Below are 57,671 nucleotides of genomic sequence, written 5' to 3' on the forward strand. Positions count from 1 at the left end.
TCGACACGGCCTGCTCCTCCTCGCTGGTCGCCCTGCACACCGCCGTGCAGGCCCTGCGGACCGGCGAGAGCGAACTCGCCGTCGTCGGCGGCGTCACCGTGCTGTCCGACCCGGCCGTCTTCACCGAGTTCAGCAGACAGGGCGGCCTCGCTCCCGACGGCCGCTGCAAGGCGTTCTCCGCGGACGCCGACGGCACCGGCTGGTCCGAGGGCGTCGCCGTCCTCGTCGTGGAGCGCCTGTCCGACGCCCGCCGCCACGGGCACCCGGTCCTGGCGCTCGTACGGGGCACCGCCGTCAACTCCGACGGCGCCTCCAACGGCCTGACCGCGCCCAGCGGCCGGGCCCAGCAGCAGGTCATCCTGCAGGCCCTCGCCGCCGCCGGGCTCACCCCGGCCGACGTGGACGCCGTCGAGGCGCACGGCACCGGCACCCGGCTCGGCGACCCCGTCGAGGCGTCCGCACTGCTCGCCACCTACGGCCAGGACCGCGAACGGCCCCTGCTGCTCGGCTCGTTGAAGTCCAACATCGGGCACACCCAGGCCGCCGCGGGCGTCGCCGGGGTCATCAAGACGGTGCTGGCGATGCGGCACGGCAGGCTGCCGCGCACCCTGCACGCCGACGAGCCGACCGGCGCCGTCGAGTGGACCGCCGGCCGCGTCGAACTGCTGCGGGAGCCCGCCGACTGGCCGCGCACCGGCCGCCCCCGACGGGCCGCCGTGTCCGCGTTCGGCATCAGTGGCACCAACGCCCACGTCGTCCTGGAAGCGGCCGATGCCCTCGCATCGCAACCGGCGGCCCAGGACAGCCCGTTGCCCATGGGCGCGGTTCCCTGGCCGCTGTCCGCCCGCGACGCCGACGCCCTCGCGGACCAGGTGGCTCGTGTGCGGGAGGCAGCCGCCGGGCGGGACCCGCTCGACGTCGGCCACTCGCTCGCCACCGGACGGTCCTCGTTCGAGCACCGGGCCGTCCTGCTCGGCTCCGGCGAGGGCGCCCCGCCGCTCGCCGAGGCGGTCGCGGGCGAGGGCGTGGAGCCGCCCGTCGCCGTACTGTTCTCCGGGCAGGGCAGCCAGCGCCCCGGCATGGGACGCGAACTCGCCGCACGTTTCCCGGTGTTCGCCGCCGCTCTGGACGAGGTCCTCGCCGAGTTCGATCACCGCGTGCGGTCGGCGATGTGGGGCGAGGACGAGGAGACCCTGCACCGCACGGAGTTCGCGCAGCCCGCGCTGTTCGCCGTCGAGGTCGCCCTGTACCGGCTCGTGCTCTCCTGGGGCGTACGCCCCGAGTACGTCATGGGCCACTCCGTCGGCGAGATAGCCGCCGCCCACGTCGCCGGCGTGCTGTCCCTGCCCGACGCCTGCCGCCTGGTGTCCGCACGGGCCCGCCTGATGCAGGACCTGCCGGCCGGCGGCGCGATGGTCGCCGTGGCCGCCGCCGAGGACGAGGTCCGCCCGCTGCTCACCGACGGTGTCGTCCTCGGTGCGGTCAACGGGCCGCGGTCCGTGGTCCTCTCCGGACCCGAGGAGGCGGTGGACGCCGTCGCGGCCCGGCTGACCGAGGCCGGGCACCGCACCGCACGCCTGCGGGTCTCGCACGCCTTCCACTCACCGCTGATGGATCCCGCCCTCGACCCGTTCCGCACGGCCGTCGCGCAGCTGTCCTTCGCCGAACCCGCCCTGCCCGTCGTCTCCAACGTCACCGGACGGCTCGCGGCACCCGGCGAACTGACCACCCCCGACTACTGGGTACGCCATCTGCGCGAGACCGTCCGCTTCGCCGACGGTGTGCGCACCCTGGCGGGCCACGGTGTCGGCGCCTGGCTGGAGGTGGGGCCCGGCGGTGTCCTCGCGGCCCTGGCCCAGGAGACCCTGCCGCCCGGCGCCGTCGTCACACCCCTGCTGCACGGCGGCCGCGACGAGGAGCACTCCGCCGTCACGGCCCTGTCCAGGCTGTACGTCCACGGCGTCCCCGTCGACTTCACGGCCCTGTTCGCCGGGACCGGGGCCGAACGGGTCGCGTTGCCCACCTATCCCTTCCGCCGCGACCGCTTCCCCTTCCGTCACACCGCCCGGGACACGGACGGCACGGACCTGTGGTCGGCGCTCGGCCGCACCGAACCGGCCGCGCTCGCCGGCCGCCTCGGCGTCACGGAGGACGCCGTCCGGTCCGTCGTACCCGCCCTGCTGTCCTGGCGGTCCCGGCACCGCAGCCGGGCCGCCCTGGACGCCCTGCGCCACCGCGAGCACTGGCAGCCCCACACCTTCGCGCCGCCCGCTGAGCCGACGGGCCCCTGGCTGCTCCTGCTTCCCGAGTACGACGACCCCTGGGCCGGCGCACTGGCCGCCGCCCTCGGCACGGCGGCCGTGCCGGTCCGATGCCCCGCCGGCACCGACCGCGCCACGCTCGCCGGCCTGCTGCGGGACGCGGCGCGTGACACCGAGCCGGCAGGCGTCCTGTGCCTCACCGCGCTCGGGGACTGCGACGCCGCGGACGTGCCGGCCGGGCTCCTCGGCGCGCTGACGGTCCTTCAGGCCACCGGCGACGCGGGGCTGCGGGCACCCGTGTGGTGTGCGACCCGCGATGCCGTGGCCGCCGCCGAGGGCGACCGGGTCCGCGGCCTCGCACGGTCCGCCGTCCGGGGGCTCGGCCGGGTCGCCGCCCGTGAGATCCCCGACCGCTGGGGCGGCCTCCTCGACCTGCCCGCCGACGACCCGGCCGCGCACACCGTCGCCCTCGCGCTGGCCGCCCTCACGGCCCCGCACGGCGAGGACGAGGTGGCCGTACGCGCCACCGGAGCCCTCGTCAGGCGGCTCGTGCCGGCGCCCCGACGGGAGCCCGAGGCGCCCACCGGGTGGCGTCCGGCCGGCACCACCCTCGTCACGGGCGGCACCGGCGGTCTCGGCGCGCAAGTCGCGCACCGTCTGGCCGCGGAGGGTGCCGAGCGTCTGCTGCTGGTCTCGCGTCGCGGCCCCGAAGCGCCGGGCGCGGACGACCTGAGACGTGAACTGGCCCAAGCCGGCTGCGAGGTGGAGATCGCCGCCTGCGACGTCGCCGACCGGGACGCGCTCGCCGCCCTCCTCGCCGCGATCCCCGCCGAGCGGCCGCTGACCGCTGTCGTGCACGCCGCCGGAGTCCTCGACGACGGCGTGCTGGACCGGCTCACCCCGGCCAGGTTCGCCGCCGTGTTCCGCGCCAAGACCACCGCCGCGCTGCACCTCGACGAACTGACCCGAGGCCACGACCTGTCGGCGTTCGTGCTGTTCTCGTCGGTGTCCGGAGCCCTCGGCAACCCGGGCCAGGCCAACTACGCGGCGGCCAACACCGTGCTCGACGCCCTCGCCGCCCGCCGCCGCGCCGAGGGGCTGCCCGCCGTGTCGATCGCCTGGGCGGCCTGGCGCGGCGCCGGTATGGCCGCAGGTCTCGACGACGCCCAGGGCCGACGGTCGGGCCTGGGCGGCCTCGACCCCGAACTGGCCCTGACCGCCCTGCTGGAAGCCACCACCGAGCCCCACGCCACCCTCCTGGTCGCCGACCTCGTCCCGCTGGCCGCCGCACTGCGGGCGGGTCCGCGCCGCAGCCCGGTCCTCGACGGCCACCCCGCCGTACCGGCATCGGACCGCTCATCGGATGGGGCCACCACAGCCCTGGCCGACCGGCTGCGTACGGCACCACCCGCCGAACACGCCACGCTCGTCCTGGACACGGTGCGCGCCGAGGCCGCCGCCGCCCTCGGTCACCGTCGGGCCGCCGACGTCCCGCCCGACCGGGCGTTCCGGGCCTCCGGCTTCGACTCGCTCACCGCCGTCGAGCTGCGCAACCGGCTCGTCTCGGCGACCGGCCTGCCGCTCACCGCAGCAGTCGTCTTCGACCACCCGACGCCCCGCGCACTCGCCGACCACGTGCTGGCCGCCCTGACCGGCACCGCCGAGGAACTGCGCGAAGCCGCTCCCGGACTGCGGAGCGACGCCGACGACCCGGTCGTCATCGTCGGCATGGCCTGCCGACTGCCCGGCGGCGCCGACTCCCCGCAGCTGCTGTGGGACCTCCTCGCCGAGGAACGGGACGCCATCGGACCCTTCCCCGGGGACCGCGGCTGGGACCTGACGGAGTTCGCGGATGAAGGGCGGCTGGAAGGCGGATTCCTGTACGACGCCCACGACTTCGACGCCGCCTTCTTCGGGATCTCCCCGCGCGAGGCCGTCACCATGGACCCGCAGCAGCGGCTGCTGCTGGAGACCGCCTGGGAGGCCGTGGAACGGGCCGGCATCGACCCGCACACCCTGCGCGGCACCCGCACCGGCGTGTTCGTCGGCAGCAACGGCCAGGACTACGCCCATGTCGTCAGCGGCTCCGCCGAGCGCACCGAGAGTCACGCCGCCACCGGCCTCGCCGCCAGCGCCCTGTCCGGCCGCGTCTCCTACACCCTCGGCCTGAACGGCCCCGCGGTCACCGTCGACACCGCATGCTCCTCCTCCCTGGTCGCCCTGCACCAGGCGGTGCGCGCGGTCCGCGCGGGCGAATGCGCGCTCGCCCTCGCCGGCGGCGTCACCGTGATGACCGACTCGGCGAGCTTCGCCCGCATCCAGCGGCTGGGCGCCATCGCCCGCGACGGCCGCTCCAAGGCGTTCTCCGAGGACGCCGACGGCACCGGCTACTCCGAGGGCGCCGCCCTCCTCGTCGTCGAGCGCCTCAGCGAGGCCCGCCGCCGGGGCCATCGGGTACGGGCCGTGATCCGCGGGTCGGCCGTGAACCAGGACGGCGCCTCCAACGGGCTCACCGCCCCCAACGGCCCCGCCCAGCAGCGCGTCATCCGCGAGGCCCTGGCCGACGCCGGGCTCACCCCGGCCGACGTGGACGCCGTCGAGGCGCACGGCACCGGCACCCGGCTCGGCGACCCCATCGAGGCCGAGGCCCTCCTCGCCGCCTACGGCCCAAGCCGCGGCCACCCGCTGCTGCTGGGGTCGGTGAAGTCCAACCTCGGCCACACCCAGGCAGCGGCCGGCGCGGTCGGCGTCATCAAGACGGTGCTGGCCCTCGAACACGGCCGCCTGCCCCGCACCCTGCACGCCGACACGCCCTCCACGCGCGTCGACTGGACCACGGGCGCCGTAGAACTCCTGCGTTCCGCCCAGGAGTGGCCCGACACCGGACGCCCGCGCCGCGCCGCCGTGTCCGCGTTCGGCATCAGCGGCACCAACGCCCACCTCGTACTGGAGCAGGCGAGCAGCGCCGCCGCGGTGACCGACTCCACGTCCGCGCAGCCCGCCGCAGAGGCAGCCGCCGGTGTGACACCGCCGCTCGACACCCGCGACGTGCCCCTCCTCCTGTCCGCCCGGACCGCGCCCGCACTGGCCGAACAGGCCGCCCGCACCGGCGCGTTCCTGCGCTCGCGGCCCGAGACCGAGCCCGCGGCGGCCGGCTGGTCGCTCGCCACCACCCGCGCCGCCCACGAACACCGGGCCGTCCTCGTCGGCCACGACCGCACCCGGCTCCTCGACTCCCTGGACGCCCTGGCCGCCGGAACCGCGGACCCCGCCGTCGTACGCGGCACGACTGCCGACAGCGCCACCGGGCCGGTGTTCGTCTTCCCCGGCCAGGGCTCCCAGTGGTGGGGCATGGGCCGCGAACTGTACGACACCTCACCGGTGTTCCGAGCCCGCGTCGACGACTGCGCCGACGCCCTCGCCCCCCACGTCGACTTCTCGCCCGTCGACCTGCTGCGCGGCGAGGGCGACGACCCCGACGCGCTGCACAGGGCCGATGTCGTGCAGCCCGCTCTGTTCTCGACGATGGTCGCGCTCGCCGCCCTGTGGCGCTCCCTCGGCGTCGAACCCGGCGCCGTCGTCGGCCACTCGCAGGGTGAGATCGCCGCCGCCCACGTGGCCGGCGCCTTCACCCTGGAAGAGGCGGCCCGGCTGGTGGCGCTACGCGGCCGGACCATGCTCGAACTCGGCGGCCTGGGTGGGCTGATGACGGTGTTCGCGCCCGTCGACCGGGTCGAGCCGCTGCTCGACGCGTGGCCCGGACGGCTCGGCGTGGCCGTGCTCAACGGCCCCTCCACGGTCGTCGTCTCCGGAGAGACCGGCGCCCTCGACGAGCTCCGCGACCTGTGCGCCCGCATGAACCTGCGCACCAAGGACGTCAAGTCCGACATCGCCGGACACGGCCCCCAGACCGAGACCGTCAAGGATCAACTCCTCGCCGCCCTGGGTCCGTTGAGCCCGCGCCCGGCCCGCGTCCCCTTCTACTCCACGGTGACCGGCGGCCGCCTCGACACCACCGAGCTGGACGCCGGCTACTGGTACCGCAACCTGCGCCGGACCGTGCGCATGGAGGCGGCCACCCGCGCCCTGCTGGCGGCCGGGCACCGAGTCTTCGTCGAGAGCAGCCCGCACCCGGTCCTGGCCGGCGCGATCGGTGAGACCTGTGAGGCGGCGGGCGCCGAGGACGCCGTAGTCCTCGGATCGGTGCGCCGTCAGGCCGGCGACGCCCGTGCCTTCCTGCTGTCGGCGGCCGCCGGCTGGGCGGCGGGCCTCCCCGTCGACTGGCGGCCCTGCTTCCCCTCCACCGCCCGCACCGCACCCCCGGTCGAACTGCCCACCTACCCCTTCCAGCGGCGTCGGTACTGGCCCACCGCCGCAGCCGACCCGGTGGCCGCCGCCGCCGGGGAGGACAGCGCCTTCTGGGACCTCGTCGACGACGCCGACACCGCCCGGCTCGCGGCCGAGACCGGCGCCGGTGAGCCCGAGCTGGCCGCCGTCCTGCCCGCCCTCGCCGACTGGCGGCAGCGATCCCGGCGCCGGGCGCTCGCCGCGTCCTGGAGCTACCGCGAGGTGTGGCAGCCGGTGCGCACTCCCGCCGCGCCGGCGCCCGCCGAGCGCCTCGTCGTCATCCCGGCCACGCACACCGACGACCCCTGGGTGGCCGCCGTCGTCACCGCCCTGGGACCCGGCACCGCCCGCCTGGACATCGACCCCGCCACCGCCGACCGCACCACCCTCGCCTCGGCGCTGCCCGCCCAACTCCCGATCGTGATATCCCTGTTGGGCCTCGCCGAGGAACCGGGCGACGCCCGCCACCCGGCGGTACCCGCCGGCCTCGCCGCCACCGTCGCCCTGCTCCAGGCGCTCGCCGACCGGCCCACCGGGGCCCGGCTGTGGTGCCTGACCCGTGACGCCGTCGCCGCCGTGCCCGGCGACCTCGTCCGCCACCCGGTCCAGGGCACCCTGTGGGGACTCGGCCGGGTCGCCGCCCTGGAACACCCCGCGCTGTGGGGCGGCCTGGCCGACCTGCCGGACACCCTCGACCCCCGCTCCGGCGCCCTGCTCGCCGCGCTGCTCACCGCCGACGCCCCCGAGGACCAGCTGGCCCTGCGCCCCTCCGGAGCCCACGCCCGCCGGCTCGTCCCGGCCGGGACGCCTGCCGCGCTGCAGCCTTGGCGCACCAGCGGCACAGGCAGCCATGCCGGTCGTCCAGTCCCGGCCGGGGAACCCGCCGCGCCGCAGTCCTGGCGCAGCGACCGCACGCCCGTGGCCACGGGCGACAACGGCACCGATGCCCGCCGTCCAGGCCCGGCCGCGGAGCCCCTCGCGCCGCAGCCCTGGCGCACCGGCGGCACCGTCCTCGTCACGGGCGGCACCGGTGCCCTGGGCAGCCGCCTCGCCCACTGGGTCGTCTCCCGGGGCGCCGCCCACGTGCTGCTCCTGAGCCGGCGCGGCGCGGACGCCCCCGGCGCCGACACCCTCACCAAGCAGCTCACCGAGCTCGGCGCCCGCGTCACCGTCGCCGCCTGCGACACCGCCGACCGTGCCGCGCTCGCCGCCCACCTCGACGCCCTGCCCGCCGAGCATCCGCTCACCACCGTCATCCACGCCGCCGGCGTCTCCGACGGAGACAGCGAGACCACCGCCCTCACCCCGGACACCCTGCAGACGCTGCTCGGCGCCAAACTGCTCGGCGCCCGCCACCTCCACGAACTCACCGCGGACCACGACCTCGACGCGTTCGTCCTGTTCTCCTCCGGCGCCGCCTCCTGGGGCAGCGGAGGCCAGCCCGCCTACGCCGCCGCCAACGCCTACCTCGACGCGCTCGCCGCCCACCGCCGCGCCACCGGCCTGCCCGCCACCTCCGTCGCCTGGGGCGCCTGGGGCGAGACCGGCATGGCCACCGAACCCGGCCTCGCCGCCGAACTCGCGCGCCGCGGCGTCCACCCCATGGACCCCGACACCGCGCTCGCCGCCCTGCAGCGCGCCCTCGACGAGGACGTGACCGGCCTGACCGTCACCGCCACGGACTGGGCGGCGTTCCTGCCCGCCTTCACCGCCGCCCGGCCCAGCCCGCTGCTGACCGAACTGGCGCCGGCCGCCGAACCCGGGCCCACCGACGACGCCGAACCCGAGGACGGCCCCGGCGGCCTGCGCGACCGGCTCGCCGATCTGCCGGACGTCGAACGCACCCGGCTGCTCCTCGACCTCGTCCGCACCGAGGCCGCAGCCACCCTGGGCCACTCCGGCGCCGACGCCGTGCCCGCCGAACGCGCCCTGCGCGACCTCGGCTTCGACTCCGTCAGCGCCGTCGACCTGCGTAACCGGCTCAAGACCGTCACCGGCCTCGCGCTGCCCGCCTCCCTCGTCTTCGACCACCCCAACGCGGCGGCCGTCGCCGCCCACCTGCGCAGCGAGCTCTTCCCGGACGCCGCGGGCACCACCGACGGCGACGACCCGGACGCCGCGGTCCGCGCGGCCCTCGCCGCGATCCCGCCCGCGCGGCTGCGCAAGGCCGGACTGCTGGACCTGATCCTGCAACTCGCCGACGGCGACCCCGTCACCACCGGCACTCCGACCGGCGACGGCGACCCGCACGCACAGCACGACCTGGACGCCCTCGACGGCGAGAGCCTGCTGCGGCTCGCGGCCGAGACCACCTCGGACTGACGCCCCGCCCGACTTGAGAGAGCCCGCCTTGAACACACCCAACCCCTACGTCGAGGCGCTGCGGACCTCCCTGAAGGAGAACGAGCGGCTGCGACGGCACAACCAGCAGCTGATCTCGGCGTCCGTCGAGCCGATCGCCGTCGTCGGCATGGGCTGCCGCTACCCCGGCGGCGTCGCCTCCCCGGAGGACCTGTGGGAGCTCGTCGCCGCCGGACGGGACGCCATCGGCCCGTTCCCCGCCGACCGCGGCTGGGACCTGGCCCGCCTCACGGGCGACGGCCCCGGCCGCAGTCGCGCGCGCGAAGGCGGCTTCCTCGACGCGATGACCGAGTTCGACCCGGCGTTCTTCGGGATCGCCCCACGCGAGGCGCTCGCCATGGACCCCCAGCAGCGGCTGCTCCTGGAGACCGCCTGGGAGGCCCTCGAACGCGCCGGAATCGCCCCCACCGCACTGCGCGGCAGCCGCACCGGCGTCTTCGCGGGCACCACCATCCAGGACTACGGCAAGGTCGTCGCCGAAGCCCGCGAGAACATGGACGTCTACGCCACCACCGGCCACGCCGCCGGTGTGATCTCCGGACGCGTCTCCTACGTCCTCGGCCTGGAGGGGCCCGCCGTCACCGTCGACACCGGCTGCTCCTCCTCCCTCGTCGCCCTGCACTGGGCCGTGCAGTCGCTGCGCACCGGCGAGTCCACGCTCGCCCTCGCCTGCGGCGCCACCGTCATGTGCACCCCGGGCACCTTCGTCTCCTTCACCGCGCAGGGCGGCCTCGCCGCCGACGGCCGCTGCAAGCCCTTCTCGGCCGCCGCCGACGGCGTCGGCTGGAGCGAGGGCGCCGGTGTCCTCGTACTGGAACGCCTCAGCGACGCCCAGCGGGGCGGCCACCCCGTGCTCGCCGTGATCCGTGGCACCGCCCTCAACCAGGACGGCGCCTCCAACGGCATCAGCGCCCCCAACGGACCCGCGCAGCAACGCGTCATCCGCGCCGCCCTCGACAACGCCGGCCTCACCCCCGACCAGATCGACGCCGTCGAGGCGCACGGCACCGGCACGACCCTCGGCGACCCCATCGAGGCCCAGGCCCTGCTCGCCGCCTACGGCCAGGACCGCGAACGGCCCCTGCTGCTGGGCTCGGTGAAGTCCAACATCGGCCACACCCAGGGCGCCGCCGGAGTCGCCGGCATCATCAAGACCGTCATGGCGCTGCGGGCCGGCCTGCTCCCGCGCAGCCTGCACGCCGAGCAGCCGACACCCGACGTCGACTGGACAGCGGGTTCGGTGCGGTTGCTGACCGCCAACACGCCCTGGCCGCAGACCGGGGCCCCGCGCCGCGCCGGCGTCTCCTCCTTCGGCATCAGCGGCACCAACGCCCACGTCGTCCTCGAACAGGCCCCGCCCGCCGAGGAACCAGAGGCCCGCTTCACCCCGGCCCTGACGCCCTGGCCGGTGTCCGCCCGCACCGCCACCGCCCTCGACACCCAGATCCACCGGGTCACGGCCGCCGCCTCCCGCCTGCCCGCCATGGACGTCGGCCACTCCCTCGCCACAGGACGCGGCCACCTGGAACACCGCGCCGTGCTCCTGCCGCACGAGGACGGCCCGCGCGAGGTGGCGCGCGGCACGGCCGGAGAGGGTGGCCTCGCCGTCCTCTTCACCGGTCAGGGCAGCCAACGCCTCGGCATGGGACGCGAGTTGTACGACCGCTTCCCCGCGTTCGCCGAAGCGCTCGACGAGTTGCTCGCCCACCTGGACCCCGCCTTGCGCGACGTGATGTGGGGCGACGACGAGGCCGCGCTGGGCCGCACCGAACACGCCCAGCCCGCCCTCTTCGCCGTCGAGGCAGCCCTCTACCGGCTCGCCGAATCGCTGGGTGTGCGCCCCGGCTTCGTCGCCGGGCACTCCATCGGCGAGATCACCGCCGCACACGTCGCAGGCGTGCTCTCAGCCGAGGACGCCTGCGCCCTCGTCACCGCCCGCGGCCGCCTCATGCAGGCCCTGCCCGAGGGCGGCGCCATGGTCGCCGTCGCGGCGTCCGAGGACGCGGTGCGCCCGCTGCTCGGTGACGACGTGGCGCTCGCCGCCGTCAACGGACCGGCCTCCGTGGTCCTGTCCGGCGCCCAGGACGCCGTACTCGCGGCCGCCGAACGGCTCCGTGACGCCGGCCACCGCACCCACCGGCTCACCGTCTCGCACGCCTTCCACTCACCGCTGATGACGCCCGTCCTCGACGACTTCCGTGCCGTCGTCGCCGGCCTCACCTTCAACGACCCGCTGCTGCCCGTCGTCTCGACGGTCACCGGCCGCACCGCCACCGCCCGGGAACTGCGCGACCCCGAGCACTGGACCCGGCACACCGTCGCCACCGTACGATTCGCCGACGCCGTACGCACCCTCGCCGCCCAGGGCGTGCGCGCCCACCTGGAGTTGGGCCCCGACGGTGTGCTCAGCCCGCTCGTCGACGAGACCCTCGCGGACCCGGAGACCATCGCCGTACCGGTCCTGCGCTCGGGCCGCCCCGAGGAACTGTCCCTGATCACCGGCCTCGCCCGGCTGCACACCGCCAGCGCCGCCGGAACCGTCGACTGGGCCGCCCTCTACCGGGACACCGGTGCCCGCCGCGTCGACCTGCCCACCACCGCCTTCGAGCGGCAGCCCTACTGGCCCACCGGCACCGGCCGTACCCGGGACGCCGCAGGCCTCGGCCTCGGCGCGTCCGGCCACCCGCTGCTGGCCGCCACCGTCGACCTGGCCGACGGCGAGGGCGTCGTCCTCACCGGACGGCTGACCCCCGCCCGGCAACCCTGGCTCGCCGACCACGTCGTCCACGGCCGTGTCCTGCTGCCCGGCACCGCCTTCCTGGAGCTCGCCCTGCGGGCCGGTGACGAGGTGGGCTGCGACCGCGTCCACGACCTCACCCTCACGGCCCCGCTGGAGATCGCCGAACGCGAAGCCGTCCAACTCCAGGTCCGGGTCGGCCCACCCACGGCCGACGGCCGCCGCCCCGTCAGCGTCCACTCCCGCCCCGACACCGCCGACTCCGGTGCCCTGTGGACCGTCCACGCCGCCGGTCGACTCGACGCCGCCACAGGCACCCCCGCCCACCCGTCACCCGACACCGCGTGGCCACCACCCGATGCCGAGCCGGTCGACCTCACCGACTGCTACGACGACCTGGCCCGGCTCGGCTTCGCCTTCGGCCCCGTCTTCCGCGGCCTGCGCGCCGCATGGAAACGCGGAACCGAACTGTTCACCGAAGCCACGCTGCCAAACGAGGCCCACCCCGACGCCACGGCCTTCCTGCTCCACCCGGCCCTGGCCGACGCCGCCCAGCACGCAGCCACCTACGGCGACCTCGGCACCCTCAGCGAAGGCGGCCTGCCCTTCTCCTGGGAGGGCGTACGCCTGCACGCCACCTGCGGCACGACCCTGCGCACCCGCATCGCCCGCCTGGACGACGACACCGTCACCCTCACGGCCACGGATCCCGCGGGCAACCCGGTCCTGACGGTGGACGCGCTGGTCACCCGCCCCGCGGCGGCGACCACCCGCACCGCACCCGACGCCCTGTTCACCGTCGACTGGCCGCTCCTCGGCGACAGCACGGCCGCGGCCGCGGACCTCCCGGTCGCCGTGATCGGCCCCGACACCGACGACCTGGCCGACGCCCTGCGCGCGGCCGACGCCACCGTCACCGTCGCCCCCGACCTGGCCGCACTCGACGCCGTACCCCCCGTCGTCCTCACCCGCATCACCGGCGACACCTCCACCATGCCCGGCGCCCTGCGCGTCACCACCGAGCGCGCCCTGAGCCTCGTCCAGTCATGGCTGGCGGAACCCCGCTTCGCCGACTCCCGCCTCGTCGTGGTCACCCCCGCCACCGGCGACCTCCCGGCCGCGGCAGCCCGCGGTCTCCTGCGCACCGCCCAGACGGAGAACCCCGGCCGCGTCACCGTCCTCCACCTCGACGGCCCGGCCGACGGCGAGACGCTGCGCCGCGCCCTGACCACACCCGAGCCCGAAGTGCGCGTCGACGCGGCCGGTCTGCACGCGCCCCGGCTCACCCGAGCCCCGCGCACCGGCCAGGAAACGCCCGCCCGGCCCTGGGACGTCTCCGGCACCGTCCTGGTCACCGGCGGAACCGGCGGCCTCGGCGCCCTCGTCGCCCGCCACCTCGTCACCCGGCACGGCGCCCGCGACCTCCTGCTCGTCTCCCGCCGAGGCCCCGACGCCCCCGGCGCCGACCGGCTCACCACCGACCTGACCGAACTCGGCGCCCGCGTCCGCGTCACCGCCTGCGACATCGGCGACCGCGACGCCCTCGCCCGGCTCCTCGACGGCGAGCACCTCACGGCCGTCGTCCACATCGCCGGCACCGTCGACGACGGCGTCGTCGGAGCCCTCACCGCCGACCGCCTCGACAGCGTGCTGCGGCCCAAGGCCGACGCCGCCTGGCACCTGCACGAACTCGCCCCCGACGTCGGCACGTTCGCCCTGTTCTCCTCCGCGGCCGGCACCCTGGGCGGCGCCGGCCAGGCCAACTACGCCGCCGCCAACGCCTTCCTCGACGCCCTCGCCGCACACCGCCACACCCTCGGCCTGCCCGCGCTCTCCCTCGCCTGGGGACCCTGGGACGTCGCGGGCAGCGCCATGACCGGCGACCTCACCGACATCGACCGGGCACGCCTCGCCCGCTCCGGGTTCCCCTTCCTCACCCCCGAGGACGGCCTGGCCCTCCTCGACGCCGCCCCGGCCACCGGACACAGCACCGTCCTCCCCATCCGGATCGACCTCGCCGCGCTGCGCGCCCGAGACGACGTCCCCGGGCCCCTCAGCGGCCTGGCCCGACGCTCCACGACAGTTCGAACGACCCTGACCAGGGCGGTCGCGTCCGGCGCGACTCAGACGGCCGGCCTCGCGCAACGGCTCGACCCCGCCGACCGCAGAGGGGCACTCCTCGACCTGGTCCGCGAAGAGGTGGCCGCCGTCCTCGGACACCAGGACGCCCAACGCGTCGAGCCCAGCCGGGCCTTCCGGGACCTGGGCTTCGACTCCCTCACGGCGGTGGAACTCCGCAACGCCCTCGGCACGTCGACCGGCCTGCGCCTGCCCGCCACCCTGATCTTCGACCACCCCACACCCCGGGCGCTGGCCGAGCACCTGCTGTCGAACCTGTTCCCGGACACCGCCACGGGCACGACCGCACAGGTAACGCCATCCTCGACGACCCTCGCCGACGACCCGGTGGTGGTCGTCGGGATGGCGTGCCGCTACCCGGGTGGGGTCCGGTCGCCGGAGGATCTGTGGCGGCTGGTGTCGGACGGCGTGGACGCCGTGGGCGAGTTCCCGGCCGACCGCGGCTGGGACCTCGACCGGCTCTTCCACCCCGACCCCGACAACCCCGGCACGTCCTCGACCCGGGCCGGTGGCTTCCTGCACGACGCCGGCGACTTCGACGCGGACTTCTTCGGGATGAGTCCGCGGGAGGCGTTGGCGACGGATGCGCAGCAGCGGTTGCTGTTGGAGTCGGTGTGGGAGGCGATAGAACGGGCCGGTATCGACCCGATGTCCCTGCGCGGCAGCCAGACCGGTGTCTTCGCGGGTGTGATGTACAACGACTATCGGGAGTTGTTGCCGGGGGAGGAGTTCGAGGCGTTCCGGGGCAATGGCAGTGCCCCGAGCATCGCTTCGGGCCGTGTCGCCTACGCGCTGGGCTTCGAAGGGCCTGCGGTATCCGTTGACACGGCGTGTTCGTCGTCGCTGGTGGCGGTGCATTTGGCTGCGCAGGCGTTGCGTGGTGGGGAGTGTTCGTTGGCGGTCGCCGGTGGCGTGACGGTGATGTCGACGCCGACGACGTTCGTGGAGTTCTCCCGGCAGGGCGGGCTGGCGCCGGACGGGCGGTGCAAGGCGTTCTCGGACGCGGCTGACGGGGTGGGCTGGGCCGAGGGTGTGGGTGTGCTGCTGCTGGAGCGGCAGTCGGATGCGGTGCGGAACGGGCATCGGATTCTGGCGGTCGTCCGGGGCAGTGCCGTCAATCAGGACGGTGCTTCGAACGGGCTGACGGCTCCGAACGGTCCCTCGCAGCAGCGGGTGATTCGGCAGGCACTTGCGTCCGCCGGGCTGTCGACGGCTGAGGTCGACGCGGTGGAGGCGCACGGTACGGGCACAACGTTGGGCGATCCGATCGAGGCGCAGGCCCTGCTGGCGACGTACGGCCAGGACCGTGAACGGCCCCTGCTGCTGGGCTCGGTGAAGTCCAACCTCGGCCACACCCAGGCCGCCGCCGGTGTCGCCGGTGTCATCAAGAGCGTGCTGGCGATGCGGCACGGCGTCGTCCCGCGCACCCTGCACGTCGACGCGCCGTCCTCCCACGTGGACTGGTCGGCCGGGGCGGTGGAACTGGTCCGGGAGCCGGTTCCGTGGCCGGACCACGATCGTCCGCGCCGCGTCGGCGTGTCCTCCTTCGGCGTGAGCGGCACGAACGCACACGTGATCCTTGAACAAGGTCCTGTGGAGCCGGAGTCCGAGCAGCCGGCGGAACCGTCCGGGGACGTCCCCTGGGTGGTGTCCGGCAAGTCGGCGTCCGCCCTCGACGCGCAACTCGACCGCCTTCGGGCAGGCATCGAAGGCTCGGCTCAGGACGTCGGGCACGCACTTGCGACCGGCCGGGCCCGGTTCCCGTACCGGGCGGTGCTGGTGGGCGGCGAAGTGGTCCGCGGAGTGGCCGTCGACGGGCCGTTGGCGTTCGTGTTCTCCGGACAGGGCGCTCAACGGCTCGGCATGGGGCGGGAGTTGTACGGAAGATTCCCGGTGTTCGCCCAAGCCCTGGACGAGATCCTGGCCGAGCTCGATCCGCGCCTGCGCGACGTCGTCTGGGGCGGGGACGAGGAGGCCCTGAACCGGACCGAGTTCACCCAGCCCGCACTGTTCGCGATCGAGGTGGCGCTGTTCCGGCTGGTCGAATCGCTGGGCGTGCGGCCGGACTTCCTGGCCGGTCACTCCGTCGGCGAGATCGCTGCCGCTCATGTCGCGGGAGTTCTGTCGTCGGCGGACGCGTGTGCGTTGGTGTCGGCGCGAGCACGGCTGATGCAGGCACTGCCCGAAGGCGGGCTGATGCTGGCGATCGAGGCCACCGAGGACGAAGCCACCCCGCACCTCACCGACGAGGTGTCCATCGCGGCGGTCAACGGACCCACCTCACTGGTGCTGTCCGGGGTGGAGGAGGCCGTCCTCGCGGTCGCCGCCGCCCTGCCGGGCCGCCGTACCACCCGCCTCCGCGTCTCGCACGCCTTCCACTCGCCCCTGATGGAGCCGATGCTGGACGAGTTCCGCGCGGCGATCGCCGGTCTGCACTTCCACGAGCCGGACATCCGGCTCGTCTCGAACCTCCCCGGGGATGTCGCCACCCCGGACTACTGGGTGGAGCACATCCGCGGGACAGTCCGTTTCGCCGACGGCATCCGCACCCTTGGCGACCTGGGTGTCACCCGCTTCCTGGAGCTGGGCCCCGACGGCACCCTCACCGGGCTCATCGAGCAGACCGCTCCCGAAGACGCCGTGGTCGTCCCTGCACTGCGCAGGAACCGCCCCGAGGAGACAGCCGCACTCACGGCCCTCGCCCAGCTCTTCGTACACGGCGTCCCCGTCGCCTGGGAGGCCCTCTTCACCGGCACCGCGGTTCGCCCCGTCGAGGTGCCGACGTATCCCTTCCGACGTCGGCGCTTCTGGCCGGAACCGTCCCTGTCCGTGAAGGACGCCGTGGCCATGGGCGTGGACGCCGTCGGCCATCCGCTCCTCGGCGCGGCCGTACCCCTGGCCGGGTCCGACGGGACCGTCCTGACCGGCCGGCTGTCGCTCGCCTCGCACCCCTGGCTCGGCGACCACAGGGTGCACGGCCGTTCCCTGCTGCCCGGCGCCGCACTGGCCGAACTGGCCCTGCGTGCCGGCGAGGAGTACGGCTGCCGGCGCCTCGCCGAACTGACCCTGGGCACGCCGCTGGTGGCGCCCAATGAGGGTGGCGTACGTCTTCAGGTCACCGTCGGCCCGGCTGACGCGGACGGGCGGCGGACGGTGACCGTGCAGTCCCGTCCGGAAGGGGATGCGGAAGCGCCGTGGACCGTCCACGCGTCCGGTCTGCTGGAGGGTGAGGAGCAAACGCCCGCTGCTGAACCGGAGTTGGCGGTCTGGCCGCCGGTCGATGCCGAGCCCGTCGCACTCGACAGCTTCTACGCCGACCGGGCGTTGACCGGGTTCGGGTACGGCCCGGCCTTCCAGGGGCTGCGTGCCGCCTGGCGGCGTGGTGACGAGGTCTTCGTCGAGGCGGAGTTGCCCGAAGGCACCGAGCCGGGGGATTTCGTTCTGCACCCCGCCCTGTTCGACGCGGCTCTGCAAGGTACTTCGCTGCTGGTGGGGGACGGGGTGGTGCCCTTCTCCTGGGAGGGTGTCGCGCTGCACGCCGAAGGGGCCTCGGCGGTACGGGCCCGGCTGTCGCTCGTCGCGCCGGACCGCGTCCGGGTGGCCCTCGCCGACCCGACGGGACGGCCCGTGGCCGGTGCCGACGCGCTGGCCGTCCGTGCCATCACTGCGGGGCAGTTGGAGGCGGCGGGCGCCGCCGGACCGCTGTACCGCGTCGAGTGGGTGCCGGCCGCAGACGTGGCCCGCGACCCCGGCACGCTGAACGTCTCCGGGGACGGCGACGGCACGCTCACCGCGGCGTTGCGGGAGGCGGGCCTCGTGCTGGTCGAAGACGGTGCGGAGGCGGAGGCGGAGGCGGAGGCGGAGGTCCTGGTCCTGCCGCCGCCCGCGTCGGACGTGCGGTCCTCCGTGGCGGACGCCTTGGCGGTGTTGCAGGATGCCCTGGCCGAGGAGCCCGAGCGCCGGCTGGTCCTGGTCACGCGGGACGGTGACGGTCCCGCGGGGGCTGCCGTGCGCGGGCTGCTCAGGTCCGCCGCCGCCGAGCATCCCGGCCGAGTGGCCGTCCTCACCGTCACCGATCCGGCACCGCGGGCGCTGCGCAACGCACTTGGGCTGCTGCTGCACGGCGCCGAGCCCGAGGTCGCCGTGCGGAGCGGGGAGGTTCTGGTGCCCCGGCTGGAGCGGCTGCGAGGGCCGGACGGCGAAGGCCGGGCACCGGTGTGGGACCGGGGGAGTGTCCTGGTCACCGGTGGCACGGGCGGCCTCGGTGCTGCCGTGGCGCGGCATCTCGTCGCGCGACACGGCGTGCGGGATCTGCTGCTGGTCTCGCGCCGAGGTCCGGATGCGCCGGGTGCCGCCGAACTGGTCGCCGAGCTGGCGGAGGCCGGCGCCCATGCCGAGGTCGCGGCCTGTGACGTGGCCGACCGTGACGCACTGGCGGGGCTGCTGGCCCGGCGGACCGTCGGCGGTGTGGTGCACACGGCCGGGATCCTCGACGACGGCGTGGTCACCGCGCTGACCGAGGACCGGGTGGCGGCCGTACTGCGCCCGAAGGCGGAGGCCGCACGGCATCTGCATGAACTCGTCGACGCCGATGTGCCGTTCGTGGTGTTCTCGTCGGCCGCCGGAGTACTCGGAAGTGCCGGTCAGGGCAACTACGCCGCCGCCAACGCCGGCCTGGACGCGCTCATGCGCGAGCGGCGTGCCGCGGGACTGCCGGGGCTGTCGCTGGCCTGGGGCCCCTGGGAGGCCGCCGCCGGAATGACCCGGCAGCTCACCGACGCCGACCGGGCGCGTATGGCGCGCACCGGGCTGCTGCCCCTGCCCACGGCGACCGCGCTCGCCCTCTTCGACGCCGCCCTGTCCCACGACGAACCGGTCGTGCTGCCCCTGAGCCTCGACACGCAGGCACTGGCCGAGGCTGGGCCCGACGCACCGGCCGTACTTCGCGGACTCGTGCGACACCGGGTCGACAGGCGACGTTCCGCCGCGTCGCTCACCTCGGGTGATGCGGGGCTCGCGGCGGCACTGAGGCGGCTCGGGCCCGATGAGCAGGAACGTGAGCTGCTCGGCCTGGTGCGCGGTCAGGTCGCCCGCGTGCTCGGGCACCGCCGTGCCGACGCCGTCGAGCCCCGGAGGCCCTTCCGCGAGCTGGGGTTCGACTCGCTCACGGCCGTCGAACTGCGCAACGGCATCGCCGCCACCACCGGCCTGCGACTGTCCGCGACCCTCGTCTTCGACCACCCGACCGCCGCCGACCTCGCCACGCATCTGCACGAGCGGCTGACCGGCGGCCAGGTCCCTGCCGGGGACGCGACCGAAGCGGACACCCGGCGGGCCGCCACCGACGACGACCTTGTGGCGATCGTGGGCATGGCCTGCCGCTTCCCCGGCGATGTCGGGACCCCCGACGACCTGTGGCGACTGGTGACGGACGGCGTCGACGCCATCGGTGACGTTCCCGCCGAGCGCGGCTGGGAGGAGGCCAGGCGCGGCGGATTCCTGGGCCGGGCGGGCGACTTCGACGCCGACTTCTTCGGGATGAGCCCGCGCGAGGCACTCGCCACGGACGCACAGCAGCGGCTGCTCCTGGAGGTCTCCTGGCAGGCGGTCGAGGACGCGGGCATCGATCCGGTGACGCTGCGCGGCAGCCGCACCGGAGTCTTCGCCGGCGTCATGTACGGCGACTACGGCACTCTCCTCACCGACGAGCGGTACGCGGGCCTGCGCGGCGCCGGCAGTGCCCACAGCGTGGCCTCCGGCCGGGTCGCGTACACCCTCGGCCTGGAAGGGCCGGCCGTCACCGTCGACACCGCCTGCTCCTCCTCGCTCGTGGCGATGCACCTGGCCGCCCAGGCGCTGCACGGCGGCGAGTGCACCCTTGCCCTGGCCGGCGGAGTGACGGTGATGGCGACCCCCTCGACCTACGCCGAGTTCGACCGCCAGGGCGGCCTCGCCGCCGACGGCCGCTGCAAGGCGTACTCCGATGCGGCCGACGGCGTCGGATGGGGCGAGGGCGTCGGCCTGGTCGTGCTGGAGCGGCTGTCCGACGCCCGCCGCAGCGGGCACCGCGTGCTGGCGGTCCTGCGCGGCTCCGCCGTCAACCAGGACGGCGCCTCCAACGGCCTGACCGCCCCCAACGGACCCGCCCAGCAGCGCGTCATCCGCCAGGCGCTGGCGGTCGCCGGGCTCTCCCCGGCCGACGTGGACGCAGTCGAGGGCCACGGCACCGGTACCCGGCTCGGCGACCCCATCGAGGCGCAGGCCCTGCTCGCGACGTACGGACAGGACCGAGCGCAGCCGCTGCTCCTGGGGTCGGTGAAGTCCAACATCGGGCACACCCAGGCCGCCGCCGGAGTCGCCGGCGTCATCAAGACGGTGCTGGCCATGCGGCACGGGATCGTGCCGCGCACCCTGCACGCCGACACGCCGTCCACGCACGTGGACTGGGAGTCGGGCGCGGTACGCCCGGTGCGTGAGGACACCGTGTGGCCGGACACGGACCGCCCGCGCCGGGCCGCCGTCTCCTCCTTCGGCGTCAGCGGCACCAACGCCCACGTCATCCTCGAAGCCGTCCCGCCTCAGCCGCAGGAGGCCGAGCGGGAGCCGGCCGCCGTGACACCGGCCGTGGTTCCGTGGGTGATGTCGGCCCGCACCGCCGCCGCTCTCGACGCCCGTAAGGCCCGACTCGCCCACCGCGACGGCATCCTGGACGTCGGCTTCACCTTGGCCGCCACCGGGCGCACCGCCTTCCCGCACCGCGCGGTGCTGTTGGCGTCCGAGGAAGGGATGACGAAGGCCGCGAGGGGAGTGGCGGCCGAGGGGCCGACGGCGTTCGTGTTCTCCGGTCAGGGTGCCCAGCGTCTGGGCATGGGCCGGGAGTTGAGTGCCCGCTTCCCGGTGTTCGCCCAGGCCCTGGACGAGACGTTGGCCGAGCTGGACCCGTGTCTGCGCGAGGTGATCCGGGGCGAGGACGAGGAGGCCCTGAGCCGTACGGAGTTCACCCAGCCCGCGCTCTTCGCCATCGAGGTGGCGCTGTACCGTCTTGCCGAATCGCTGGGTGTGCGGCCGGACTTCGTGGCCGGGCACTCCGTCGGGGAGATCGCCGCCGCCCATGTCGCGGGTGTGCTGTCGCTGCCGGACGCGTGCACGCTGGTGTCGGCGCGGGCCCGGCTGATGCAGGCCCTGCCCGAGGGCGGACTGATGCTCGCGGTCGAGGCCACCGAGGACGAGGTCACCCCGCACCTCACCGACTTGGTAAGTATCGCGGCGATCAACGGCCCGACATCGCTGGTGATCTCCGGCACGCAGGAAGCCGTTCTCGCGGTCGCCGCCGACCTGCCCGGCCGCCGCACGACCCGCCTGCGGGTCTCCCACGCCTTCCACTCACCTCTCATGGACCCGATGCTGGAGGACTTCCGGACCGCGATCTGCGGCCTGCACTTCGCCGAGCCGCGCATCCCCCTCGTCTCGAACCTCACCGGAGACCTCGCCACCGCGCACACGCCCGACTACTGGGTCCAACACGTCCGCGGCACCGTCCGCTTCGCCGACGGCATCCGCACCCTCACCGACCAGGGCGTCACCCGCTTTCTCGAACTCGGCCCCGACGGCACCCTCACCGCCCTCATCGAACAGATCGCCCCCCAGGGCGCCGTCGCAGTCGCCGCGCTGCGCAAGAACCGCCCCGAGGAGGAGACGCTGGTCACCGCGCTGGCCCGGCTGTTCACGACCGGCGTGCCCGTGGACTGGCCCGTGCTGTTCACGGGAACCGGGGCCCGCCGTACGCGGCTGCCCGGCTACCCGTTCCAGCACCGTCGCTACTGGCCGCCCGCCGGAGCCGCTCGCGCTGACGTCCGCGGCTCCGGGCTGACCGCCGTGCACCATCCGCTGCTGGGAGCGGCGGTACGCCTCGCCGACACCGACGCCGCCCTGTTCACCGGCCGCGTCTCGACGACGGCCCACCCCTGGACGACGGGCCATCGCGTCGCCGGCCAGGTCGTCCTGCCGGGCACCGCGCTCGCCGACCTCGTCGCCCGGGCCGGCGCCGAACTCGGCCACGGACACGTCACCGAACTGACCCTCGCGCAGCCGCTGGTCCTGCCCGACAGCGACGCCGTGACCCTTCAGGTGTCCGTCGCCGAACCCGACGACGCCGGCCTGCGCCCCGTCACCGTCTCCTCCCGGCACGACGGCGACCCCGACGCGCCCTGGCTGCGCCACGCCGTCGGCCTCCTCGCCGCCGACACCGCCCGGCCCGGGTCCGCGCCGATCGACTCGTGGCCGCCGGCCGACGCGGAGCCGGTCGACCTCGACACCTTCTACGCCGAACTGGCCGACACGGGCCTGACCTACGGCCCACCGTTCGGGGCGCTCACCGCCGTCTGGCGGCGCGGTGCCGAGGTGTTCGCCGAGGCCGCCCTCCCGGACGACACGGACACCGACGGCTTCGCCCTGCACCCCGCCCTGTTCGACTCTCTGCTGCACGCCGCCGCCTTCACGGGCGGCACGCCGGGCCTGCCGTTCGCCTGGCAGGACCTGGCGCTGCACGGCGGCACGGGCGCACGGACGCTGCGTGCCCACATCGTGCGGAACGCGGACGCGGACCCGGACACGGATGTGGACACGGCTGCGGGTGGGGACGCCGTGCGCCTCACCGTCACGGACCCCTCGGGCACACCGGTGGCCTCCGTGGGCTCCCTCGTCACCAGGCCGCCGTCCGAGACCCCTACGGCGGTCCCCAACGCACTGTTCCGGCGCACCTGGGCGCCGGTGGCGCACCCGGAAGCGTCGCCGACTCCTCGTCCGGCCGTACTCACCACGACGTCCGTCCCTGCCTGGGCACCACAGGACGCCGAGATCCTGCCTGGCCTCGATGCCCTCGGCGCCCTCGACGACACCACACCCGCACCGGACCTCGTCCTCACCGAGATCGCCGCCGAGGAACTGCACTCCACGCTCCGCGCCACCCTGGACCTACTCCACACATGGCTCGCCGCCACGCCATACGCGACGTCCCGCTTGGTCGTCGTGACGTCCGACGAGGACACCCCGGTCCTAGAGGCCGTACGGGGCCTGGTCCGCTCGGCGGCGAATGAACACCCCGGCCGCCTGGCCCTGCTCACCCGCGACCCGAACACACCTCAACTCCCCTCCCCGGCACAGCTTTTCGGCGCCTACGAGTCGGGCGAGACGGAGATCGCGGTACGCGGCAGGGACCTGCTTGCGCCCCGTCTGACCCGTCACGAGCCCGGCCCGCCGGACGACATCCGAGACATCTGGACGGGCCAGGGCAGCGTGCTCATCACGGGTGGCACGGGTGGCATCGGCGCGGCCTTGGCACGCCACCTCGTCACCCGGCACGGCGCACGCGACCTCCTGCTCGTGTCCCGGCGCGGGACGGACGCCCCTGGAACGGCCGAACTACGCGCCGAACTCACGGAGTTCGGCGCCCAAGTGGAGGTCGCCGCCTGCGACGTGGCCGACCGCGACGCACTGGCGCAGCTGCTCACCGGCCGCACCATCGGCGCCGTCGTCCACACGGCCGGCGTCCTCGACGACGGCGTCCTCACGGCCCTCACCGCCGAACGCCTCTCCGCAGTCCTTGCCCCCAAGGCCGACGCCGCCCGGCATCTGCACGAACTCCTCCCGGACGTCCGGGCGTTCGTCCTGCTCTCCTCCGCGGCCGGCACCTTCGGCGGCACGGGCCAGGCGAACTACGCCGCCGCCAACGCCTACCTCGACGGCCTTGCTGCGCACCGCCACGCCCGCGGTCTCCCCGCGACCTCCCTCGCCTACGGCCCGTGGGCGATGAACGACGGCATGACCGGCGAACTCGACCGCACCGACCGTGAACGCCTTGCGCGCTCCGGCTTCCGCCCCCTCACCGTCGAGGAGGCCCTGGCCCTGTTCGACACGGCAACGGCCGGTCAAGCCCCGGTTCTCGTGCCCGTCCGGCTCGACCATGCGGCGCTGCGCTCGCGGGCCGAGGTTCCGCCGCTGCTCCGGGGCCTGTTCCGGAGCCGTACGACCACTGCCGGCGCGGCCGACCTCCCGCGCCGCCTCGCCGGGAAGACCGCGCAGGAACAGCGAGCCCTGCTCCTCGACCTGGTGCGCGCCCGCGCCGCAGCCGTCCTCGGCCACGACGACGCCGCGGCCGTCGAACCCCGACGCCCCTTCCGGGACCTGGGCTTCGACTCGCTGACGGCCGTGGAACTGCGCAACGCGCTCGCCGCGGCGACGGGGATCCGCCTGCCCGCCACCCTGGTCTTCGACCATCCGTCGGCCGAGACGCTGGCGGCCCACCTGCGCGATCGGCTGGCCGGCACGGCGACGGTCCCGCAGGCGCCACCGACCGCGATGCCCTCGACCGACGATCCCGTGGTGATCGTGGGCATGGCGTGCCGCTACCCGGGTGGGGTCAGGTCGCCGGAGGACCTGTGGCGGCTGGTGTCGGAGGGCGTGGACGCGGTGGGCGAGGTCCCGGCCGACCGCGGCTGGGACCTCGACCGGCTCTATCACCCCGATCCCGACCACCCCGGCACGTCCTCGACCCGGGCCGGTGGCTTCCTGGCCGACGTCGGCGGGTTCGATCCCGAGTTCTTCGGGATGAGTCCGCGGGAGGCGTTGGCGACGGATGCGCAGCAGCGGTTGCTGTTGGAGTCGGTGTGGGAGGCGATAGAACGGGCCGGTATCGACCCGACGTCGCTGCGCGGCAGCCAGACCGGTGTCTTCGCGGGTGTGATGTACAACGACTATCGGGAGTTGTTGCCGGGGGAGGAGTTCGAGGCGTTCCGGGGCAACGGCAGTGCCCCGAGCATCGCTTCGGGCCGCGTCGCCTACGCACTCGGCCTCGAAGGCCCGACGGTCACGATCGACACCGCTTGCTCGTCGTCCCTCGTGGCCCTGCATTTGGCTGCGCAGGCGCTGCGGGGTGGGGAGTGCTCGCTGGCGGTCGCCGGTGGTGTGACGGTGATGTCGACGCCGACGACGTTCGTGGAGTTCTCCCGGCAGGGCGGGCTGGCACCCGACGGGCGCTGCAAGGCGTTCTCGGACGCCGCCGATGGAGTGGGCTGGGCCGAGGGCGTCGGCGTACTGCTGCTGGAGCGGCAGTCGGACGCGCTACGCAACGGCCACCGTGTTCTCGCCGTGGTGCGCGGTAGCGCGGTGAATCAGGACGGCGCCTCGAATGGCCTGACGGCTCCGAACGGTCCCTCGCAGCAGCGGGTGATCCGGCAGGCGCTCGCGGCGGCGGGGCTGTCGGCTGCCGAGGTGGATGCCGTCGAGGCACACGGCACCGGCACCACACTCGGCGATCCGATCGAGGCGCAGGCGCTCCTCGCCACCTACGGCCAGGATCGTGAACGGCCGCTGCTGCTGGGCTCGGTGAAGTCCAACCTCGGCCACACCCAGGCCGCCGCCGGTGTCGCCGGTGTCATCAAGAGCGTGCTGGCGATGCGACACGGCACCGTCCCGCGCACCCTGCATGTCGATGAGCCGTCGTCCCATGTCGACTGGTCGGCGGGTGCCGTGGAGCTGGTCCGAGAACCGATGCCATGGCCGGACAGCGACCGCCCCCGCCGGGCCGCCGTCTCCTCCTTCGGCCTGAGCGGCACCAACGCCCATGTCATCCTCGAAGCCGGTCCCGACGAAGAGCCCATCGCCGACGAGAGCGAGTCCATCGTCCCGCTGATCGTCACGGCACGTTCGGAGCAGGCCCTGGACGCGCAGGTACGGCAACTCCAGCCGTACGAGCCGTCGGTGCACGTTGGCTTCACCGCGGCGACCGGCCGGGCCGCCTTCGCCCACCGTGCGGTTCTGTTGGCGTCCGCGGCAGGGGTGGTGGAGGCGGCCAGGGGAGTGGCGGCCGAGGGGCCGACGGCGTTCGTGTTCTCCGGACAGGGCGCCCAACGCCTGGGCATGGGCCGGGAGTTGTATGCCCGCTTCCCGGTGTTCGCCCGAGCCCTCGACGAGACCCTGGCCGAACTGGACCCACGTCTGCGCGACGTGATCTGGGGCGACGAGGAACCCGCCCTGAACCGTACGGAGTTTGCTCAGCCCGCGCTCTTCGCCATCGAGGTGGCGCTGTACCGGCTCGCCGAATCCTTTGGCGTGCGGCCGGATTTCGTGGCCGGGCACTCCGTCGGGGAGATCGCGGCCGCGCACGTCGCGGGCGTGCTCTCCCTCGCGGACGCGTGCACGCTGGTGTCGGCGCGGGCCCGGCTGATGCAGGCCCTGCCCGAGGGCGGACTGATGCTTGCGGTCGAGGCCACGGAAGCCGAGGTCACCCCGCACCTCACCGACGAGGTGAGCATCGCGGCGATCAACGGCCCCACCTCCCTGGTGCTCTCCGGTACGGAAGAGGCCGTTCTCGCGGTGGCCGCCACCCTGCCCGGCCGCCGCACGACCCGGCTGCGGGTCTCGCACGCCTTCCACTCCCCGCTCATGAACCCGATGCTGGAGGACTTCCGCACCGCGATCCGCGACCTGCACTTCGCCGAGCCCCGCATCCCCCTCATCTCGAACCTCACCGCAGACGCCCCCCACACACCCGACTACTGGGTCCACCATGTCCGCGGCACCGTCCGTTTCGCCGACGGCATCCGCACCCTCACCGACCAGGGCGTCACCCGCTTCCTCGAACTCGGCCCCGACAGCACCCTCACCGCTCTCATCGAGCAGCTCGCCCCCGAGGACGCCGTCGCGGTCGCCGGGCTCCGCAGGAACCGTTCCGAGGAGGAGGCGTTGGCCGGCGCGCTCGGCCAACTCTTCGTGCACGGTGTGCCTGTCGACTGGGCGGCCTACTTCGCCGGTACCGGCGCCCGGCTCACCGACACCCTCCCCACCTACCCCTTCCAGCGGCAGCGCTACTGGCCGGAGCCCCGGATCGGCCCAGGCGCCGGTGGCGTGGGTTCCGTCGGGCTCGGGCCGGCCGGGCATCCTGTGCTCGGCACGGCGATGCTCCTCGCGGACGGCGACGGCACGGTGTTCACGGGCCTGCTCTCGCCTCAGGCACAGCCCTGGCTCGCCGACCACACGGTGCTCGGCCGGACCCTGGTGCCCGGCGCGGCCCTGGTCGAGCTGGTGATTCGGGCCGGTGACGAACTCGGCGTTGGACATGTCGAGGAACTGACCACGGGCGCCCCGCTCGTACTGCCCGACGACGGCGGCCCCGTCGGCCTCCAGTTGCGGATCGGCGACGCCGACGACGGGCGGCGCACCTTCGCGCTGCACGGACGGCCCGAGCGGGACGGCACCGACGCCCCCTGGACGGCGTACGCGCACGGCGTCCTCACCCACGCCCCTGCCGAGGCGGCGGTTCTCGACGCGGACGTGTGGCCTCCCGCGGGCGCCGAGATCATCGAACTCGACGCGCACTACGACACGTTGGCGGACGCCGGCTTCGACTACGGCCCGTCCTTGCGGGCACTGCGGCGCGCCTGGCGGCGGGGCGACGAGGTGTTCGCGGAGGTGTCCTTGGACGCAGCCACGGACGCCGACGGATACGGCGTCCACCCGGCCCTCCTCGACGCGGTGCTGCACGCGGCCGGTTTCACGGGGGCGGGCGGCGACGGCGGGACGGCGCTGCCCTTCTCGTGGGAGGACGTGTCCCTCTTCGCCTCGGGTGCCAGGACCGTGCGTGCCCGGCTGGAGCGGACGGGCGAGCGGACCGTGCGCATCGCGGTCGCCGACACCGAGGGCGGGGCCGTCCTCACCGTCGGCGGGCTCACCGTACGACCCGTCGACGACGACCAGTTGGCCGGTGCCGGGTCCGGCGCCGCTCCGGACGCGTTGTTGCGGACCGCGTGGCTGCCGCTCGGCGACCTCCCCGCCGACGCGCCCGCCGAGATCGCCGTACTCGGGGAGCTGCCCGAGGATCTCGCCGGGGAGCTGATCTCTGCCGACGTCAAGGCTGTGTCGTACGACGGACTTGCCGCCGTGGCCGGACACCACCGCCTGGTGCTGGCGCCGCTGCCGGAGACCGTGGCCGAACCGGACCCCTCCGCCTGCGCCCATGCCCACGCCCGTGCGGCGCTCTCCCTCGCCCGGACCTGGCTGGGCGATGAACGGTTCGCGGGGGCGCGGCTCGTCGTCCTGGGCCGTGGGGCCACGACCGGGGCGGATCCCGGTGCCGCGGCTGCCTGGGGGCTGCTGCGCTCGGCGCAGAGCGAGCACCCCGGCCGTATCGCTCTGCTCGACGTGCCCGGTGAAGCCCGTGGCCTGGCGGGCGCGTTGGAGTTGACCGAACCCGAAGTGGCCCTGGTGGGCGGCGAGTCACTGGTGCCGCGGCTGGAGCGCGTGAGCGGCGACGGACCGCCGACGCCGGCCGGCGACTCCGGCGAGAGCGTCCCCTTCGGCGACGGGGGAGCCGTACTCGTCACCGGCGGCACCGGAGGACTCGGTGCCGTTCTCGCCCGGCACCTCGTCACGCGGCACGGCGTACGGGACCTGCTCCTGCTGTCGCGGCGCGGGGCCGACGCGCGCGGCGCCGCGGAGCTCGTCGCCGAGCTGACCGGGCAGGGGGCCCGCGTCGAAGCCGTGGCCTGCGACGCCTCGGACCGGGACGCGCTCGGTGCCGCCCTTGCCGGACACCACGTCGGCCATGTCGTGCACGCGGCCGGTGTCCTCGACGACGCCACCGTCGCGCACCTGACGCCCGAGCGGGTCGCCGCCGTCCTGCGGCCCAAGGCCGACGCCGCGTGGCATCTGCACGAACTGCTGCCGGAGGTCCGCTCGTTCACGGTGTTCTCCTCGGCGGCCGGCACCTTCGGCAACGCCGGACAGGGCGCGTACGCCGCCGCGAACGCCTTCCTCGACGCGCTCGTACGGCACCGTCACCGGATCGGTCTGCCGGGCCGGTCCCTGGCCTGGGGACCATGGCAGCAGTCGGAGGGCATGGCCGGCGCGCTGAGCGCGCGCGACGTCGAGCGGATGCGTGCGGCCGGGTTCCCGCCACTGCGCACCGAAGAGGGCCTGGCCCTCTTCGACCGGACCGCTTGCCTTGATGAACCCGTCCTGCTGGCGGTGCGGATCGACGCGGCCGCCCTGCGCGCCCGCGACGACGTACCCGCGCTGCTGCACGGTCTCGTCCCGGTCCGCAGGTCGGCGGCCAGGTCCACCGACCCGGGACTGGTGGCGCGGCTCGCGACACTGGACGCGTCCGAAGGGCGCACGGCCGTACTGGAGTTGGTGCGCGAGCAGGCCGCCCGTGTCCTCGGCCACCGGCCCGGCGGTACGGCGGAGGTGGGACCGGCGCGAGCCTTCCGCGACCTCGGATTCGACTCGCTGATGTCGGTGGAGCTGCGCAACGCGTTGAGCACCGCCACCGGTCTGCGGCTGCCCGCCACGCTGGCCCTGGACCACCCGACACCGGAGGCGGTCGCCGGACACCTCTACACGCTGCTCGCCCCCGAGACCGAGCGGACCGGGGCGGACGGCCTGCTGGCGGTCCTGGAGCGCGTCGAGCAGATGATCGCGGCACTGCCGGAGCCCGCCGCCGACGGCGCGGCGCACCGGCAGATCGCGGGACGGCTCGACGTCCTGCGCACGCGCTGGTCGGCGCTCGCCGCATCGGCGACCGCAGCACCGGACGCGGAGGTGCACGACCCCGAGAAGGCGGCGGAGTTCGACGTGGACAACCTGTCGGACGACGAGATGTTCGCCTTCCTCGACGACGAACTCGGCAATGGGTGACCGAGGGGTGGAGAGCTTCCACTGATGTCCCCTGCCGCGCCCCGCCTAGCGTGGGCGAACCGGTACACGAACGGCGGACCAGCGGCGCGGCCGGGTCCCTGAGCCTAAGAGGCGATGAGACGTGGGCATGGTCAAGACGGACGACGGTCCGGCCATCGAGGTACGTGATCTGGTACGCGCCTATCGCGGCCGGGGCGGTGAACTCATCAAGGCCAACGACGGGTTGACCTTCAACGTGCCGCGCGGGCAGGTGTTCGGCCTGTTCGGTGCCAACGGCGCCGGCAAGACGACCCTGGTCCTGCAGATGCTGGGGCTGGTGCGCCCCACATCAGGCTCCATCACCGTCAACGGCATCGACGTGGTGCGCCACCCCGAGCTGGTGAAGTCCACCGTCGGCTTCCTGCCGCAGCGCGGTCTGTCGATGCGGCTGATCGAGGCCCGCCGGGCCCTGCACTACACGGGCCGGCTGCGCGGCCAGAGCGAGGCGGACGCCCGGCGTCAGACCGACGAACTGATCGAGGAGCTGGGCCTCGGGCCGTACGCGGACCGGCAGGTGGAACGGCTCAGCGGCGGTCTGATGCGGCTGGTGAACTTCGGGATGACCCTGATGGGGCGGCCCGAGCTCATCGTGCTGGACGAGCCCACCAACGAACTCGACCCGCACAACCGGCGGTTGATCTGGGACATCGTGCAGCGCCGGGCCGCCGAGGACGGCACCACCATCGTCCTGGTCACCCACAACGTGCTGGAGGCGGAGAAGGCGGTCCACCGCGTCGCCGTCATGCACGGCGGCCGTATCACCGCCATGGGCACCCCGGGCGAACTCAAGGAGCAGACCGGCGCCCAGGCGCGCCTGGAGCTGTTCGTCCGCGACGGCGGCAGCCTCACCGAGGCGGAGGCCGCCCGGCTCGGCCGGATCGGCGTCGTCACACCCGGCGACCGCAACGGCAGCTACCTCGTCACCGCGCCGCCCGACCGGATCCAGCCCCTGCTGGAGGTCCTCGTCACCGACGTCGGCGTGACCCGCGTGGACGACTTCCGCTTCGCCCGGCCCACGCTGGAGGACGTCTACCTCAGCCTCAAGCCCGAACCCGTCGGCCAACCGGAGGAGCCGGCCGAGCCGGAGCCCGAGGCCACCCCATCGCCCGAACCGCAGCCCCCCGTCAAGGAACTCGCGGCGGTCGGCGCCCCCGGAGCCGAGCCCGACGCCGCCGCACCCGCGGCGAACGCTGTCCCTACCCGGCGCTCACCGCTGCCCGCCGCCCGCACTCCCCGCTCGGGACCGCCCGCCACGGCCCCCACCCGGGTCCCACGGCGCACCCTCGGGTCACGGCTGGCCACCTTCGGCACGTCCTTCAAGTACCTGTGGTTCGAGCACATGCTGATCGTGCGCACGTCCTGGCACGTCCACATGGTCTTCGGCATCTTCATGCCGCTGACGATGGTGTTCGGCTTCTCCCGCATCGGCAGCGGGCTCACCGACCAGGACAGCCTGCTGTACATCGCCAGCGGCTCCGGAGTGTTCTCCATCGCCGCGCTCGGCACCACGGCCATCGCCCAACGCATCGGCGCCATCAAGGCCGAGGGCTCGATGATGTACTACGCCTCGCTGCCCATCAGCAAAGTGGCGTTCGTGACGGCGTTCGTCGCCGCCCGCCTCCTGCTCATCGCGCCCGGCCTCGTCACCTCCCTGCTCGCCGTGGAGGCGCTCTACGACATCGAGCTCACGCTGTCGCCGACGCTGCTGTTCGTGTATCCGCTGACCGCCCTGCCGCTCGCCGCGCTCGGCCTCGTCATCGGCAGCCTCATCGACAAGATCGAACTCATCTCCATCGTCACCTACATGCTCAACTTCCTGCTGCTGCTGGGCGCCCCGCTGCTCATCCCGATGGAGTCCCTGCCGCTCGCGCTGCGCGTCATCAGCTACGTCATGCCGACCAGCTACGGCGCCGACGCCATCCGGCACAGCGTCACCGGGGACATCGACGGCATGTTCGCCCTCGACGTGGCCATCCTCGCCGTCGCGTCGGTGGCGTCGCTGTGGATCGCCGACCGGGCGCTGCGCTGGCGGGCCTCCTGACGCCGGTCCAGGTCCAGTGTTTTCCCCAGTGACCGCCCCGCCGGGACGCCGATAGCATCCTTTCCGGATCCAGAGGGTGAATGTCCAGCGGCCGTTCTCCGGGCCTGGTGCGAGACCGGAGAACGGCCGTTCGGATTCATCGAATAACACCTCGGAGAATGGCAGGGGTGGCACCGGAAATCAGCTCGGCGCATTCGGGAAAACCGGACGGGAAAATGAAATTCCAGGTGCTGGGCCCACTGACGGTCCACGGCGACAGCGGCCCCATCATGCTCAGCGGCGTCAAACAGCGGGCCACCCTCGGCCATCTGCTGCTGCACGCCAACGAAGTCGTCGCGACCAGCGCCCTGATGCGGGCCCTGTGGGCCGGCGAACCGCCGCCCACCGCCCGGAAGATGCTTCAGAACGCGGTCTCCGCCCTGCGCGGACTCCTCGCCGCCGAGGACACCCGCGGCGGCCCCGTCCTCCTCACTCACGCCCCCGGCTATCTGCTGCGCGTCGACGGCGACGACCTGGACCTCACCACCTACCGGGCCCTCGCCGACCGCGGCCGCGCCGACCTCGCCGCCGGCGCCTGGACCCCCGCCGCCCGCACCCTGCGCGCCGCCCTCGACCTGTGGCGCGGGCCCGTCCTCGCCGACCTCGCCGAGTCGGGCACCGACTGGCCCGAGCTGCGCACCCTCGCCCAGGCCCGCTCGGCCACCCGCGAGGACCTCTACGAGGCCGAACTCGCCTGCGGACGGCACCACGAGGTCCTGGAGGACCTGCAGACCCACGCCCAGCGCGAACCGGCGAGCGAGCGGCTGTGCGCGCAGCTGATGCTCGCCCTCTACCGCCGCGGCGGACAGGCCGACGCCCTCGACGCCTACCGCCGCACCAGGACCGCGCTCGCCTCCCGGCTCGGCCTGGAACCCGGCCGGGTGCTGCGCGCCGTGGAACGCGCCGTCCTCGACCACGACCCCGTCCTCGGCCAGCCCGACGCGCTCGCCATCATGGCCCTCGACGGCGAAGCGCGCCGCCCCCGGCCCGCCGACCTGCCGGTCGCGCCCCGCCCGGCCGCCGTCGCCCCGGCCGTCCTCGTCGGCTTCGACACCCGCCCGGCGCCCAGGCCCCCGGCCCCGCCGGCGCTCCCGGCCCCGCCGCCCGTCGCCGCCTTTCCGTATCCCGCAGCGCCCGCCGGCGTCCTCACCGAGCAGCACAAGCAGCTGTCGATGCTGCTCGTGCGGACCACCCTCGGCAAGGGACTCGGCGGCGACCCCGAGGACGCCGCCCGGCTCTCCGGTGAACTGGCCGTCGCCATCCGCGACGAGGTCGCCCGGCACGGCGGAAAGGTCTCCGGCGTACTCGGACCGGTCACCTTCGCCCTGTTCGGCGTCGTCCGCACCCGCGAGGACGACGCCGAACGCGCGGTCCGGGCCGGCCGGTCGATCCTGCGCAGACTGCGCCAGTACGGCGCGGGCGGCCCCGTCCCCGTGCACGGCGGCTCCGCGCCCCGCGTGGCCGTCGCCACCGGCGACGTCGTCGTCACCTGCGCCGCCGACGGCACGGGAGCCGTGCCGATCGTGAACGGCGCCGTACCCCAGAGCTGCGCCGACCTCCTTCAGACCGTGCCGCCCGGCGGCATCCGCGTGTGCGCCACGACCCGCTCCGGCACCGAACGCACCCTCGTCTACGGCCCCGCGGGCCCCGACGGCGCGTCCGAGCCGCTCGGAGCCCGCACCGCCTGCACGGACCCGCCGCCTCCCCTCGTCGGCCGGGAACGCGAGGTCGAGCAACTGGGCGGAGCGCTCGGCGACGTGGCCCGGCGCCAGCGCCCCTGCCTGCTCACCACGCTCGGCGAACCCGGCGCCGGCAAGACCCGGCTCACGACGGAACTGGCCCGGCTCGCCCGCCGCTCCCCGCACGGATACCGGGTCGTCACCGGCCACAGCTCCTGGAGCGACCGCGACCGGCCGCTCGCCCTGCTGGAGCGCACCCTGGCCTCGGCCACCGGCGCCGAGGACTGCGCCCGCGACGCCCTCGCCCGCATGGTCCACGCCCTGTTCGGCACCGGCGACCGCGGCGCCTGGCTGCTCGACCGGCTCGGCCCGCTCCTGCGCGACGACCAGCCCGCCCCCGCCGACTGGCCCGACCTCGCCACCGCCTGGCGGCTCCTGCTCACCGGCCTCGCCGCCGAACGCCCCCTGCTGCTCGTCCTGGAGGACCTGCACACCGCGCCCGACCCGGTACTGGACCTCGTCACCGAACTCGCCGACGCCGCCGGACCCGTACCCCTGCTGCTGGCCGTCACCGCACGTCCCGAACTCCTCGACCGCAGGCCCACCTGGGGCGGCGGACGGCGTGACGCGCTCGCCCTCACCCTCGACCCGCTCGACGAGCCCTCCTCGGCCCAACTGCTCGACGCCCTCCTCACGGACGGCGGCTGCGCGCTGCCCCCCGACCTGCGGCGCGACGTCCTCGCCCGCGTCGGCGGCAACCCCCTCTACGCCGTGGAATACGCACGGGAGCTGACCGGGTCCGGCCGGCCGGCGGGCCCGCCGGCGATGCCCCGCCATGTGCGTCAGGTCGTCGCCGCCCATCTCGACACGCTGCCGCCGCTCGCCAAGGCCGTCCTCGTGTGCGCCTCGGCCCTGGGCGGCGTGTGCTGCGCCGACGGGGTCTCCGCCGTCGGCGGGGTGGACCGCGCCGAGGCCGCGCACTGGCTCGACCACCTGGAACGCCGGGACTTCCTGCGCCGCTCCCGGCACCCCTCCGCCACCGGCGCCCTGCGCTACGCCTTCCGGCACCCGGCCACCCGCGAGGCGGTCGACGCGCTGGTGCCCCGCACGGTGCGCGAGGACCGCAGGCGCCGCGCCGAGTCCTGGACCGAGAATACGGCGGCCCGGCTGACCGCCTGACACGATCCGCGGCAATTCCGGTTACCCGCCGATGGAAATACCCAACTGGGTAAGGGCACGCCCATCGCATAACTTCGGATCCGAGCGGCGTGGAAAGCGCACCGAAGACTCGGGAAAACACCGAGAACGACGGCACATCATGTCGTGGCCGAACGCCGCTTCCGTATGGAAAGGAATGGTTGTGCGCATTCTCTGCAGCCTCGCGCTGTCGCCCTCCAACGCACGTGCCCTGCTGCCGCTGGCCCGCGCCGCGGCGCAGGCCGGCCACGAGGTCACCGTGGTCTCCCCGCCGGAGATGGCCGGTGTCTTCGAGGGCGAGAACATCCGCGTCCTGCCGCTGTTCACCGACATGGCCGAGATCGTGCTCAGCCTGCTGCAGCAAAAGCGCATCGAGTTCGCCCCCTCCGACCCGTTCTCGCCGCAGACCCTCCTCGCCACCGCGTGCGGCCCGCACGTCACCGACGCCTACCGCCAACTACTCGACGTGGCACAGGAGTTCAAGCCGGACGTGATCCTGCGCAGCGGCGTCGAGTTCGCCGGCTACCTGGTCGCCGAGACCCTCGGCGTCCCGCACGTCACCGCGCCCTCCGGCGGCGGCCAGTACCTCGACGCGAAGCTGACCCTGGCCGAACTGAAGCTGCGCCGCGCCGAACTGGGCCTGCCCGAGAACGACTCGGCCGAGGCCATCCACGCGCACGGCCGCTTCGACTGCATGCCGGCCGACTACGCGTTCACCGCGCACGAGGCCGTCGACACCTTCGCCTACCAGCAGCCGTCCGCCATCGTGCGCACCGAGACCGGCCCCGAGTGGCTGCGCGACCTCCCCGGCGACAAGCCGCTCGTGGTCGTCTCCAGCACCAACGTGTTCGCCTCCCTGATGCACCACGCCGTCTTCCCGCGCATCCTCGACCTGTTCTTCGACGGCGTGGTCGCCGGACACCTCTTCGAGGGCCTGGACATCGAGGCCGACCCGGCGCTGGTCGTGGGCGCGTTGATGCCCGGCGAGGCCAACCCGCTCACCACCATCGTCAAGGGCCTGTCCCAGGTGGACTGCACGGCCGTCGTCGCCACCCGCGGCATGCCCGTCGACCCGGCCGCCATCGGCGACAACGTGCACCTCTTCGACAGCATCCCGCAGCCGCTGCTGCTGGAGACCGCCCAACTCCTCTTCACCCACGGCGGCTACAACAGCGTCCGCGAGGCCGTCCGCGCCGGCGTCCCCATGGCCGTCCTGCCCGAACTCAGCGACCAGGCGCACAACGCGAGCCGCGTCACGGAACTCGGGCTCGGGCTGCGCGTGCCCAGCGCCGCAGCCGACGACGTCGCCGACACCGTCAACCGGCTGCTCGCCGACCCCGCTCACACCCACGCGGCCCGCACCGCGCAGCGCCACATGCTCGCGCTGCCCCAGGTCACCGCCGCCGTCGACCACCTCGTCGCCCTCGCCGGCCACTGAACCGGACATCCAGACAGGAGCAGGAAGATGGACACGCAGTTCCTCCGGGCGTTCTACGACCTGGCCTCGTGGATCCGGCTCACCCCGCTGCTGAACGGCCCCTACCTGCCGTTCTCCGCGTGGTCGCTGCGACCCGGCGCCCTGATCAAGCTGCTCGACGACATCGCCCTGGGCGACCGCAAGGTCCTCGTCGAGTGCGGCAGCGGCACCTCCACGATCGTCTTCGCCCGCTACCTCGCCCAGCGCGGCTACGGCAACGTGCTCTCCCTGGAGCACGACGAGAAGTGGGCCCGCTGGGTGAACAACCAGCTGGCGCAGGAGGGCCTGAGCGAGGTCGCCCGCGTCGTGCACGCCCCGCTCGCCGAGCACCCGGCCGCCGTCAAGCGCGTCGAGTGGTACGAGCCCGGGACCGTCGAGGACGAGGTCGGCGCCTTCACCGACAAGCACGGCAAGATCGACCTGCTGCTCGTCGACGGCCCGCCCGGCTGGGAACAGGGCAACAAGATGGCCCGCTACCCGGCCGTACCCGCCCTCAAGGACCACCTCGCGCCCGGCGCGAGCGTGATGCTCGACGACGTCAACCGCTCCGAGGGCGTGCAGATCACCAAGCGCTGGGAGGACGAGTGCGGGCTCGCCATGGAGCTCGACCCGTACGGCACCCGCACCGCCTTCGGCACCTACCCCGGCTGACCCCGAGCCCCAGCGGCGAACCCCCGGAAGGAGAGGCCATGCTGGCCCTGAACGGCGGGCCCAAGGTGCGGACACAGCCCTTCCCGCGCTGGCCCGAGTACGACGAGACCGAGAGCCTCGCGCTCGCCCGCGCCCTCCAGCAGGGCGAATGGGGGCGGCACGGCGGCAAGGAGGTCCAGGCGTTCGAGCGCGAGTTCGCCGAGTTCGGCCAGGCGCCCGCCGCGCTCGCCGTCACCAACGGCTCCCACGCCCTCGAACTCGCCCTGGAACTCGCCGGGATCGAGCCCGGCGACGAGGTGATCGTCCCCGCGTACACCTTCGTCGCCACCTCCACCGCCGTCCAGCGGCGCGGCGGCGTCCCCGTGCCCGTCGACGTCACCCCGGACACCTTCTGCCTCGACCCCGACGCCCTCGACGACGCCACCACCGACCGCACCCGCGCGGTGATCCCCGTCCACATCGGCGGCCACGTCGCCGACATGGATGCCATCACCACCTGGGCGCGGGCGCGTGGTGTCACCGTCATCCAGGACGCGGCCCAGGCCCACGGCGCCACCTGGCGCGGCAAGGGCCTCGGCGCCCTCGGCTCGATCGCCACCTTCTCCTTCCAGAGCACCAAGGTGATCACCGCCGGCGAGGGCGGCGCTCTGCTCCTGCCCGACGAGGACACCTACGAGAACGCCTGGGTACGGCACAACTGCGGCCGCACCCGCGAACTCCACCTCGCCACCGCCTCCTCCAACTTCCGCATCTCCGAACTCACCGCCGCCCTGCTGCGCGCCCAACTGGCCCGGTTCGCCGACCAGAACGCCCGCCGCGCCGCCCGCCACACCGAACTGGCCGCCGCGCTCGCCGAGATCCCCGGCATCCGCCTCCAGGGCCGCGACCCGCGCTGCACCGGCACCCCGCACTACATGACGACGTTCGCCCTCGACCAGGACGAGCTCGGCGGGCTCGACCGCGACACCGTCGCCCTCGCGCTGCTGATGGAGGGCATCCCCGCCTTCGGCAGCCACCAGCCCCTGCACCGCACCGACGCCTTCTGGACCGGCACCACCCGCGACATCCGGCCCGAGGAACTCGCCGAGCGCTGCCCCAACGCCGAACGCGTCGGTCGCGACGGCGTACTGATCCCGCACCAGGCCCTGCTCGGCACCCGCCAGGACGTCGACGACGTCGCGACCGCGGTCGCCAAGGTCCTGACGGAACTGCCCCGCAAGGGCACCGCCCCGGCCGCCTGACGCCGGCCGGAACCCGGCACCACTGCACCGAAACCCGACACCGACTTCGCACACCCCGCGCCCGGCGCGGCGGTTCACAGGATGGGAACGAAAGCGATGACCAGCGACAACCCGGCCGGCCGGACCTTCGAGGTCCTCGTCGTCGGCAACGGTGTGCTCGGCCTGTCCCTGGGCCTGACCCTCGCCCGCCGTGGCACCAAGGTGGCCGTCCTCGGCCGCACCGACCGGCCCTGGGCCGCCTCCACCGCCGCCGGCGCCATGCTCGGCACCTTCGGCGAGGTCACCTCCACCCTCATAGCCAGCGAGCAGGGCCGCGCCAAGCTCGACCTCGGCGTCCAGGCCACCCGCCTGTGGGACGACTGGCTGGACCAGCTGTCCGAGGAGACCGGCGAGCACGACGACCTGCGCTGCGCCGACGGCACCGTGATGCTGCTGAACTCGATGGGCGTGCCCGGCATCGACTCCGCCAACTACACCGCCATCCGCAAGACCCTCGACGAGTACAAGGAGCCGTACGAGGACATCGACCCGGCCGAGCTCGGCTGGCTCGACCCCGACCCGCTCGCCCGGCCCCTGATGGGCATGTTCATCCCCGGCGAGCACGCCGTCGACTCCGGCCGACTGCTGGCCCGGCTGCAGACCGCGCTGCTGAAGGCCGGCGGCACCCTCCTCGACGGCTTCGGCGAGAGCCTGGTCACCGAGGGCGAGCGCATCACCGGCGTCAACCTCACCAGCGGCGACACCCTCACCGCCGGCCAGGTCGTCCTCGCCGCCGGCGCCGCCTCCCAGACCCTCCTCGACACCGTGCCCGCCCTCAGCGGCAGCATCCCGCGGCTGTGCGCCGGCGTCGGCGTCTCCGTCGTCGCCCGCGTCAACCCCGACGTGCCCGGCCCCACCAGCGTGCTGCGCACCCCCAACCGCGCCTTCGCCTGCGGTCTGCACCTCGTGCCGCGCGGCCAGGGCCACGTCTACCTCGGCGCCACCAACGCCATCGAGCCCGAGCCCGCCGACGTGCCGTCCATCCGCGACGCCACCTTCCTGCTCGGCTGCGCCCTGCGCCAGCTGCGCCGCGACCTCGACACCGCCGGCATCGAGAAGATCCAGGTCGGCAACCGGCCCGTCGCCTTCGACGGCTTCCCGCTCGTCGGCAGCGCCGGCGTCGACGGCCTGTGGATGATGACCGGCACCTACCGCGACGGCCTGCACCTGTCGCCGCTGCTCGCCGACGAGATGGCCCGCCGCATCCTCGGCGAGGACACCCGCCACGACCTGTCCGTGTTCCAGCCCGTGCGCAGGCCCACCCAGCCCCACAGCCGCACCGACGTCGTCGAGACCGCCGTCACCCACCTGCTCGCCACCGGCTACGAGGACGAGTGGCGGATCCCCAACGCCTGGCCCGCCGTCATCGAGGCCCAACTGCGCGCAGGATTCGCCAAGTTCGCCGACGCCCTCGACGACGAGTTCACCCCGCCCGCCGAGATCCTCGCCAAGGCCCAGATGAACCCGGCCTTCGCCCAGCAGGTCCGCCAGTACTACGCCGCGAGCCGCGCCGCTCACTGACCGGACGCGCGCCTACGCCACCCCCCACAGCACCACACAGAAGGAGAGTCGCGTCACCATGAGCTGTCCCGAACTTCCGCCGACGGTCGACCTGCTCGTCGTCGGAAGCGGCCCCGTGGGGTCGGCCGTCGCCCGCCGCGTGTATGACGCCGTACCGCACGCCCGGATCCTGATGGCCGATCTCGGGCCGCGCCTGACCGGGCCGGCCGGGCTGCACCTCGGCAACCTGCCCGCACCGGAACGGGCCGCGGCCCAGGCCCGTTCCCAGGGGCGCGATCCCGAGACCGCGCCCGGTGAGGACGGCGCCCTGGTGAAGAAGTACGCGGACCGCGGCACCCATCTGCTGCGGGCCCGCCGCGACGACGAGCCCGAGCAGTTCGGCATGCCGGCCGCGGTCATGTCCAGCAACATCGGCGGGATGGGCGTGCACTGGGCCTGCACCGCCCCCCGCCCGCTGGACACCGAACGGCTGCCGTTCCTGCCCGGCGACGACCTCGACGCCGCCCTGTCCGTCGCCGAGCACCTGCTGCACGTCACCCGCGACGCCTACCCGGCCACCGAAGCCGGCGACCTCGTGCTCAAGACGCTCGGGCAGCTCTTCGACGGCGACTACCCGGTCGGCCAGGGCGTCGGCACCATGCCGCTCGCCTGCACCCCCCGCCCGGGCCGCCGGCCGCAGTGGGCCGGACCCGACACCGTCCTCGGCCCGCTCGCCGACGCCCGCGCCACCGCCGGCGACGGACGTTTCCGCATCGCCGACGAGACCATGTGCCGGCGACTGCTGTTCACCGGGCGCAAGGTCACCGGCGCGCTCCTCGAACACCTCCCGACCGGCACCGAGTTCGCCGTACGGGCCTCCGCGGTCGCCGTCTGCGCCGACGCGCTGCGCACCCCGCAGCTGCTGTGGGCCTCCGGCATCCGCCCCGACGCCCTCGGCCGCCACCTCAACGACCAGCCCAAGACCGTCAGTTCCGTCCACGTCAAGGACGGCCCGACCGCCGGCCTCGCGGCCCGCGGCACGGTCGACTTCGGCGGCGACATCCGAGACCTGGAGACCGGGCGCTTCTGGGTGCCGTTCTCCGACCCCGGCCGCCGCAACCACGGCCAGGTCATGACCATCGACACCTCACCGCTGGAAGGCGTCGACCCGGCGCTGTTCGTCGGCATGGTCTGGTACGGCGCCAAGGAGATCAGCGCCGAGGACCGCATCGAGTTCTCCACCAGTGAGGCCGACGCCTACGGCATGCCCAACATGACCGTCCACTACGACCTCACCGCACGCGACCTCGCGGGCGCCGAACAGGCCCGCGCGGACCAGGAGGCCGTCGCCGAGGCCCTCGGCGGCGAGTTCCTGGAGCGGCCCGAACTGTTCCCCGCCGGCAGCTCCAAGCACTACCAGGGCACCGTGCGCATGGGCCCCGTCGACGACGGCACCTCGGTGTGCGACACCGACAGCCGCGTCTGGGGCTTCGACAACCTCTACGTCGGCGGCAACGGGGTCATCCCGACCGCCACCGCCGTCAACCCGACGCTGTACAGCGTCGCCCTGGCCGTCCGGGCCGCGGCGTCCATCAGCGCGGGCCTCATCGGCGTCTGACCGCAGCGAAGCAACGGAGAATCGAGGTGGCTGCCGTGCACCGCCACACCATCGCCGTCATCGGCACCGGCTATGTCGGACTCACCGCCGGTGCCTGCCTGGCACAGCTCGGGCACCGGGTGGTCTGCGCCGACCTGGACCCGGTCAAGGTCGCGGAGCTCAACCGCGGCCACGTGCGCATCCTGGAGGAGGGCCTGCCCGAGCTCGTGCGCGCGGGGCTCGACGCGGGCCGGCTGCGTTTCGTCGTCGGCGCCGCCGACGCCGTACGTGGCGCGCGCACCGTCTTCATCTGCGTCGGCACCCCCACCGGGCCCGACGGACGCGCCGACCTGACCGCCGTCGACGCGGTCGTCGAGGAGATCCGCACCCTGCTGGAACCCGACAGTGTGCTGGTCACCAAGTCGACCGTGCCGGTCGGCACCGCCGCCCGCGTGACCGCCGCCCTCGGCCGGCCCGACGTCGGCGTCGTCAGCAACCCGGAGTTCCTGCGCGAGGGCACCTCCGTCGCCGACTTCCTCCAGCCCGACCGGGTCGTGATCGGCTCCGACAGCCCCTGGGCCGCCGCCCAGGTCGCCGAGTTGTACGCCGGGGTCGACGCGCCCGTCGTCATCGCCGACGCGGCCAGCGCCGAGGTCGTCAAGTACGCCGCGAACTGCTTCCTCGCCGTCAAGCTGTCCTACGTCAACACCCTCGCCGAGCTGTGCGAGGAGGTCGGCGCCGACATCGGCCGGGTCACCACCGCCCTCGGCCAGGACCACCGCATCGGCGGCGCGTTCCTGCGCCCCGGCCCCGGCTGGGGCGGCTCCTGCCTGCCCAAGGACACCCGCGCCCTGCTCGGCACGGCCGACGCCCTCGGCGTCGACTTCCCGCTCGTGCGGGCGGCCATCGACACCAACGCCCACCAGCGGACCCGGATCGCCGACAAGATCGCCCGCCTGTGCGGCGACGGCGACGGCTCCCTCGCCGGGGTGCGGATCGGGCTGCTCGGCCTCACCTTCAAAGCCGGCACCGACGACCTGCGCGACTCGCCGGCGCTCGCCCTCGCCGCCGAACTCGCCCGCCGTGGCGCGGACATCACCGCCCACGACCCGGCCGTTCCGGCCACCCGGCACAGCGAACTCCCCGCCGACATCACCGTCGTCGACGACCCCCACCAGGCAGCCAAGGGCGCCTCCGGGCTGGTCCTGTGCACCGAGTGGCGGCACTACCGCGCACTCGACTGGCCCCGGATCGCCGCCGACCTGCACCAGCCGGTCGTCGTCGACACCCGCAACCACCTCGACCCGGCCGCCCTCAGCGCCGCGGGCCTCGCCTGGCACGGCACCGGCACCAGCCCGGTCGAGCCCGCCCTGACCGCCGTATAGACCTGTAGAGCCGCTCAGAAAGGTCCGTCACCATGCGGGTGCTGTGCAGCATCACCGGCTCGCCCTCCCACGCGCGCGCCTGCCTGCCGCTCGTGCGCGCCCTCGGCGAGGCCGGACACGACGTCCTCGTCGTCACGGCCGACAAACTCGCCCCCGTCCTCGCCGGCGAGCGCGCCCGCGTCGAGGGCGTCTACCCCGACATCACCGCCCAGGGCATGCGGCTGCTGTTCGAGGGCAAGCTCCCCATCCCCAAGGAGTTCAGCCGCTTCGCCCACGAGCTGTGGGCCACCCTCGGCGCCGGCCCCCAACTCGCCGACGCCTACGGCCTGCTGCTGCCGCTCGCCCGCGAGTTCCGCCCGGACGTGATCCTGCGCGACGGCTACGAGTTCGCAGCGCTCCTCGTCGCCGAGACCCTCGGCGTGCCCCACGTGCCCGCGCCCTCCGGCTCGGGCCAGTTCCTCGACCCGCAGCTGCTGCTCCCGCTGCTGAACGACCGGCGCCGCGAACTCGGCCTGCCCGAGACCGACGACCCGGCCGCCGTCTACCGGCACGGGCGACTCGACTGCCTGCCCGCGCCCTACACCTTCGCCCGCCCCCTCGCCCCCGAAGCCGTCGCCTACCGCCAGCCCCGCACCGTCACCCGAGGCGAGAGCCTGCCCGACTGGTTCGCCGAACTGCCCGCCGACAAGCCCCTCGTACTCGCCTCCCTCGGCACCGGACTGCCCGGCACCGTCCTCGAATTCCTCGACAAGGCACGCGAGTTCGGCGCCCCCATCCCCGTCTACGACCCCGCCGAACCCCTCGACACCGTCGTCGAGGCCCTCTCCGAGCTGGACTGCGCCGCCGTCGTCTCCACGCTCGGCATGCCCGTGGACACCACCAAGGCAGCGCCCCACGTCCGCGTCGTCGACCGCTTCCCGCAGCAACTCCTCCTCGAACACGCCGCGTTGTTCGTCACCCACGGCGGCTACAACAGCATCCGCGAGGCCGTGCGCGCCGGCGTCCCCATGGCCGTACGGCCCATGTTCGGCGACCAGCAGTACAACGCGCTGCGCGTCGCCGACCTCGGCCTCGGCGAGCACATCGCGACCCGAGGAGCCGAACCCATGCTCCGCACCTGCCGCCGGCTGCTGGCCGACGAGAGCGTCGCCGACGAGGCGCGACGCGCCCAGAAGGAGATGCTCGCCCTGCCGGGTATCGACGCCGCCGTAACCCACCTGGAGCGCCTGGCCGTCAGGTGACGAGCCCCTTCCCGGACACCCGCGCCGACGCGGCCCCAGTGGCCCGTCGGCGCCGTCATGATCCCGGCGCACGGACCAGTCCTCGTGATTCCCCCAGTCGACTGTCCGAATAATCGAACCAGAAGCGCGAACGGATCAGGCCACACCCCCACATTCCCGGCCACCTCGCGCCCGACGCCCCCCACAGGTCCGGTCCAGTATCCGAAGACGTGGCGACGAGTCATCCGCGGGAGAGAACGTGTCCGATCAAGCTCGCTCCACCTCGGCCACCCGCCCCTTCGCGGGCACCCCACGCCCCTGGCTCCTCACCGGACGGGGCACACGGGCAGTACGGGAGCAGGCCCGCATCCTGCGGACCCTCGCACACGACGCGGCACCGGAGCGCATCGCGGCGGCCCTGCTGCACAGTGCCGACCCCGCCCACCCCTGTCGCGCCGCCCTCACCGCGACCACCCCCGACGACCTCGCCGCGGCCCTGGACGCGCTGGCCGACGGCACCCCCACCGAACACGTCACGGAGGGCCGGCCCACCGCCCGCGACAGCGGACCCGTCTTCGTCTTCCCCGGCCACGGTTCGCACTGGCCCGGCATGACCAGCGAACTCCTCGACACCTCACCGGTGTTCGCCCACCGCATGGCGGAGTGCGCCGACGCGCTCGCCCCACACCTGGACCACAACCCGGTCGACACCCTGCGCGGTGCGCACCCGCTGACCACGCCCGACGTCGCCCAGCCCGCCCTCTTCGCCGTCATGGTGTCGCTGGCCGCCCTCTGGGAGAGCGTCGGCGTACGGCCCGCGGCGGTCGTCGGTCACAGCCTCGGCGAGATCGCCGCGGCCTGCGTCGCCGGCGCCCTCACCCTCGACGACGCGGCCCGCGTCGCCGCGAGCTGGGGGACCGCACAGCGCACCCTGCAAGGGCGTGGCGAGATGGTGTCCGTGCTGATGCCCGTCGAGCGGCTGCGGGAACGCCTCGCGCCCTGGCACGGCAGGCTCCACCTCGCGGCCGTCAACGGCCCCGACAACGGCGTCGTCTCCGGCGACGCCGACGCCGCGGCCGAACTCCTCGCCGAACTCACCGCCGAAGGCGTCCGCGCCCGCACCGTCGACTACGGCGTCGCCGCCCACTCGCCGCACATCGACGCCATCACCGACCGCATCCGCGCCGACCTCGCCGCCCTCACCCCCCGCGCGGCCCGCGTCCCCCTCTACGCGTCCTCGGCCGGCACAGCCCTCGACGGCGTCACCCTCGACGCCGACCACTGGACCGCCGCGCTGCGCGACAGCGTCGAGTTCGTCGCCGCCGTCGGCACCGCACTCGACGCCGGCCACCGCCACTTCCTGGAGATCAGCCCGCACCCCCTGCTCACCCCCGGCCTGGAGACCGTCCTCACCCGGGCCGGCGTCACCGGCACCGTCCACACCACCCTGCGCCGCGGCGCCGGAGGCGCCGACCGCTTCCAGCGCGCGGTCGCCGAGTACTGGACCACCGGCGGCGACCCCGACTGGGCCGCCCTGCACGACCTCGCCACCGACCCGGCCGACCTGCCCGCCGAACTCGCCGACGCGGCCGCCGTCGAGGACCCCGACACCAGCGGCACGCCCCTCGGCGTCCAGGCCGCCGCCCTCCGCGACCGCCTCGCCGACCTGCCCGAACCCGACCGGCGCAGCGCCCTCGTCGACCTCGTCCGCACCCAGGTCGCCGACCTGCTCGAACTGCCCGGCGGCGCACCCGCGCACGTCTCCTTCCGCGACCAGGGCGTCGAGTCGGCCACCGCCGTCGCCCTGCGCGACCGCCTGCGCGCCGCGACCGGACTGCCCCTCGCCCCGACCGCCGCCTTCGACTACCCGACCCCCGCGGCCCTCGGCCACCACCTGCACGAGCAGCTCTACGGCGCCACCGCCCCCACCCCGGCCACCACCACCCGGCACGCGCACTCCGACGAACCCGTCGCCGTCGTCGGCATGGCCTGCCGCTTCGCCGGCGACGCCGACTCGCCCGAGGCCCTGTGGCAGCTCATCCTGGACGGCACCGACGCCGTCACCCCCCTGCCGGACGACCGCGGCTGGGACATCGAGGGACGCTACGACCCCAGCGGCACCGCACCCGGCGGCTTCCTCCAGCGCGAGGGCGGATTCCTGCGCGCCGCCGCCGACTTCGACGCCGCCTTCTTCGGCATCAGCCCGCGCGAGGCCCTCGCGATGGACCCGCAGCAGCGGCTGCTCCTTGAGACGACCTGGGAGGCGCTGGAGCGGGCGGGCATCGACCCGCTGTCCCTGCGCGGGTCGGCCACCGGCGTCTACCTCGGCCTCATGACGGTCGACTACGACCGCGCCGCCGCCAACGCCTCCACCGACGTCGCCGGTCACGTCCTGACCGGCAACGCCGTCAGCGTCGCCTCCGGCCGCATCTCCTACACCCTCGGCCTGGAGGGCCCCGCCCTCACCGTCGACACCGCCTGCTCCTCCTCCCTGGTCGCCCTGCACCTCGCTTGCCAGGCCCTGCGCTCCGGAGCCGCGACCATCGCCCTCGCAGGCGGCGCGACCGTCCTGCCGAGCCTGGAGATGTTCGCCGAGTTCTCCCGGCAGCGGGCCCTCGCCCCCGACGGCCGCTGCAAGGCCTTCTCCGCGACGGCCGACGGGTTCTCGCTCAGTGAGGGCGCCGGCATGCTCGTCCTGATGCCGCTGTCCGAGGCCCGGCGCCAGGGCCGCGAGGTCCTCGCGGTGATCCGCGGCAGCGCCATCAACCAGGACGGCGCCTCCAACGGCCTGACCGCCCCCAGCGGCCCCGCCCAGCAGCGCGTCGTCCGCCAGGCCCTCGCCGACGCCGGCCTGGAGCCCGCCGACGTGGACGCCGTCGAAGCCCACGGTACGGGCACCCGGCTCGGCGACCCCATCGAGGCACACGCCCTCACCGCCGCCTACGGCCAGGAGCGCGAGGAACCCCTGTGGCTGGGCTCGGTGAAGTCCAACATCGGCCACACGCAGGCCGCCGCCGGAGTCGCCGGTGTCATCAAGATGGTCATGGCCCTGCGCGAGGAACGCCTCCCGCGCACCCTCCACGCCGACGAGCCGTCCTCCCACATCGACTGGTCGTACGGCACGCTGCGACTGCTCCAGGAGGAACGCCCCTGGCCGCGCGGCGAACGCCCGCGCCGCGCGGGTGTGTCGTCGTTCGGCATCAGCGGTACGAACGCCCACCTGGTCCTCGAAGAGGCTCCCGCCATCGAGGAGTCGGCCGAGGAAGCGGTCACACCTCTGCCCGTGGTGCCGTGGGCCGTGTCGGCGCGCGGTGAGCAGGCACTGCGGGACCAGCTGGAACGCCTGACCGCACTCGACGCGAACCCGCTCGACATCGGCCTGTCCCTGGCCACCACCCGTGCCGTCCTCGACCACCGTGCCGTCGCCCTTCACCCCGGGCCCGTCGTCACCGGCGCGGTGTCGGAGGGGCGTACGGCTTGGATGTTCACGGGGCAGGGGAGTCAGCGACCCGGTATGGGCCGGGAGTTGTACGAGGCGTTCCCGGTGTTCGCGGCCGCGCTGGACGAGGCGTGCGCGCTGTTCGACGCCGAGCTCGGCTTTGAACGGCCGTTGAGGGACGTCCTGTTCGCCGAGGAGGCGGAGGACGGCACCGGGTATGCGCAGTCGGCGTTGTTCGCGTTGCAGGTGTCGTTGGTTGAGCTCCTGCGGTCGTGGGGTATGCGGCCGGAGCTGGTGTTGGGGCATTCGGTGGGGGAGTTCGCCGCCGCGTATGCGGCCGGTGTCCTCGAACTCACGGATGCTGTACGGCTGGTGGGGGCTCGTGCCCGGCTGATGCAGGCGCTGCCCGAAGGTGGCGCCATGGCCGCGATCGAGGCCTCCGAAGTCGAGGTCGCCGGGTGGCTGGTGGACGGCGCGGTGATCGCGGCCGTCAACTCGTCTTCGGCCCGGGTGGTGTCCGGTACCGAGGCGGCAGTCGAGGCCGTTGTCGAGCGGGCGCGGGATGCGGGGCGGCGGACGACCCGTCTGAAGGTCTCGCATGCGTTCCACTCGCCGTTGATGGAGCCGATGCTGGCGGAGTTCGCGGCCGTGGCCGAGCAGGTGAGCTACCACCGGGCGACGGTGGCGGCGATCAGTACGCTCACGGGCGCCCCGGTCGCCGACGGTGACTGGACGAGCGCCGCCTACTGGGCCGAGCAGATCGTCAAGCCGGTCCTGTTCCATGACGCGTTGGACTCGGCCCGTGCCCAGGGCGCCGCCCGTTTCCTGGAGATCGGCCCGGATCCGGTGCTGACCGCGCTGGCCGGTGACGTATCCGCCGTGTCGACCCTGCGCAAGGACCGCCCCGAACCCGAGACCCTCCTCACTGCCGTCGCCGAACTCTTCGTCCGAGGCGCCGACATCGACTGGTCCGCCCTCTTCGAGGGAACCGGCGCCCGCCGCGTCGACCTGCCCACCTACCCCTTCCAACGCCAGCGGTTCTGGCTGCCCGACCACGCCCGTCCTGCGCGCCCTGCCGAGGCCCAGGACGGCGTCGCCGACGGGGGCTTCTGGGACCTCGTCGACCAGGGAGACGCCGACTCGCTCGCCGGAGAGCTCGGCGTGGACAGCGGTGCCCCGCTGGACGCCGTCCTGCCGGTGCTTGCCGACTGGCGTCGTAAGCGCCGGGAGGAGTCGCTGCTGGCCGGGCTGCGGTACCGGATCACCTGGCGGCCCGTCCGGACGCCGGCCCCGAGCGGCCTCGACGGTGCCTGGCTGCTCGCGGTCGACGAGGACACTCCGGCCGAGCTGGTTGACGGGGCCGCCGGTGCGCTGCGGGCCGCCGGCGCCGAGGTGACGGTCGGGACCGGAACGGCCGCCGACCCGGAGACGTCGTACGCGGGCGTGGTGTCCCTGCTGGCCGACCCCGGGCACGTGCTGGCGCTGACGCAGGCGTACCCGGAGAGCCGGCTGTGGTGCGTGACCTTCGGGGCCGTGGCCGTGTCCGGCGACGAGGGCCCCTCGCGTCCCGAACAGGCCGCGGTGTGGGGTCTTGGCCGGGTCGTGGCGCTGGAGCAGCCGGACCGGTGGGGCGGGCTGCTCGACCTGCCGGACGATCCGCAACCCCGGCTCTGGCAGCGGGTCGTGGCCGTGCTCGCCGCCGGGGGAGCGGGGGAGGACCAACTCGCCGTGCGCGCGACGGGCCTGCACGCCGCCCGGCTGGTGCGCGACCGCTCGGCACGGACCGCGCGGTCCTGGCAGCCGAGCGGTACCGTCCTGGTCACGGGCGCGACCGGTGCCCTGGGCGGGCACCTCACCCGATGGCTGGCGACCGGCGGTGCGGAGCACCTCGTCCTCGTGTCGCGGCGCGGAGCCGACGCCCCCGGTGCCGCCGAACTCGCCGCGGAACTCGGTGAGTCGGGTGTCGCCGTCACCTTCGTCGCGGGCGACGTCGCCGACCGCGAGACCGTGGCATCCGTCCTGGACACCTACGCGCCGACGGCCGTCGTGCACGCCGCGGGCGTCCTCGACGACGGGCTCGCCGCCGACCTCACCCCCGAGCGACTGGCCCGCGTCCTGGCCGTGAAGGCCGAGGCCGCCCAGCACCTGCACGAGCTGACGCGGGAGCGGGAGCTGGACGCCTTCGTCCTGTTCTCGTCCATCACCGGAGTGCTGGGCAACGCCGGGCAGGCCGCCTACGCCGCCGCCAACGCCCGCCTCGACGCGCTCGCCCAGCACCGCCGCGCCACCGGCCTGCCCGCGACCTCGGTCGCCTGGGGGCCGTGGGGCGGTGGCGGCATGGCGGCCGACGAGACCGTCGCCGAGCACTTCCGCCGCCAGGGCATACGGCCCCTGCAGCCGTCCCGAGCCCTCGACGCACTGCGGCGCGCCCTCGACGAGGACGTCACCTGCACGACCGTCGTCGACGTCGACTGGCAGCGCTTCGCCGCCGCCGCGTACACCCCGCGCCCGCTGCTCGCCGACCTGCCCGAAGCCGCGCCAGCCGGCGCCGATGGCGTACCGGCCGCACCGGCCGCACCGGCCGCGGGCACCCTCGGCGCCGAACTGGCGGGCCGTACCCCCGCGGAGCAGGACCGGCTGCTGCTCGACCTCGTCCTCGACCAGGTCGCCGCCGTCCTCGGGCACGCCGACCGGACCGCCGTGGACGCAGGCCGCGCCTTCAAGGACCTCGGCTTCGACTCGCTGACCGGCGTCGCCCTGCGCCACCGGCTCGCCGCCACCACCGGGCTGTCCCTGCCCGCCACCCTCGTCTTCGACCACCCCACCCCGACCGCGCTCGCCGCGTTCCTGCGCACGCAGGTCCTCGGCGTCACCACGGACGAGATCGAGCGCGGCGGCCCCGCCCTCGCACCCGTCGGCGCCGACGACGACCCGGTCGTCATCGTCGGCATGGGCTGCCGCTTCCCCGGCGGTGTGACCACCCCCGACCAGCTGTGGGACCTGCTCGCCTCCGGCTCGGACGGCCTAACCCCGTTCCCCGCGGACCGCGGCTGGGACGTCGAGCGCCTCTACCACCCGGACCCCGGCCACTCCGGCACCACCTACGCGCGCGTCGGCGGATTCCTGCACGACGCCGCCGACTTCGACGCCGAACTGTTCGGCATCAGCCCGCGCGAGGCCCTCGCCATGGACCCGCAACAGCGCCTGCTGCTGGAGACGGCATGGGAGGCGCTGGAGCGCGCGGGCATCGACCCGCTGTCCCTGCGCGGATCGGCCACCGGCGTGTTCGCCGGCACCAACGGCCAGGACTACCGCGAGACCGCCCACACCCGGGGCGAGGACGTCGAGGGCTACGTCGCCACCGGCTCCGCCGCCAGCGTCCTGTCCGGCCGCCTCAGCTACACCCTCGGCCTGGAGGGCCCCGCCCTCACCGTCGACACCGCCTGCTCCTCCGCGCTGGTCGCGCTCCACCTCGCCGCGCAGGCCATCCGCCAGGGCGAGTGCCGCACCGCGCTGGCCGGCGGTGTCACCGTGATGGCGACGCCGGGCATCTTCGTCGAGTTCTCCCGTCAGCGTGCCCTGTCCGCCGACGGCCGCTGCAAGGCCTTCGCCGAGGGCGCCGACGGCACCGGCTGGTCCGAGGGCGCCGCCGTCCTCGTACTGGAACGCCTCTCCGACGCGCGTCGCGCCGGCCACCCCGTGCTCGCCGTGCTGCGCGGCTCCGCCGTCAACCAGGACGGCGCCTCCAACGGTCTGACCGCCCCCAACGGTCCCTCGCAGCAGCGGGTGATCCGGCAGGCGCTGACGGCGGCCGGACTGCGACCCGGCGACGTCGACGCGGTCGAGGCGCACGGCACCGGCACCGGCCTCGGGGACCCGATCGAGGCACAGGCCCTGCTCGCCACCTACGGCCAGGACCGCGACGAGCCCCTGTGGCTGGGCTCGGTGAAGTCCAACATCGGCCACACCCAGGCCGCGGCGGGAGCGGCCGGCGTCATGAAGATGGTGCTGGCCCTGCGCGCCGGGCAGCTGCCGCCCACCCTGCACGTCGACGCCCCGTCCAGCCGCGTCGACTGGGGCTCCGGTGCCGTACGCCTGCTCACCGAGGCACAGCCCTGGCCGCGCGGGGAACAACCGCGCCGGGCCGGTGTCTCCGCCTTCGGCATCAGCGGCACCAACGCCCACATCATCCTGGAGGAGCCGCCCGCCGCCGAGGCCGCCGCCCCGGCTCGCTCGACCGGCACCGTGCCCTGGATCCTCTCCGGCCGGACCCGCCAGGCCCTGCGCGACCAGGCCGCCCGCCTGGTCGCCCACCTCGCCGACCGGCCCGGCCTCGCCCCGGCGGACGTCGGCCGCACCCTGGCCACCGCCCGCGCCGCCCTCGACCACCGCGCCGTCCTGATCGGTGCCGACACCGACACCCTGACCGCGGCCGCCGCCGCGCTCGCCGACGGCGACACGACCACGCCGGTCACCTCGGTGGCGGGCGAGGGCCGCACGGTGTGGGCCTTCACCGGGCAGGGCAGCCAACGGCCGGGAATGGGCCGCGAGTTGTACGAGGCGTTCCCGGCGTTCGCCGCCGCGCTGGACGAGGTGTGCGCACTGCTGGACGCCGAGCCCGGCTTCGACACACCCCTGCGCACCGTGATGTTCGCCGCGCCGGACACCTCCGAGGCCGCCCTGCTGGGCCGCACCGGCTACGCACAGGCCGCACTGTTCGCCCTCCAGGTCGCACTCGCCGAACTGCTGCGCTCCTGGGGACTCGCCCCCGACGCGCTGGTCGGCCACTCCATCGGCGAGCTGGCCGCCGCCCACACCGCGGGCGTCCTCGAACTCCCCGACGCCGTACGGCTGGTGGCCGCCCGCGCCCGGCTGATGCAGGCCCTGCCCGAGGGCGGCGCGATGGCGGCGGTCGAGGCGGACCCCGAGGAGGTCGCGCCCTGGCTGACCGACGGCGCGGTCGTCGCCGCCGTCAACGGACCCGCCGCTGTGGTGGTCTCCGGCACGGAGGCCGCCGTCGACGCCGTGCTGACCCTCGCGCGCGAGCAGCGCCGGCGCGTCACCCGGCTCAAGGTGTCGCACGCCTTCCACTCGCCGCTGATGGAACCCATGCTGGCCGAGTTCGCCGCCGTCGCGGGCGACCTCACCTACCGGCGGCCCCGCATACCGGCCGTCAGCACCGTCACCGGCGGGCCCCTCGCCGCCGACGACTGGGCGAGCGCCGACTACTGGGTACGCCAGGTGCGCCGGCCCGTCCTCTTCCACGACGCCGTCCGCACGGTCACCGCCGAACTCGGCGCCACCCGTCTGCTGGAACTCGGCCCCGACCCGGTCCTCGCCGCCCTCGCCCAGCGCACCGCCCCCGACCTGACCGTGGCGGTCGCCGCCCTGCGCGCCGGCCGTGCAGAGCCCGCCGCCCTGCTCACCGCCGTGGGCGAACTGTTCGTACGCGGCACCCGAGTCGACTGGGCGGAGGTCCTGCGCGACACGGACGCCCGGCTGACCGACCTGCCCACCTACGCCTTCCAGCGCGAGCGCTTCTGGCTCCCGGACCGCGCAGCCCACCAGCCCGCCGGCCGAGGCTCCGAGGACGAGTTCTGGCAGCTCGTCGACACCGCCGACCCCGCCGCGGTGGCCCAGGAACTGGGCCTGCCCGAGCGCGCCTCGCTGGACGCGCTGCTTCCGGCCCTCACCCAGTGGCGGCGACGGCACGAGGAGCGCACCGCGCAGGACCGCCGGCGCTACCGCGTGGTGTGGAAGCCGGTGCCGATACCGCGCACCGCCCGCCTCACCGGCCGCTGGCTGATCGCCGCCCCGGCCGGCGCACAGGACCCCGACGCCTGCCTCGACGCACTGCGCGCAGCGGGCGCCGACGCCGAACTCCTCGCCCTGCCCGTGGCGCCGGACGCCGAGGAACTCGCCGCACACATCCGCGCATACGGCCCGGACGGCATCGTCGTCCTTCCGGACAGCGGCGCTGCCCTCCCGACGCCCCATCTGAACCTCCTGCACGCCCTGGCCGCCGCCGGACTGGAGACCCCCGTGTGGGCCGTGACCCGGTCCGCCGTCGCCGTCACGGCCGGGGAAGCCCTCACCCACCCCGACCAGGCGCAGATCTGGGGCTTCGGCCGCACCGCCGCCCTCGAACAGCCGCAGCGCTGGGGCGGCCTCGTCGACCTCCCGGACGACGCCGGCCCGGGCGCCTGGCAGCGCCTCGCCGCCGTCCTCGCCGCCCCCGGCCCGGAGGACCAGCTGGCCGTCCGCGCCTCCGGCGTCCACGCCGCCCGCCTCGCCCACGACGTCCCCAGCCCCACCGCGGCCCCCGCACTGCCGGCCCCGCGCGGCACCGTACTGATCACCGGCGGCACGGGCGCACTCGGCGCCCACGTCGCCCGACGCCTCGCCGACCTCGGCGCCGAACACCTGCTGCTGGTCTCCCGCAGCGGCGCCCACGCACCCGGCGCCGACGCCCTGCGCGACGAACTGACCGTCCGCGGCGCCCATGTCACCCTCGCCGCCTGCGACGTCGGCGACCGCGACGCACTGGCCGCACTGATCGCCGCGATCCCGGCCGAGACACCCCTGACCGGCGTCATCCACACCGCCGGGCTCCCCCAGAACACCCCGCTCACCGACACCACCCCGAACAGCCTCGCCCAGGTGGTCTCCGCCAAGGCCACCGGGGCGAGGCACCTCCACGAGCTGACCGCCGGCCTCGACCTCGACCTGTTCGTGCTGTTCTCGTCCGTCGCCGCCGTCTGGGGCAGCGGCGGACAGGCCGCCTACGCCGCCGGCAACGCCTACCTCGACGCGCTCGCCCAGCACCGCCGCGCCACCGGCCTGCCCGCGACCTCCGTCGCCTGGGGCCCGTGGGGCGGCGGCGGAATGGCCGCCGACGAGGGAGTCGCCGAGCATCTCACCGGCCGGGGCCTCGCCCTCCTCACGCCGGACAGCGCCCTCACCGCACTGGAGCAGGCACTCCTCGCCGACCGCACCTGTGTGACCGTCGCGGACGTGGACTGGGAACGCTTCGCCCCCACCTTCACCTTCACCCGCCCCAGCCCGCTCATCGCCGACCTGCCCGACGTCATCGCCGCCCAGGCCGCCACGACCGACGCACGCGACGCATCCGACACTCCCGAGGGCGAACTCGCCCGCACCCTGCGCGCCTTGCCGCCGGCCGAACAGGACCGCACGCTCCTGCACGTCGTACAGTCCCAGGTCGCCGCCGTCCTCGGCCACGCCTCCCCGGCCGTCATCGACCCGCAACGCGCCTTCAAGGACCTCGGGTTCGACTCCCTCACGGCCGTCGACCTGCGCAACCGGCTCGCCGCGAGCACCGAACTCGCCCTGCCGACCACGCTCGTCTTCGACCACCCGACCCCGGCCGCCCTCACCACCCACCTGCGCGACCGCCTCCTCGGCGGCGGCGTGGAAGCCGTGGCCGCGGTCGCCCGCGTGGCCGACGACGAGCCCATCGCCGTCATCGGCATGGGCTGCCGCTTCCCCGGCGGCATCCAGTCCCCGGAAGACCTCTGGGACATGCTGACGGCCGGCGAGCACCGCATGTCGCCGTTCCCGGACGACCGCGGCTGGGACGTCCCCGGCCTGCTGGAGTCCACCTCGGCGGCCCTCGGCGCCCCCTTCGCCGGACGCGGCGGCTTCATCCCGGACGTCGCGGGCTTCGACGCCGAGCTGTTCGGCATCTCCCCGCGCGAGGCGCTCGCGATGGACCCGCAGCAGCGGCTGCTGCTGGAGACGGCGTGGGAGGCCCTGGAGCGCGCGGGCATCGCCCCGACCTCCCTGCGCGGCACGGCGACGGGCGTATACGCGGGTGTCTCCGCCAACGGCTACGGCGGCTCCGTGCACGAGGCCGACGGCGACTCCGCCGGCTACCTGCTCACCGGAAGCACCCCCAGCGTCGCCTCCGGCCGCCTCTCCTACGTCCTCGGCCTCGAAGGCCCGGCCGTCTCCGTCGACACCGCCTGCTCCTCCGCCCTGGTCGCCCTGCACCTCGCCTGCCAGGCCCTGCGCTCCGGCGAGTGCGACACGGCCCTCGCGGGCGGCGCCACCGTCATGGCCAACCCGACGGCCTTCGTGGAGTTCTCCCGCCAGCGCGGCCTCGCCCCTGACGGCCACTGCAAGCCGTTCGCCGAGGCGGCCGACGGCACGGGCTGGTCCGAGGGCGCCGGCGTCCTGGTCCTCATGCGCCGCTCCGAGGCCGAACGGCGCGGCCACCGGGTCCTGGCCCTCGTACGGGGGTCGGCCGTCAACCAGGACGGCGCCTCGAACGGTCTGACCGCCCCCAACGGGCCCTCCCAGCAGCGCGTGATCCGCCAGGCGCTCGCCGCGGCCGCTCTTCGTCCCGGCGACGTGGACGCGGTCGAGGCACACGGCACGGGCACCCGTCTGGGCGACCCGATCGAGGCGCAGGCCCTGCTCGCGGCCTACGGTCAGGACCGCGACGAGCCCCTGTACCTCGGGTCGATCAAGTCCAACATCGGACATACCCAGTCCGCCGCGGGTGTCGCCGGCATCATCAAAATGGTCATGGCCCTGGCCGCCGAGCGCCTGCCGCGCACGCTGCACGTCGACGCCCCGTCCTCCCATGTCGACTGGACCGCCGGCGCGGTACGTCTCCTCACCGACGAGCACGACTGGCCACGCGGCGAACGCCCGCGCCGCGCGGGTGTGTCGTCGTTCGGCATCAGCGGTACGAACGCCCACGTCATCCTCGAAGAGGCCCCGACCGCCCCGGTGACGGAGCCGGAGGAACGGCACGGCACGCCGCCCGTGGTGCCGTGGGTCGCGTCCGCACGCACGGCCACGGCCCTCCAGGCCCAGCTCGAACGACTGACCCAGCTCGACGCCGACCCGCTCCACATCGGCCTGTCCCTGGCCACCGGCCGCGCCACGCTCGAACACCGGGCGGTACTCGGTGTGACCGAGACGCCGATCACGGGATCGGTCATCGAGGGCCGTACGGCGTGGATGTTCACGGGGCAGGGGAGTCAACGGCCCGGTATGGGCCGGGAGTTGTATGAGGCTTTCCCGGTGTTCGCGGGGGCGCTGGATGAGGTGTGCGGGCTGTTGGATGCCGAGCTCGGTTTCGAGCGGCCGTTGCGGGACGTGCTGTTCTCCGAGGAGGCAGAGCACGGGACCGGGTATGCGCAGTCCGCGTTGTTCGCGTTGCAGGTGGCGCTGGTGGCGTTGCTGCGGTCGTGGGGGGTGGCGCCGGGTGTGGTGCTGGGGCATTCGGTGGGCGAGTTCGGCGCCGCGTATGCGGCCGGTGTGTTTGAACTGGCTGATGCGGTGCGGCTGGTGGGGGCTCGTGCCCGGCTGATGCAGGCGCTGCCCGAAGGTGGCGCCATGGCAGCGATCGAGGCCTCGGAAGTCGAGGTCGCGGAGTGGCTGGTGGACGGTGCGGTGATCGCGGCCGTCAACTCGCCTACGGCCATCGTGGTGTCCGGCACCGAGCCCGCCGTCCAGACCGTCGCCGAGCGGGCCAGGGGCGAGGGGCGGCGGACGACCCGCCTGAACGTCTCGCACGCGTTCCACTCGCCGCTGATGGAACCGGTGCTGGCCGAGTTCACGACGGTGGCCGAGCAGGTGACCTACCACCGGCCGACCGTCGTGGCGATCAGCACCCTCACGGGCGCCCCGCTGTCCGACGGAGACTGGACGAGCGCTGCCTACTGGGGCGAGCAGATCGTCAAGCCCGTGCGCTTCTACGACGCGTTGGACGCGGCCCGCGCGCACGGTGCCGCGCGCTTCCTGGAGATCGGCCCCGATCCCGTACTGACCGCGCTGGCCGGCGACGTATCGGCCGCCGCGACCCTGCGCAAGGACCGCCCCGAACCGGAGACGCTGCTCACTGCCGTCGCCGAACTCTTCGTCCGAGGCACCGACATCGACTGGTCCGCCCTCTTCGAAGGCACCGGCGCCCGCCGCGTCGACCTGCCCACCTACCCCTTCCAACGCCAGCGGTACTGGCTCGAACCCACCCGCCCCGTCCTCGACGCCGGCGGGCTCGGACTCGGTGTCACGCGGCATCCGATGCTCGGTGCCGCCGTACGGCTGGCCGGTTCCGACACGGCTGTCCTCACGTCGCGGCTTTCCGTGCGCACCCACCCGTGGCTCGGGGACCACACGGTCGACGGCACGGTCGTCGTCCCCGGCACCGCGCTGCTCGAACTCGCCGTGCAGGCAGCCGATCACGTAGGCCTGTACGGCGTGGACGACCTGACGCTGCGCGCCCCGCTGGTGCTGGCGCACGACAGTGCCGTACAGGTGCAGACGTCGGTCGACCCGGCCGAGGGCGACGGAAGTCGTCCCGTGCGCATCCACGCCCGACCGGACGGCGCGCCCGACGACGAGCCCTGGACGCTGCACGCCACGGGCACCCTTGGCGCGGCCCGGTCCGCCGTGCCCGACTGGGACCTGCGGGTCTGGCCGCCCGCCGGTGCCGAGCCCGTCGCGGTCGACGACCTGTACGCGCGTCTTGCCGAGACGGGCATGGTGTACGGGCCGGCGTTCCAGGGGCTGCGTTCCCTCTGGCGTGCGGGCGGCGAGCTGTTCGTCGAGGCCGAGCT

11 protein-coding genes and 1 pseudogene (2 of these 12 running past the window's edge) are annotated in these 57,671 nt (G+C 74.5%); all 12 read left to right on the forward strand.

The features are described from left to right. Nucleotides 1-8,930 (forward strand): annotated as a pseudogene (locus OG254_RS44490) (type I polyketide synthase) (its annotated part extends 547 nt beyond the left edge of the window); the annotation flags it as partial. A 28-nt stretch (nucleotides 8,931-8,958) separates the two neighbouring features. Then, nucleotides 8,959-29,535 carry an SDR family NAD(P)-dependent oxidoreductase gene (locus OG254_RS44495; RefSeq protein ID WP_405593434.1) on the forward strand — a complete coding sequence of 6,859 codons (20,577 nt, stop codon included), beginning with the start codon at nucleotides 8,959-8,961 and terminating at the stop codon, nucleotides 29,533-29,535. A 127-nt stretch (nucleotides 29,536-29,662) separates the two neighbouring features. Continuing rightward, entirely contained in the window at nucleotides 29,663-31,615 is a 1,953-nt protein-coding gene (locus tag OG254_RS44500) for an ABC transporter ATP-binding protein/permease (RefSeq protein ID WP_405593435.1), read from the forward strand. 215 nt (nucleotides 31,616-31,830) lie between these two features. Beyond that, nucleotides 31,831-34,512 (forward strand): BTAD domain-containing putative transcriptional regulator, encoded by a 2,682-nt coding sequence (locus OG254_RS44505; protein WP_405593436.1) that lies wholly within the window; start codon nucleotides 31,831-31,833, stop codon nucleotides 34,510-34,512. 181 nt (nucleotides 34,513-34,693) lie between these two features. Continuing rightward, nucleotides 34,694-35,968 (forward strand): glycosyltransferase, encoded by a 1,275-nt coding sequence (locus OG254_RS44510; protein ID WP_405593437.1) that lies wholly within the window; start codon nucleotides 34,694-34,696, stop codon nucleotides 35,966-35,968. A gap of 27 nt (nucleotides 35,969-35,995) precedes the next feature. Further along, a complete protein-coding gene (locus OG254_RS44515; protein ID WP_351186897.1) occupies nucleotides 35,996-36,658 on the forward strand; it encodes a class I SAM-dependent methyltransferase in 663 nt (220 codons plus the stop codon). A 38-nt stretch (nucleotides 36,659-36,696) separates the two neighbouring features. Further along, nucleotides 36,697-37,899, forward strand: a complete 1,203-nt coding sequence (locus tag OG254_RS44520) for a DegT/DnrJ/EryC1/StrS family aminotransferase (protein ID WP_405593438.1) — start codon at nucleotides 36,697-36,699, stop codon at nucleotides 37,897-37,899. Between the two features lie 96 nt (nucleotides 37,900-37,995). Continuing rightward, nucleotides 37,996-39,459, forward strand: a complete 1,464-nt coding sequence (locus OG254_RS44525; protein ID WP_405593439.1) for an NAD(P)/FAD-dependent oxidoreductase — start codon at nucleotides 37,996-37,998, stop codon at nucleotides 39,457-39,459. A 58-nt stretch (nucleotides 39,460-39,517) separates the two neighbouring features. Continuing rightward, on the forward strand, nucleotides 39,518-41,056 hold the full coding sequence (locus tag OG254_RS44530; RefSeq protein WP_405593441.1) for a GMC oxidoreductase: 1,539 nt from the start codon (nucleotides 39,518-39,520) through the stop codon (nucleotides 41,054-41,056). A 26-nt stretch (nucleotides 41,057-41,082) separates the two neighbouring features. Next, nucleotides 41,083-42,420 (forward strand): UDP-glucose dehydrogenase family protein, encoded by a 1,338-nt coding sequence (locus tag OG254_RS44535; protein ID WP_405593443.1) that lies wholly within the window; start codon nucleotides 41,083-41,085, stop codon nucleotides 42,418-42,420. Nucleotides 42,421-42,452: 32 nt separating this feature from the next. Beyond that, nucleotides 42,453-43,661, forward strand: a complete 1,209-nt coding sequence (locus OG254_RS44540; protein ID WP_405593444.1) for a glycosyltransferase — start codon at nucleotides 42,453-42,455, stop codon at nucleotides 43,659-43,661. A 238-nt stretch (nucleotides 43,662-43,899) separates the two neighbouring features. Beyond that, nucleotides 43,900-57,671, forward strand: the 5' portion of a protein-coding gene (locus OG254_RS44545; RefSeq protein ID WP_405593445.1) for a type I polyketide synthase. 8,281 nt of this gene lie beyond the right edge of the window; 13,772 of the gene's 22,053 nt are visible here — the first part of the coding sequence; the start codon lies at nucleotides 43,900-43,902; the stop codon falls past the right edge of the window.

Origin of the sequence: Streptomyces sp. NBC_01092, assembly GCF_045039535.1 — a bacterium.
In the GTDB taxonomy this organism is placed as follows: domain Bacteria; phylum Actinomycetota; class Actinomycetes; order Streptomycetales; family Streptomycetaceae; genus Streptomyces.

Coding starts and splice junctions, on each gene's coding strand:
- OG254_RS44500 (WP_405593435.1), top strand. CDS start 29,663: ATGGTCAAGACGGACGACGGTCCGGCCATCGAGGTACGTGATCTGGTA.
- OG254_RS44505 (WP_405593436.1), top strand. CDS start 31,831: ATGAAATTCCAGGTGCTGGGCCCACTGACGGTCCACGGCGACAGCGGC.
- OG254_RS44515 (WP_351186897.1), top strand. CDS start 35,996: ATGGACACGCAGTTCCTCCGGGCGTTCTACGACCTGGCCTCGTGGATC.
- OG254_RS44520 (WP_405593438.1), top strand. CDS start 36,697: ATGCTGGCCCTGAACGGCGGGCCCAAGGTGCGGACACAGCCCTTCCCG.
- OG254_RS44525 (WP_405593439.1), top strand. CDS start 37,996: ATGACCAGCGACAACCCGGCCGGCCGGACCTTCGAGGTCCTCGTCGTC.
- OG254_RS44530 (WP_405593441.1), top strand. CDS start 39,518: ATGAGCTGTCCCGAACTTCCGCCGACGGTCGACCTGCTCGTCGTCGGA.
- OG254_RS44540 (WP_405593444.1), top strand. CDS start 42,453: ATGCGGGTGCTGTGCAGCATCACCGGCTCGCCCTCCCACGCGCGCGCC.